The following is a 57,671-nucleotide window of genomic DNA, read 5'->3' as shown; positions in this document are numbered from 1 at the left end:
TGGGGCGCCGGGCCCTGGGGTGCGCTCTGCGGCGGCTGGGCCTGCGGCTGCTCGGGGCTCTCCGGCCTCTTCTCCAGCCGGGGGCTCGCCGGCGCGGGGCTCTGCGGGGAGCCGTCCCCGGGCCCACCGCTCGGCGGCTGCTGCGGGTACCCGTAGGCAGGATCCTGGGGAGCACCGAAGCCGCCCTGCGGCGGATTCGGCGGCTGGGGCGGCTGTGACATCAGCTTTCCTCTTTTGCGCGGGTACACCACCCGACCGGTCTCCCCCGCGATCCTGGCCGGTTTTCGACCGTGCCAGGATGGAGCGAATCGGGCATGCATCCCCGCCGGTCAAACGGCAGTCGAGCGGGGCTTCTTTGTATCACCCGGCTCCGACAGGCACGGCCTCGTCCCGAAGCCATGGGACGGCTGAGACCCGCCCGTGACGCTGCCGTTGCGCGGTCCCCGGACCGGCGGAGCGGTCCGGGGAGGCGGTGCGAGGACCGCGAAGGAGCCCGACAGATCAGACGTCTTCGGCCATTTCCAGCCAGCGCATCTCCAGCTCGTCCCGCTCCGACGCCAGTTCCCTGAGCTCGGCGTCGAGCTTCGCCACCCGCTCGAAGTCCGTGGCGTCCTCGGCGATCTGCGCGTGGAGCTTGGCCTCCTGGTCGCCGATGCGGTCCAGGCGGCGCTCGATGCGCTGGAGTTCCTTCTTCGCGGCACGGGTGTCGCCCGCCGGCTTCGGCTTCTCGGCGGCGGGTGCCGCGGGCGCCGGGGCCGCGGCCTCGGCCACCTGCCGGCGGCGCTCCAGGTACTCGTCGAGTCCGCGCGGCAGCATCCGCAGCGTCGCGTCGCCGAGCAGGGCGAACACCCGGTCCGTGGTCCGCTCGATGAAGTAGCGGTCGTGCGAGATGACGATCAGCGAGCCCGGCCAGCCGTCGAGGAGGTCCTCCAGCTGGGTCAGGGTCTCGATGTCGAGGTCGTTGGTGGGCTCGTCGAGGAAGAGGACGTTCGGCTCGTCCATCAGCAGCCGGAGGATCTGCAGCCGCCGCCGCTCACCGCCCGACAGGTCCCCCACCGGGGTCCACTGCTTCTCCTTGGCGAAGCCGAACTTCTCGCACAGCTGCGAGGCCGACATCTCCCGGCCCTTGCCGAGGTCGACGCGGCTGCGCACCGCCTCGACGGCCTCCAGGACCCGCCAGGTGGGGTCGAGTTCGGCGACCTCCTGCGAGAGGTGGGCGAGCTTGACGGTGCGGCCGACGGTGACCCGGCCGGCCGCGGGCTGGGCCTCGCCGGCCGTGCGGGCCGCCTCGGTCATGGTGCGCAGCAGCGAGGTCTTGCCCGCGCCGTTCACCCCGACCAGGCCGATGCGGTCGCCGGGGCCGAGCTGCCAGGTGAGGTGCTTGAGCAGCAGCTTGGGGCCCGCCTGGACGGTGACGTTCTCCAGGTCGAAGACGGTCTTGCCGAGCCGGGAGTTGGCAAACTTCATCAGCTCCGCCGAATCCCGGGGCGGCGGCACGTCCGCGATCAGTTCGTTGGCGGCCTCGATGCGGAAGCGCGGCTTGCTGGTGCGGGCCGGGGCGCCGCGGCGCAGCCAGGCGAGCTCCTTGCGCATCAGGTTCTGCCGCTTGGCCTCCTCGGTCGCGGCGATGCGCTCCCGCTCGGCGCGGGCGAAGACGTAGTCGGAGTAGCCGCCCTCGTACTCGTGGACGGCGCCGCGCTGGACGTCCCACATCCGGGTGCAGACCTGGTCCAGGAACCAGCGGTCGTGGGTGACGACCACCAGCGCGGAGCGCCGGGCCCGCAGGTGCTCGGCGAGCCAGGAGATGCCCTCGACGTCGAGGTGGTTGGTGGGCTCGTCGAGGACGATCAGGTCCTGTTCCTCGATGAGCAGCTTGGCGAGGGCGATGCGGCGCCGCTCGCCGCCGGAGAGCGGCCCGATGACGGTGTCCAGGCCCTCGGGGAAGGCCGGCAGGTCCAGGCCGCCGAAGAGGCCGGTGAGGATGTCGCGGATCCGGGCGTCGCCGGCCCACTCGTGGTCGGCCAGGTCGCCGATGACCTCGTGCCGGACGGTGGCGGCCGGGTCGAGGGAGTCGTGCTGGGTGAGGACGCCGAGCCGCGTTCCGCCGGAGTGGGTGACGCGGCCGGTGTCCGGGGACTCCAGCTTGGCGAGCACCCGGATGAGCGTGGTCTTGCCGTCGCCGTTGCGGCCGACGACGCCGATCCGGTCGCCCTCGCTGACGCCGAGGGAGATGCCGTCGAGGAGTGCACGGGTGCCGTACACCTTGCCGACGGCTTCCAGATTGACGAGATTCGTGGCCATTCCGCTCCTGATCTTGCGCCTGCGCCGACGCTGCGGCTGATCGGCCTTCCAGAGTAGTCGCCGCGCCGGGCGGCCCGTGCCGCGCCTGCCCTCGGGCGCCGGTCCCCGGCCCCGGGTCTGAGGACGCGACTCTCGCCGGGCCTGCTCACGTGCCCTGCTCACAGCCCTGCTCACGGGCCGTGCTCACGGGCTCTGCTCACGGGCCGTGCTCGCGTGCCCCCTGCTCCCGGCGCGTGGGGGCAGGGGCCGCCGGCAGGTGGTCAGCGGCCGGGGCCGCGCCGTCCCTCGCCCGCGCCGCGGCCCGCGGTCTCGACGAGGAGCCAGCCGGCGAGGCACATCGCCACGGCCGCCGGAGCGGAGATGTCCACCGCCACCAGCAGCGCCGTACGGCCCTCAAGCAGGCCGCCGAAACCCACCATGGACAGCCCCAGCACCCCGAAGAGACAGAGGGTGACGCCGAGGGCCGCGGCGGGTCCGGAGGCACGACGGGAGGCACGACGGGAGGCCGCGGCGGTGTTCTTCCCGGTGGGCGCGGAGGCAGGGTCCACGGACGCCGGATCCGGCGACGGCGAGGTTGCGGACGGGTCCGCGGGCGCCGGCCTGCCGGCGGGACGCGCGGCCGCCGGGCGCTCGAACCGGCGGAAGGCCGCGACCAGCAGCGCCGTCACACCGGCCGCCGCGGCGAGCCGGAGCGGCGCCTGGGCCCACCACCCGGACGTCGCGGGCGCGGGGAACGGCAGGCCGAGGGCGAGCAGCGCCCCGTAGACGCCCAGCATGGCGGTGAGGTGCCACAGGAACGCGGTCATCGCGACCCCGTTCGCCGCGATCACCCCGCGCCACACACGGGGACGGGCCAGCAGCCGGGCGGCGGGAGCGCGCAGCAGCTCGACCGCGCCGGTGAGCCACAGGCCGTGGCAGAGGAGGGCGAGGGTGGGCGGCGCCATGTTGCTGACCTTCTCGCCGGGCATGCCGACCATGGACAGCGGATACGGCCCGAAGGCCACGAGCGCCACCGCCCCCGCCGGCCCGGCCCCGGCCAGGGCGGCGGGCACCCGCAGCCCGGACGCGGCGAACCGGCCGTCGGCGCGCAGGAAGCCCAGCTGGTGGACGGCGAGCCAGACGAAGGCGAAGTTGAGGAACTCCACGTAGGGCACGCCGAACGCGAACCGCGCCACGTCGACCGCCGCGGCGGCGGCGCCCAGACCGGCCGCCGCGCCCCAGCCGTACCGGTCGTGGAGCCTCAGCAGCGGCGGGGTGAACGCCACCATGGCGAGGTAGATGCCGATGAACCAGAGCGGCTGGGCGACGAGCCGGGCGGCGACGTCGGACAGCGGACCGTCCCCGCCGAGGAGTTGGACGGCGAGCGCCCCCGCGGCCCAGACCGCGACGAAGACCATGGTGGGCCGCAGCAGCCGCTGCAACCGGGCCCGCAGAAAGGCCGCGTACACCGACCGGCCGGGCTCGGTGCGGCGTTGCAGCGAACGGTGGGAGAGGGCGTGCGAGAAGCCGCCGACGAAGAAGAACACCGGCATGATCTGGAGCAGCCAGGTGAGCGGCTGCAGGGCGGGCACGACGGCCAGCAGATTGCCGACCTCGGCACGGCCGTCCGCGTCGACGGAGACCGCCGCCATCAGCCAGTGGCCGAGGACCACGGTGCCGAGCGATCCGGCCCGCAGCAGGTCGATGTACCGGTCCCGGGCGGCGGGTGTGGCCGCGGCGAGGTCGCTGACGCTGGGGTGCATGCAGCCACCGTCGCGGTCCGGTGCCACCGGCCGGCACGGCGGTGGTACTCAAATCCGGTCCCGGCGGCCTGAGTACGCGTACCCAGACGGTCCGGGCGCACGGCGGCACGGACGGGCGCCGGGCCGGGTCAGGGCGCCGGCCGGGGCAGGGTCAGGGGCAAGGGCGAGGGCAAGGGCAAGGGCAAGGGCAGGATGGCCGGATCAGGTCAGGACGTCGGCTCGGCTGAGGACGCCGGTCCGGACTCGGGGCCGAAGACCCCGGCGCTGGCGGCCGTGTAGGCGGCCTCGGCGCTGGTGCGGGCGAGCCGTTCGTCGATCGGGCGCCGGTTGATCAGCAGCCGGTAGTAGAACGGCGCACTCAGCGCGGCGATGACGTCCGTGGCGTCGGTGTCCGGGGCGAGTTCGCCGCGGTCGATCGCATGGCCGACGATCTGCGTGACCGTCTCGGTACGGGCGGCGAAGGCGCCGTGGACGACCTCCGCGACGCTCGGGTCGTAGGCGGCGGCCGCGACGATCGCCTCGATGAGGTTGCGGTTGCGCGGGGCCGCGTGGAACCCGGCGATCGCCTGGGCCAGTTCGTGCAGGTCCTGGCGGAGGTCCCCGGTGTCGGGGGTCGCGATGGTGGTGCTGTGCTGGGCGAGCAGGTCGGCGACGACCCCCTCGACGGAGCGCCAGCGCCGCCGGATGGTCGAGACGTGGACCCCGGAGCGCCGGGCGAGTTTGTCCAGGGAGAGCGCGCCGAACCCGCCGTCGTCGAGCTCCTCGAAGGCAGCGGCCAGTACGGCCGCGCGGGTCCGGGCCGTCCGCCCGCCGGGGCGGGCCGAACCGTGCGGCGGTCGCTCGGTCATCGTCTCGTACCGGGGTCGCGGTGCCATGCCTGCTCGATGCACATGCCGCTCAATGTACTGCGCGCCGGAGATGTGTACGGAACGCCGGATCGCGCCACCGGCGGAGATCGCCCCTGGGACGGTGTCCGTCGAGCCCCCCGTAGCCCGACGGACACCGGTCCGCGCCCGTGCACGGGCGCCGTCCGCTCCGGCGGCTCCGCGCCCCGCCGGGGGGCATGGCGGGGCGGCCGTGCGGTGAACGTCGTTCAGGATGCCGGGATCGCGGCGGGAAGTCGTGAGCGCTGCGTGCACGGTTTCTTGGCAATGCGTGCTCGCGGAGGGAGGGAAGGAAGCGGCCCTCCGGATCCAGCGGCCACAACGGACGGGTGCCCGGGCCTCCTCTCCCCGGCCACAACGCACGCATGCCCGGGGAGGAAACGCCCGGCCGGTGCGGCGGGCGTTTCCTGGCGCGTGTCCCCGGGCAGGCCCTGCCGGGGACACGGGCAGGCCCTGCCCCCGCCCCGAACGCAGGCGCCCTACAGCAGCGTCGCCCCCGCCGCCGGGCTCGTGGCCACCCGCGCCGAGCGGCAGGTGCCCGACGCCAGCAGCCCCTCCGCGACCGCCCGGGCCGCCTGCTCGTCCCGGGTCAGGAAGGCGCAGGTGGGGCCGGATCCGGAGACGAGGGAGGCCAGCGCCCCGGCCTTCGTACCGGCGGCGAGGGTGTCGGCCAGGGAGGGCCGCAGCGAGACCGCCGCGGCCTGGAGGTCGTTGCTGGAGCCGCCCCCGGGCGCCGTCGGCAGGCCCCCGGTGCTCAGCGCGGACGCCAGCGTCGCGAGGTCGCCCTCGGCGAGGGCGTCCAGCAGGGCCGGGGAGGGTTCCGGGTCCGGGACCTGGTCGACGCCCGCGCCGTGCCCCTCCGCCGCGCGCAGCCGGTCGCACTCCCGGTAGACGGCCGGGGTCGAGAGCCCGCCGTCGGCGACGGCGAAGACCCAGTGGAACGTTCCGCCGACGTCGAGCGGGGTGAGCAGTTCGCCCCGGCCGCGCCCCAGCGCCGCCCCGCCGACCAGGCTGAACGGCACATCGCTGCCCAGTTCGGCGCAGATGTCGAGGAGTTCGGCGCGGGAGGCGCCGGTCCCCCACAGGGCGTCGCACGCCAGCAGCGCGCCCGCGCCGTCGGCGCTGCCGCCCGCCATGCCGCCGGCGACCGGAATGTCCTTGGTGATGTGGAGGTGCACATCCGGCGCGATGCCGTGGCGCGCGGCGAGCAACTCGGCCGCCCGGGCCGCCAGGTTCGTCCGGTCCAGCGGCACCTGTCCGGCGTCCGGACCGGACACGGTGATCCGCAACGCCTCGGCCGGGGTGGCGGTGACCTCGTCGTACAGCCCGACGGCGAGGAAGACGTTGGCCAGGTCGTGGAAGCCGTCCGGGCGGAGCCCGCCCACCGCCAGCTGGACGTTGACCTTGGCGGGCACCCGCACGGTCACGGAACGGTTCACAGTCCGGCTCCCTTGATCTCCGCCTTGCTCTCCGCGATGCGGGCGAACTCCTCCACGGTCAGCATCTCCCCGCGCGCCTGCGGCGAGACGCCCGCCGCGACCAGCGCCACTTCGGCGGCGGCCGCGGACCCGGCCCAGCCGGCGAGGGCGGCCCGCAGGGTCTTGCGCCGCTGGGCGAACGCCGCGTCGACGACCGCGAAGACCTCCTGCCGGGTGGCCGTGGTGTTCGGCGGCTCGGCGCGGCGCACCAGGGAGACCAGGCCGGAGTCGACGTTCGGCGCGGGCCAGAAGACATTGCGCCCGATGGCGCCGGCCCGCTTCACCTGCGCGTACCAGTTGGCCTTGACCGAGGGCACCCCGTAGACCTTGGAGCCGGGGGTGGCGGCGAGCCGGTCGGCGACCTCCGCCTGCACCATGACGAGCGTCCGCTCGATGGTGGGGAAGGTCGCCAGCATGTGCAGCAGCACGGGAACGGCGACGTTGTAGGGCAGGTTGGCGACGAGCGCGGTCGGCGGGGGGCCGGGCAGCTCGGCGACGTGCATCGCGTCGGAGTGCACCAGGGCGAAGCGGTCCGCCCGCTCCGGCAGGCGCGCCGCGACGGTGGCCGGAAGCGCCTCGGCCAGGACGTCGTCGATCTCGACCGCCGTGACCCGGTCCGCGGTCTCCAGCAGCGCCAGGGTCAGGGAACCGAGCCCCGGCCCGACCTCGACGACCACGTCGTCCGGCCGGACCTCCGCGGTGCGGACGATGCGGCGGACGGTGTTGGCGTCGATGACGAAGTTCTGTCCGCGCTGCTTGGTGGGCCGCACGCCGAGGGCGGCGGCGAGTTCGCGGATGTCGGCGGGGCCCAGGAGGGGGCCGGACTCGTCGGGGGTGGGGCTGGTGCTCACCGGTGAAGCTTACGGCCGCAGTGCGGCCAGGGACTCGCCCCCCGTTGCACATACAGCTTCTTCGCCCGGTATGTCTGCTCTGCGGGGGAAGCGTCCTGGGGGCGGCCCCGGCCGCCCAGCGCCTGCCAGGTGCGGAGGTCGAACTGGTACAGCCCGCCGTACGTCCCCGACGGGTCCACCGCCCGGGGCCGCCCGCCCGACTCGCAGCGGGCCACGGCCGCCCAGTTCAGCCCGTCCGCCCCGGTGACCCGCGCCGGCCGGGCGGCCGTGCCGACCCGCACCACTTCGTCCACCGGCCTGCGGACCACCTCGGTCCGGAGCTTCTTCGGCTTCTGCTCGGCCCCGTTGACGGTGCGCACCTCGTAGTGGACCCGTTTGACGCCCTGCCGGCCCTGCCGTTCCACGACCTCGGTGCCGGTGAAGAGGGACGGGTCGGGGCGTTCGACCCGGCGGTAGGGGATCGGCTGTTCGCGCTGCTCGGTGCCGCGGGTGACGCGCAGCACCGAGACCGTCTGCCCGTCCCGGGGGAAGCTGCCCGGCGGTGCGGAGGTGACGTCCTCGCCGCGCAGCGCGATGCCCGCCTGCTCGACGGCCTCCCGGACGGTGGCCGCGTTGGTGCGGACGGTGTGCTCGCGGCCGTCGGCGAGGAGGGTGAGCGTGCGCTCGGTGCGGACGTGCAGGGTGAGCCCTGCACGGGCGATGGCCGAGTGGCGGGAGGCGGAGAGGTAGGCGCCCTGGGCGCGCACTCCGAGCTGCTGGAGCGCGCCGTCGACGGTGCGGGCGGTGGTCCAGATGCGGCGACTGCGGCCGTCGAGGGTGAGGGTGACGGGCCGCCCGTAGCGGACGACGACCTGGTCACCGGCGGTCAGCTCCTCCCCCGGCGCGGGCGCGACGATGTCGTGGGGGCCGTGCGGGACCCCCTCGTCGGCCAGCAGTTCCCGCACGTCGCCCGCGAAGGTGTGCAGGGTGCGGGGCCGGCCCTCGACGGTGAGCTCGACCGTCTTGTCGTGGGCGACGAAGACGGCGGTGCCGCCCGCGAGGAAGGCGACGACGAGGGCCTGCGGCACCAGCCGGCGCAGCGTCTCGGGGCGCTCGGCGGCGCGCCGGCGGCGGGCGGCGAGCCGGGCGGCGGCCCGGCCTCCGACGGCGCCGGCGGGGACGGAACCCGCGGGGACGGCACCTGCGGAGACGGCACCGGCCGGGCGGCCCACCGGCGGGTACGGCCGGGGGATCCGGCCGGCCCCCGGCTCCGGCGGCCCCTCGGGCGGCCCGCCGCGGGAGAGCGGCCCCTCGGCCGGTCCGCCGCGGGAGAGCGGCCCCTCGGCCGGTCCGCCGCGGGAGGCGGACGGGGGATGCGGGACGGGCCGCTGCCGGGGCGGCGGCCCGGCGGGGCCGGGAACCGGCGGAGCGGGCGGGGGCTTGGGCAGCGGGACGGAAGCGCCGGAGGTCTCCCGCGGCCCGTAGGCGCCCGGGGACGGGGTGCGGCCGCGCCGGCCGCCGCGCGCGGCCCGGTGGCTGCCCGGTGGATTCCTCACGAGGCTCCCTCCCCGGCTGCCGCGGGGAGGTGTCCCCGGATGTCAGTGTCGGGCCGGGACTGTAGCGGAGGTTTCGTCACGCTCCAAAGTCAACCGACTACGCGGCGTCGCCGGGGAGGGCGCACCGGGGGCGGTCCGGGTGCCGCCGTCAGTAGCCGAAAGCGCGGGCGGTATTGGCCGCCACGGCCGCGGCCAGGGTGTCCTCGTCCACGCCCTTGACGTCCGCCATGGCCCGCAGGGTGACCGGAATCAGATAGGGGGCGTTGGGCCGTCCGCGGTACGGCGCCGGGGTGAGGAAGGGGGCGTCGGTCTCCACCAGGACGAGGTCGAGCGGGGCGACGGCCAGCGCGTCCCGCAGGTCCTGGGCGTTCTTGAAGGTGACGTTGCCGGCGAACGACATCAGATAGCCGCGCTCGGCGCAGATCTCGGCCATCGCGGCGTCGCCGGAGTAGCAGTGGAAGACGACGGTGTCGGGCGCGCCCTCCTCGGCCAGCACCCGCAGGACGTCCTCGTGCGCCTCCCGGTCGTGGATGACGAGCGCCTTGCCGTGCCGCTTGGCGATGTCGATGTGGCGGCGGAACGACAGTTCCTGCGCGGCCATGCCCTCCGGGCCGGTGCGGAAGCGGTCCAGGCCCGTCTCGCCGACGCCGCGCACCTGCGGCAGCGCGGCGAGGGCGTCGATCTCGGCGAGCGCGGCGTCGAGGGCCGCTTCGCCGCCGGGCTCGCGGGCGCCCTGCCGGGACCAGCCGTCGGGGTCGCCGTGGACGATCCGGGGTGCCTCGTTGGGGTGCAGCGCCACGGTCGCCCAGACGCCGTCGTGGGCGGCGGCGGTCTCGGCGGCCCAGCGGGAGCCCTGCACATCGCAGCCGACCTGGATCAGCGTGGTCACGCCGACCGAGGCGGCCTGGGCGACCGCGTCCTCGACGGCGCCGGACTGCATGTCGAGATGGGTGTGCGAGTCGGCGACGGGCACCCGCAGCGGCTCGGGCAGCGGCGGCGGTACGGCCTTGTCGTCCCGCTTGCCGTTCCTGCCGTCCGTGCCGGATGCCGATGATGTCGCCGCCATGGCGGCGATCCTATGCGGACCCGCCGGGGCGACCGCGGGCGGCTGCCGCGGTCGCCCCGGGTGGCACCTCGGTCACCTGCGGTGGAAGACGTGCAGCAGATCCGCGAAGTGGCGGCGGTGGGTTTCGCCGGCGGCGCGGTCCTTTTCGGCGGCCGGGGCCGGAACGGCTGCCTCCTCGGGCGCCGCGGTCACGACCGGCGGCCGCATCGGGGCCCCGGAGAGCAGCGGGCCGGCGATGCCCTGCTCCCCCAGCGCCGCGGCGGCCGACGGGATCTGGCCGGAGCGCATGATCCGCACCACATGGCCGTCGCAGTTGCCGCAGACCGGCGTGGTCAGCGGGGACGGCACCCGGCGGCCGTCCGTGTAGTAGGTGACGACGGACCGGCCCTGGGCGTCGGTGTGGTGGCGTATCTCGTATGCCTGCTCCCAGCCGTGGCCGCAGCGCATACAGGCGAACGAGTATGCCTCGTGCACAGGCGGCTCCGACCCGCCGTTGCGGGGTGCGGGGGGAACACTGCGCGAGGTGTCTGCGGTCTCACTCATGCCAGCTCCTCTTGTCCACCGGACAAGCTCTCCGGGACCGGGACGTCCCACCTCCAGTGGACTCCCCGCCCGGCCGGAACACAGCAGGCCCTGCCACCTGTTGGTTCAGATTTTGGGCTTGTTTGTGAAAAGTGCCCCACGCATCGTGCGGCCTTTGCTTATCAGATTAGTCCTTTACCTTCCGAAGGTCCCGTTCGCTCCGCGTTCTTTGCCGCCACGACCGCATCGAAGACCTCCCGTTTGGGTAGGCCCGCGTCCGCCGCGACGGCCGCGATGGCCTCCTTGCGGCGCTCCCCGGCCTCCTCGCGCACCGCGACCCGGCGGGCCAGCTCCTCCGGGCCGAGCTCCTGGCGGCCCGGCGCGGGGGCGCCCTCGACGACCACGGTGATCTCCCCGCGCACGCCCTCGGCGGCCCACGCGGCCAGATCCTTCAGCGGGCCGCGGCGCACCTCCTCGTAGGTCTTGGTCAGCTCCCGGCACACGGCCGCGCGGCGGTCCGCGCCGAACACCTCGGCCATCGCGGCGAGGGTGTCGTCCAGCCGGTGCGGGGCCTCGAAGTAGACGAGGGTGCGGCGCTCCTCGGCGACCTCGCGGAGCCGGCCGAGGCGCTCGCCCGCCTTGCGCGGCAGGAACCCCTCGAAGCAGAACCGGTCGACGGGCAGCCCGGACAGGGCGAGCGCGGTGAGCACGGCCGACGGCCCGGGGACCGCGGTGACCGGGATGTCCTGCTCGACCGCGGCCGCGACGAGCCGGTAGCCCGGGTCGGAGACCGACGGCATCCCGGCATCGGTCACCAGCAGCACCCGCGCCCCGCCGGTGAGCGCATCGACCAGCTCGGGGGTGCGGGCGCTCTCGTTGCCCTCGAAGTACGACACGATCCGGCCCGCGGGCTGCACCCCGAGCGCCTGGGTGAGCCGGCGCAGCCGGCGGGTGTCCTCGGCGGCCACCACATCGGCGGCGGCCAGCTCGGCGGCGAGCCGCGGCGGCGCGTCCGCGATGTCGCCGATGGGGGTCCCTGCGAGTACCAGCGTTCCAGTCACGCCCCCATCCTCGCAGGGGCCCGGGCCGCCCCGGTGTCCGCGCTCCGGCGGCGCCCCACCGGCTGTGTGCCGCCTCCCGGAGCGGGCGGGCGTCATCCCACAGCCGCGTTCCCTACGATGGCGCGGTGACCAGTACGACAGGAGCGCCGCCGGTGCGCGCCGAGCGGCCCCCGGGGGCCACGGCCCCGCACCCCAAGCCGACCGCCTGGCAGCTGCGGCTGCGCCGCTTCGGCCACCTGGACCGGCCGCGGACCCCGCTGCGGGACCGTCTGGTGCCGCCGTACGCGCCGCCGGGCACCGTGCTGTGGACGCTGCTGGGCCTCGGTCCGCGCGTGACGGACCGGCTCGCGCGCTGGTCCGGCTGGGGCGGCCCGCTGCTGGTCGCGCTGGTCGCGGGGCTGCTGCGGTTCTGGCACCTGGGCAGCCCGAACGCGGTGATATTCGATGAGACGTACTACGCCAAGGACGCCTGGTCGCTGCTGCAGTACGGCTACGAGGGCACCTGGCCGAAGAACGCCAACGACCTGATCCTGGGCGATCCGCAGCGCATCCCGCTCAGCCCCGAGCACTCGTACGTCGTCCATCCGCCGGTGGGCAAGTGGACGATCGCGCTGGGCGAGTCGGTCTTCGGGCTGAATCCGTTCGGCTGGCGCTTCATGGTCGCGCTGCTCGGCACCCTGTCCGTGCTGATGCTGTGCCGCATCGGGCGGCGGCTGTTCCGCTCCACGGCGCTCGGCTGCCTGGCGGGCGGCCTGCTCGCCGTGGACGGCCTGCACTTCGTGATGAGCCGCACGGCGCTGCTGGACCTGGTGCTGATGTTCTGGATCCTGGCGGCGTTCGGCTGCCTGCTGGTGGACCGGGACCGCACCCGGGCCCGGCTGGCGGCGGCGCTCCCGGCGGACCCGGACGGGACGGTGCACCCGTCCGACGAGGTGGGCGACCGGCTGCGGCTGGGGTGGCGGCCGTGGCGGCTGGCGGCCGGACTGTGCCTGGGGCTGGCCTGCGCCACGAAGTGGAACGGCCTCTATGTGCTGGCCGCGTTCGGCCTGCTCACGGTGGCGTGGGACGTGGCGGCCCGGCGCACCGCCGGCGCCCGGCGGGCGTACCGCTCGACGGGCCGGCGCGACCTGCTGCCCGCGTTCTGCTCCCTGGTGCCGGTGGCGATCGTCACCTACATCGCCTCCTGGGCGGGCTGGTTCGCCACCCGCGGCGGCTACTTCCGCGACTGGGCGTCGACCGATCCGCACCGGGGCGGGGCGTGGAGCTGGCTGCCGGACAGCCTGCGCAGCCTGTGGCACTACCAGTCCGAGGTCTACAACTTCCATGTCGGGCTGACCTCGCCGCACACCTATGAGTCGAACCCCTGGAGCTGGCTCGTCCTCGGCCGCCCGGTCTCGTACTTCTACGAGTCCCCCGGGCCCGGCAAGGCGGGCTGCCCGGTGGACGCCGCCGACAAGTGCGCCCGGGAGGTGCTGGCGCTCGGCACCCCGGTGCTGTGGTGGGCCGGCTGCTTCGCGGTGCTGTACGTGCTCTACCGCTGGGCGTTCCGGCGGGACTGGCGGGCCGGCGCGGTCCTGTGCGGGATCGCCGCGGGCTGGCTGCCCTGGTTCCTGTACCAGGAGCGGACCATCTTCCTCTTCTACGCGGTCGTCTTCGTGCCGTTCCTGTGCCTCGCCGTGACGATGATGATCGGGGCGCTGCTGGGGCCGCGGGGAGCGAGCGAGCGGCGGCGGACGCTGGGGGCGGTCGGCGCGGGCGTCCTGGTCCTGCTGATCGTCTGGAACTTCATCTACTTCTTCCCGATTTACACCGGGCAGCCGTTGCCGGTGGAGGCCTGGCGGAACCGCATGTGGCTGGACACCTGGGTCTGATCGCGTAGAGTGCGCCGCGATCGCGCTCTTAATCGATTGATTAAGAGGACAGAGAGACACTCTGGGGGTTTCTCCAATGCGGAGTGGCGGTAAGGCCGCTGTCATCGGCGGCATCACGGCCGCGGTGCTGGGAGCTGCCGGATACGGCGCGTACGCCCTGCTGGACGGCCCGGCCGACGGAACGGCCGCGGACGGCAAGCCGTCGGTGAAGACCGGCCCGCCGGACGCGTCCGAGGTCAGGAAGGCCACGCGGGGCTTCCTCGCCGCGTGGGGCTCCGGCGACCCGCGGCAGGCGGCGAAGTACACCGACGACCGCGAGGCCGCGGCGACGGCGCTGCGCGCCTACCGCACGGACGCGCACATCTCCGACGTCCGGCTGGACCCGGGCGCCCGTCGCGGCAGCACGGTGCCTTTCGACGTGGAGGCTGAGATCTCCTACGGTGACCGGACGACCACCTGGACGTACTCCTCCGAGCTCGACGTGGTGCGCGAGCGGCGGACCGGGCGGGCCGTGGTGAACTGGCAGCCCTCCGTGGTCCACCCCGAGCTGCACGCCGGGGACTCCCTGAAGACGGGCGAGGCCGAGGCGCCGCCGATCAAGGCGGTCGACCGCAACGGCACCCCGCTGACCGAGAAGACCCACCCGGCGCTCTCCGGTGTGCTGGCCGGCCTGCGCGAGCGGTACGGCGACAAGGCCGGCGGCACGGCCGGGGTGGAGCTGTGGATCGAGCGCGCGGGCGGCTCGGACGACGCCGCGAGCGCCTCCCCCGACACCTCCGCGGCCGGCAAGAAGGCCGAACAGCCGGACAAGACGCTGAAGGTGCTCTCCAAGGGCACCCCCGGCACACTCCGCACCACCCTCGACGCCGCGCTGCAGACCCGGGCCGAGAAGTCGATCAGCAAGCACGGCAAGGCGGCCGTGGTGCTGAGCAAGGCCCGCACCGGCGAGATCCTGGCCGTCGCCAACTCTCCTGCCCAGGGCTACAACACCGCGCTCCAGGGATCGCTGGCCCCGGGCTCCACGATGAAGGTCATCTCCTCGGCGATGCTCATCGACAAGGGGCTGGCCGGCTGGGGCAAGCAGCACCCGTGCCCGAAGTACGCGCCGTACGGCGGCTGGAAGTTCCAGAACGACAAGAAGTTCGAGATCAAGAACGGCACGTTCGAGCAGAGCTTCGCCCGTTCCTGCAACACCGCCTTCATCACGCAGGCGGAGAAGCTGAGCGACTCCGAACTCACCAAGGAGGCGCGGGACGTCTTCGGCATCGGCCTGAACTGGCAGACCGGTGTGCCGTCCTTCGACGGTGCCGTCCCGGTGCAGTCCGCCGCCCCCAAGGCGGCCTCGCTGATCGGGCAGGGCGGGGTCCGGATGAACCCGCTCACCATGGCGTCGGTCGCCGCCACCGTGCGCACCGGCTCGTTCCACCAGCCGTACCTGGTCGCCCCGTCCCTCGACAAGCGGAAGCTCGCCGAGGCGGCCCGCCCGCTGTCCGCGGACACCGCGCAGCAGCTGCGCAAGATGATGCGGCTGACCGCCACCCAGGGCACGGCGGCCGAGGCGATGGCCGGGCTCGGCGGCGACATCGGCGCCAAGACGGGTTCGGCGGAGGTCGACGGCCAGAAGAAGCCGAACGGCTGGTTCACCGCCTACCGGGGCGACCTGGCCGCGGCGGCCGTGGTCCCCGAGGGCGGCCACGGCGGCTCGTCGGCCGGACCGGTGGTGGCCCAGCTGCTGCGCGCGGGGGGCTGACCCGCCCGCGCGACCCGCGCCGGAACCGGACCCGGGTCCCTCCGTGCGACGCGGCCGTGTGCCGCTCTTCTCCGCCGAACGCGGAAGGGGGCGGCACACGGCCGTTTTTCGGCTTTCGCACGCCGGTTTGCCGTGGAAGTCCCCTGCTCGATACCGTGATCATCTTCTTTAACGCCCTCATCAGCGCGTTAAAGAGGGGGCGGTACGCCCGGCACAGCACGCACGGCGCAGGCCCGTCACCGGCCGGACCGGTCGGACCAAGGGGAGCCGACTTGCGAAAGCCTCCCCGGCCTGCGGCCATTCACCAGGGGGATCCCATGAAGAAGCGTTTGTTCGGCATCATCGCGGCCGCGGCGGTCGCCGCTCCCGCGCTGCTCTGCGCGGGCTCGGCACAAGCGGCGAGCGGTGTACCCGTCACCTGGAAGAACAAGGGCACCAACCGGTGCCTGGACCACGTCTCCGGGGCCGTCGTGATGGGCCAGTGCGACTTCGGCTACCAGACCTGGTACGAGAAGAAGCAGTCCGACGGCACCTACACCCTGAACGACGGCGACAAGTGCCTGGAGCAGTCCCACGGCGGGGTCCGTCTGGCCGGCTGCAACGGAAGCAACAACCAGCGGTGGTACGAGAAGAAGCTCTCCAACGGCTGGCGCCTCACCAGCAAGGCCACCAAGCGCACCCTGGGGACGAACAGCTCGCACGGCATCTACGTGGGCATCGACGCCGGCGGCAAGCTCCAGCGCTGGTCGTGACGGACCGGTGAGGCGGTCGGCGCGGAATCCCCGGACCCAGGGGCGCCGCGCCGGCCGCCCCGCGCCCCGGCCGTGGCCCTCCGTTCCGCCCGTCTCCGCGACGATCCCGTACCGAGTCCGCGCCGGGCCGCTCCCGGTGTGACCCTCGCCGCACTCGTACGGCCGCGTGCCCGGTCCCGGGCACGCGGCCGTACGGGTGCGTGCCCGGTCCCGGGCAACGGACCCGGCCGAGGCCCGGAAACCCGCGGGGAGTTCGGCGGGCCGGCGGCAACCGGCCCCCGGCGTGCGCGGAATCACCATCGCGTGGCCCATGCACCTACCGCTAGCGTCGAGGCCATGGCATCACCCGACAACGCCCCGGACCGGACCACCGCACACGCCCATCCCCGCTTCGCGGAGGCCCTGCGCGCTCTCGGCCTCGATGTCGAGGTACGCCGCTTCCCCGACGCGACCCGCACGGCCGCCGAGGCCGCGGCCGCCATCGGCTGCTCGTTGGATCAGATCGTCAAGTCCCTGGTGTTCGCGGCCGACGGCGTTCCGGTGCTGGTGCTCATGGACGGCGCCTCCCGCGTGGACCCGGAGCGCGTGCGGGCCGAACTCGGTGCGGCGGAGGTCCGGCGGGCGGACGCGGCGCTCGTCCGCGAGACCACCGGCTATGCGATCGGCGGGGTGCCGCCGTTCGGGCACCGCACCCGCACCCGGGTCCTCGCGGACCGCGGGCTCCTCCGGCACGACGTGGTGTGGGCCGCGGCCGGCACCCCGCACACGGTGTTCGCGCTCGACCCGGAGACCCTGATCGGGCACGCGGGCGCCACGCTCGCCGACGTGCGGGAGCGGGAAGCGTGACGCCTCTCGTCGCGACGGCGGTGCTCCTCGCCGCCGTCACCCACGCCGGCTGGAACGCCGTCGCCCACCACATGAAGGACCAGTTGGTCGCCTTCACCCTGGTGAGCGGCGGCGGCGCGGTGTGCGGCGCCGTCATGGCGTGCTTCGCGCCGCTCCCCGACCGGGACGCCTGGCCGTATCTGCTCCTCTCGGCCGTGCTCCATGTCGCCTACATGACCCTGCTGATGCGGTCGTTCCGGCTGGGCGACTTCGGACAGATGTATCCGATCGCCCGCGGCACGGCTCCCCTGGTGGTGACCGTCCTCGCGGCGGTTTTCGTCGGCGAGGTGCCGGACGGCTGGGCCTCGGCGGGCGTCGTGGTGGCGTCGGCGGGGCTGGTGGGTCTCGCGCTGTGGGGCATCCGCGGTTCGGGCAACCGCCCGCACTGGCCCGCGATCCTCGCCGCCCTCGGCACCGGGCTGGCCATCGCCGGGTACACCGTCGTCGACGGCATGGGGGTCCGGGCGTCCGGCACCCCGGTGGGCTACATCGCCTGGCTGATGATCCTGGAGGGCGTGGCCATCCCCGCCGTCGCCCTGGCCACCCGGCGCGGCGCCCTGCCCGCCCAGCTCCGCCCGTACGCGGTGCGGGGCCTGTGCGGCGGCGTGCTCTCGGTCGCCGCGTACGGCCTGGTCCTGTGGGCCCAGACCCGGGCCGCCCTCGCCCCGATCGCCGCGCTGCGCGAATCGTCGATCATCGTCGGGGCGGCCATCGGCACGGTGTTCTTCAAGGAACGCTTCGGCACGCCCCGGATCGCTGCGGCGGCGCTGATGGTGGTGGGCATCGGGCTGATGCTGCATACGAGTTGAGGGCGGGGGACGGCCCGGCGGCCGGTGTATCGCCGCCGGGCTGTCCCGGCGCCGGGAGTGCGCCAAGGCCCGGGGGTGTGCGGACGGGCTCGCGGTGCGTCGTGCGAGCCGGGCCAACGGCCCGATGCCCCCCACGGGTTGCCCCGGGGCACCGCCGGGCGGGCGTACCGTGGACGGTGACCCGGACGGGGGTGACCATGACTGACGCTCTGACCATCGGGGACCGGCTGGCGGCGCTGCGCATGCGCCGCGGCACGACGCAGGAGCAGCTCGCGGAGCGGGCCCGCCTCAGTGTGGACACCGTGCGCAAGCTGGAGCAGAACCAGCGCCGCACGGCACGGCTGGCCACCCTCAACGCCCTGGCACGGGCGCTGGATGTCGAGACCTCGGTGCTCGTCGGTCAGCCGACGGTGCTGGAACCGGCGAACGGCGCGGACCCGCCCAGCCTGCTCGCCCTGCGCCGCGCCGTCACCCCGCTCGCGGAGATCCCGGGCCTGGACGCCGGTGAGGACGACGTGCCGCCGCCCTCCCTTGCGCAGCTGCGGGCCTCGCTGCGCTCCACGGAACTCGTCCGGCGGCGGGGCGAGTTCACCCGGATCGCCTCGGTCCTGCCGGTGCTGATCGCGGACGCCCGGGCGGCGGTGCGGGCTCTCACCGGCGCCGAACGGGCCTCCGCACAGGCGGTGCTGGCGGAGGCGTACCAGGTCGCCGCCACCACGCTCGCCGGGCTCGGCAAGGAGGACGCCGCCTTCACGGCCATCGAGCACTCCGTCGCGGCTGCCCGGCTGTCCGACGATCCCCGCCTGGAGACGATGGCGATCTCCTGTCTGTCCTGGATCTTCACCAAGCAGGGGCGGATCGACGACGCCGAGCGGGTGGCGGTCGCGACCGCGGAGCGCATCGAGCCCGGTTTCCGCTCGGCCCCGGTCGACCTGTCCCTGTGGGGCATCCTGCTGCTGCGCGGGGCGACGGCGGCGGTCCGGGCCGAGCGCGGGGACACCGCGCGCGACCTGCTGTCGTTGGCCTCGGCCGCGGCGGCCCGGATCGGCACGGACCGGCTGGACTACGCGACGCCGTTCGGCCCCACCAACGCCGCGGTCGCCGCGGTGAACGCCTATGTGGACATGGGGCAGCCCGGCAGGGCCATCGAACGCGCACAGCAGGTGCGGGACACCTCCTCGCTGCCGCCGACCTGGCTGGCCAGGCACCAGGTGGACCGCGCACTCGCCTACGCCGACCTGGGGCGCGACGACCGTGCGGTCCGTGCGCTGCTGGCCGCCGACCGCACGGCTCCCGAGTGGATGCGCTACCACGCCACCTCGCGCCATCTGGTCGCGGAACTCCGGGGCCGGGAACGCCGACGCCACTCCCCCGTCCGGGATCTGGCGATGCGGCTGCACATCGAGGAATAGGGAACCGCGGAGTAGGACACCGCGCAGTAGGACACCGTGTCCCGGCTGAGGTCCCGGGTCGCACCGCCCGTCCCTGTCACCGCACCGGCTCCCGCAGCATCCTGCCGACCATGACAGAACCTCTCGGGGCGGCTGCGACCGCTCCCCGCTCCGTGCGCGCCTCCGCCGAGGCCACCTGGCGATTCCCCCGCACCCCGCGGAGCATTCCGCTGGCGCGGGCCGTGGTCCGTACCCGGCTCGCGGCGTGGGAGCTGGATGCGCGCACCGTCGACACGGCATGCCTGGTGCTCTCGGAGCTCATGACCAACGCCCAGGTACACGCGCGTGTTCCACCGGGGCGGGAGATCGGTGTGCGGTTCGCCCGGCAGCCGGGCCGCCTGCGCATCGAGGTCGCCGATGCGAGCACCGAGCCCCCGGAGCCGCGCGACGCCCGGGGCGAGGACGAGCACGGACGGGGATTGGCCCTGGTCATCGCGTTGGCGGCGAACTGGGGCGTGTACCCCCGCCGTCATGGCATCGGCAAGGTCGTCTGGGCCGAGATCGCGACGGCGGCCGGAGCGGAACGGGCTGATCCGGACGAGGTCTGACGGAGGCTGCCGAGCGCGGGGCGGGCCGGGGGTGTACGCCGAGTCCCGCCCCGGTGCCCGGCCCCGCGCAGACACGGAGAAGCGGGGCCGGGCCGTTTCGGAGGGGTTTCGCCGGGGCGGCGGTCCCCGGGCCGGTCCGGCACGGTGCGGTGTGCTTCGGCGCCGGGGTGGCACGTGACGTCGGCGGGCCTCCGGCGCAAAGGGCCTCTCAGCAGCGGAAGAAGATGCCCCGCACCTCGTGGAGGATGCCTTCCCACACGTCGAACCAGCCGACGAAGGTCTTGTCGTAGAAGTGGTGGAAGCAGTGCCGCCGCTCCCACCCGCACTCCAGGCGGAAGTCGTCGTTCGGGAAACCCCAGGAGTACACGGTGCCGCCGGCCTGGTTCCGGAAGGACAGGCCCTGCGGGGCGCCCAGCGGTTCGCCCGGGGCGCCGCGGCCGGTGCGGAAGCCGTGCGACGTGGCGAAGTAGTCGAGCGTGACGTGGACGAACGGGACGCCGGTGTGCGGGTCGGACGCCTGGGTCGCGGTCACCGTGATGTTCTCCAGGGTGGCGATCGGGGCGTGCGCCGCCGTGAACAGCTTCCCCTGGAACGTCATGGTCTTCGACAGCGCCCGCACCGTGTGCGTGACGTCCTGGCCGAGGCCGAGCATATGGCTGATCCTGGGCTCCAGCTCCAACTCCTGGAGCTCGGGAAAGGAAATGCCCTTGTCCGGGAGCATGTCGAGCGTGCCGGTCTCGAACGGCAGATCCGCTACGGCCCGCCCCGGCCGTTCCTGGGCCTGGCTGGACATGGTGGCCTCCTCCGTCGGCGCGTGCGACGCGGGGCCCTGCCGGGCGACGGGTCCGGGCGGCCCGGACCGGCGAGAAGCAGGTTCGCGAACACCCCGGCTCAGCCGCGCGATCGACGGCTCAGCCGCACGTTCGACGGCTCAGCGACGCGATCGGCGGTGATCCGGCAGGTCGTCCGCAGGGCTCGGCGTCGGTCGTCCATGCCCGGCCGTACGCAACGGAGGCCGGTTGCCCGGCCCGGCGCACGGCCGACGGCATGGACGATGTTCTTCCATCGTCCAACGGGACCGAGCGCGGTGCATCCCGGGCCGTCGCACCGTATGCGCGGGGGCATCCGGGGCCGCGAGCTGCCGAGTTCCCCCAGGCGGCAGCGCCGCCCGGCGCCGGCACCGGGAGCGGCTGTGCGCCGCGCCCGGCGCCCCCGGACCTGTCCCGGCGCCGCGGGCCCCGGCGCCCCGCGCCCCGCGCCGCGGGCCGGCTCAACCCCGTCGCGCGTCCAGGCAGTCCCGGACCGCGCGGACCAGGGCCTGTGCCCGCGGGTCGGCGGTGACGTTCTGCTGCATGCCGTTGGTGACGTAGCCGAAGGAGATGCCGGACTCCGGGTCGGCGAACGCCAGGGAGCCGCCGCGCCCCGGGTGGCCGAAGGAGCCGGGCGCGAGGAGCGGGGACGCCGGGCCGTGCAGCATGTAGCCCAGGCCGAAGCGGGTGTTGACGACGAGGACCCGGTCCGGTCCGGTGGACTCCTCCGTCCGCGCGAGGGTGAGCGTCGCGGGCGCCAGCAGACACCGGCCGCTGGGCACCGGGCCGATCAGCGCGGCGTAGAACCGGGCCAGGGAGCGGGCGGTGGCGATCCCGCCCGAGGCGGGGAGTTCGGCCGCGCGGTAGCCGGGGGCGTTCTCGTCCGGCAGCGGGTCGATGGCGGTGAAGGCGCGCCGGGTGAGGGAGTCGGGGTCGTGGTAGGCCTCGGAGACCGAGCGCTTGGGGCGGACCTTCAGCCCCTGCGAGGCGGGCGGCTCGGGGGCCGTGACATCGGCGATCCGGCCGACCCGGTGGGCCTCCTCCGGGGGCAGTCCGAGCCACAGGTCCAGGCCGAGCGGCCCGGAGATCTCGTCGGCGATCCAGCGTCCGATGGTGCGGCCGGTGATCCGCCGCACCAGCTCGCCGAGCAGCCAGCTGTAGGTCTGGGCGTGGTAGCCGTGCGCGGTGCCGGGCTCCCAGGCGGGTGCCTGGGCGGCCATCGCCCGGGGCCCGCTGACGCCGTCGGCGGCCTCCTCGGGCGTGAGCGGGGTGTCGAGCACCGGCAGCCCGGCGCGGTGCGAGAGCAGATGCCGGACGAGCACCCGCTCCTTGCCGTTCGCCTTGAACTCGGGCCAGTAGGTGCCCACCGGGGCGTCCAGGTCGAGCTGGCCGCGCTGATGCAGCATCAGCGGTACGGCGGCGGCAACGCCCTTCGTCGCGGAGCGGACGATCTGCGCGGTGTTCTCCTGCCAGGGTTCCGAGCCGTCGGCGTCGGCGGTGCCCGCCCACAGGTCGACCGCCTGCCCGTCGCGGGTGTGGACGGCGACCGCCGCGCCGCGTTCCCCGCGCAGGCCGAAGTTACGGACGAAGGCGTCCCGGACCGGCTCGAAGCCGTCCACCACCATGCCCTGGACGTCCACCACTGGTGCGTACTCCTGCCACGACTCGTAACCCGACAACCTCCCCATGGTGCCTGGGCCGCCCCGGCGGCCCGACGGCGGGGCCCGTCCGGCGGCCCGGGGCGGCGGAGCGGGCCGGCCACGGAGCGTCAGGAGAGCATGATCGAGACGTCGATGTTGCCGCGGGTGGCGTTGGAGAACGGGCAGACCTGGCGGGCCTCGGCCACGAAGCGTTCGGCCAGCGCCTGGTCGAGGAGCGGGAGGGAGACCCGGAGCGCCACGTCGAAGCCGAACGCGTCGGCCTCCGTGGGCCCGAGGCCCACCTTGGCGCTGACCGTGGCGGCGGTGAGGTCGTGCCCGGCGCGGTCGCCGACGAGGGCCAGGGCGCTGTGGAAGCAGGCGCTCCAGCCCGCGGCGAAGAGCTGCTCGGGGTTGGTGCCCACGCCGTCGCCGCCCAGTTCGCGGGGGATGCCGACCCGGACGTCGAGCTGCCCGTCGGGGGTGCGGAGAAAGCCGTCACGGCCGCCGTGCGCGGTGGCCTCCGCCAGGTAGACGATCTCCGTCGGCCGGATCGGAGCAGGGGTCGCCGACCGGGGCGGGGCAACGGTCGGGAGGTCCTGGAGCATGCTGGGCCCTCACAGGTGAACAGGTGCGTTCAACATCATCGGGCTCAACGTACCGGGCTGCCGGACCCTTAAGTTACCGGGGGGTAGCTACCGTGGGTACGGTCAGCCGGCCGGCACCGTCACCGAGCGCGGATCGAAGCCGAACGGCAGCTCCAGCCGGTGGGCGCGCATCAGATCCGCGTCGCACAGCAGGTCCTGGGTGCGGCCGTCGGCGGCGATCACGCCGCCGCTGAGCACCACCGAGCGCGGGCAGAGCTCCAGGGCGTACGGCAGGTCGTGGGTGACCATGAGCACGGTGACGTCCAGCGACCGCAGGATGTCGGCGAGCTCCCGGCGGGAGGCGGGGTCGAGGTTGGACGAGGGCTCGTCCAGGACCAGGATCTCCGGCTCCATGGCGAGCACCGTGGCGACCGCGACCCGGCGCCGCTGCCCGAACGAGAGGTGGTGCGGCGGCCGGGCGGCGTACTCCGCCATGCCGACCCGCTCCAGCGCCCGGACGACGCGGTCCTCCAGCTCCGGGCCGCGCAGCCCGGCGGCGGCCGGTCCGAACGCGACGTCCTCCCGGACGGTGGGCATGAACAGCTGGTCGTCCGGGTCCTGGAAGACGATGCCGACCCGGCGGCGGATCTCCGCGAGGTTCGGCTGCGCCACCGGCAGCCCGGCGACGCTCACGCTGCCCGCGCCGCCGCTGAGGATGCCGTTGAGGTGCAGCACCAGGGTGGTCTTCCCGGCGCCGTTGGGGCCCAGCAGGGCGACCCGCTCGCCGCGGGCCACGGTCAGATCGACGCCGAAGAGCGCCTGGTGGCCGTCGGGGTAGGCGTAGGCGAGGCGGCTGACCTCGAGCGACGCGGGGGCGTCGGCGGGCGCGGGGTCCGGGGCGGGGTCGGCGGTCACGGGGTCCATCCCATCAGGCGGTCCATCCCATCGGGCAGTCCAGGTGGTCGGACACGTCGTCGGATGCGTCGTCGGACACGTCGTCGGATGCGTCGTCGGATGCGTCGTCGGACAAGCGGTCCGGGTCCTCAGACAAGGGTCCATCCCATCAGGCAGACGGCCAGGGCCGCCGCGGGGAGGGCCGCGGCGCACGCCCACTGGGCGCGGGACGCCGTCACCTCGTCGATCACCGGCATGCTGCCCGCGTAGCCGCGGCTGACCATCGCCAGGTGCACCCGCTCGCCCCGCTCGTAGGAGCGGATGAACAGCGCACCGGCCGAGGTGGCGAGCACCTTCCAGTGGCGCGGGCCGGTCGCCTCGAAGCCGCGCGAGACCCGGGCGATCCGCATCCGGCGCATCTCGTCGGTGATCACGTCCCCGTAGCGGATCATGAACGAGGCGATCTGGACGAGGAGCGGGGGCAGCCGCAGCCGCTGGAGGCCGAGCAGCAGCGAGCGCAGCTCGGTGGTGGAGGCGAGCAGCACGGAGGCGGCGACGCCGAGGGTGCCCTTGGCCAGGATGTTCCAGGCGCCCCAGAGGCCGGAGACGCTGAGCTGGAGGCCGAGCACCTCGGTCCGGGGGCCGCTCGCCACGAACGGCAGGAAGAAGGCGAAGAGCACGAACGGCACCTCGATGAGCAGCCGTTTCAGCAGCACTCCGGCCGGGATGCGGGCGGTGGCCGCCACCCCGGCCAGCAGCAGCGCGTAGCAGCCGAAGGCCCAGACGGCCGCCCGCGGGGTGGCGACCACGACGAGCACGAAGCAGAGCACCGCCGCGATCTTGCACTGCGCCGGGAGCCGGTGCACCGGCGATGCGCCGGGCCGGTAGAGCCGGTGGGCGTGCCCCGCTCCCATGTCAGCCGGACGCGGCGGAGTCGCCCGGACCGGTGTCAGGGCTGCGGCGGCGGATGACGTAGAAGAAGCCGGTGCCCACGAGCAGGGTCGCGCCGACGCCGATCACCCCGGCCAGGCCGCCGGAGAGCCGGGGGCTCTCGACGTCCTTGGTCTGGTAGTCGGCGAGCGGCGAGTTCGCGAAGGTGTGGGCCTCGACCTTGGTGTCCATCTTGTGGTCGGCGGCGACCTTCTCCAGGCCGTCGGGGCTGGCGGAGGCGTAGTAGCTGAGGCCGCCCGCGAGCAGCAGCGCGGCCAGGACACCGGTGATCCACAGACGCCGGGTGCTGAGCCGGGTGCGCTTCCCCGGCGCGGGCGTGCCGGATTCCGGTGCGGACGGGGTCCCGGTGGCCATGGCGGCGTCCTCCTGCGGTGCGGTGGCCTTCGATGCCGTGGCCTGCGGCGCTGCGGCCTGCGGCTCGGCGGCCTGCGGTGCTGTGGCGTTCTCGTCGTGGTCCGCGGTGCGTGCCATCAGGCGCTCGCCTCCCCGGAGCGCGCCGGGCCGTCCTCCGCGGGCTTCCGTCCGATGGCGGTGGCGCCGGACGGTGTGGCGCCGGACCCCGTGGCACCGGACGGGGCTGCGGGGGCGGCGACGGGCGAGGTGTGCAGGGTCAGCGAGGGCCGCAGACCGCGGGCGCCGTAGACGAGATCGGGGCGGACCGCGAGCACGGCTCCGACCGTCAGCGCGGTGATCGCCGCCTCGCCGAGGCCGATGAGCACGTGCACGCCGACCATGGCGGCGAACACCGTGCCCAGGGGCACGTCCTTCGTCCCGCCGAGGGCGTAGAGCCCGGTGAAGGCGACGGCGGCGGCCGGTACGGAGACCAGGGCGGCCACGAACGCGGCGGCGGTGACCGAGCCGCGGTTCTGCGGCAGCACCTTCACCAGCAGCCGGAACAGCCCGTAGGCGACCAGCACCGTCACCACGGCCATGTCGGTGATGTTGACGCCGAGCGCGGTGAGCCCGCCGTCCGCGAAGAGCACCGCCTGCATCAGCAGCACCACGGACACGCAGAGGATGCCGGTGCACGGGCCGACGAGGATCGCGGCGAGCGCGCCGCCGAGCAAGTGACCGCTGGTGGCCACGCCGACCGGGAAGTTCAGCATCTGCACGGCGAAGATGAAGGCCGCCACGAGACCGGCCAGCGGCGCGGTGCGCTCGTCCAGCTCACGGCGGGCACCGCGCAGGCTGACGGCGACCGCGGCGGCGGCGACGACGCCGGTGGCCACGGACACGGGTGCGTCGATGAATCCGTCGGGGACATGCATGGGCGGGGCTCCGCTCCGGCGTTGTGGTGAACATTCAATGATAGGCGCCGAGTGCGAACCATATGCAAGAGCGCAGCAGCCGCGGAACGCGGGGGTCCGGGACGGCGGCGCCCGGCGCGGGAGAGCCATGAGGCCCGGCGCGGCAGAGCCACGCGGGGCCCGGCGCCCGGTGGGGCGGCTCGGGCACCGGTCTCCCCGGCGCCCGCGGACACGGGCTCCACAGGACATCCGGGCTGCGCGGGCCCGCCCGAGGTGGCGGGGCCGGACTTCTGACCAAATCCTGGAGAGGACGCCGCGCGGGAGTCATCCGGGGGGCGCGGGGCAGGCGATCCGCGAGGGAGGTCGACGCCATGCTGACGGCTGCCGGTCCTTCCGTCGCTCCGCCCCGGCTGAGCCGGCGCCGCACCAACGCCGTGTTCGCGACGGTGGTCCTCGGGCTGATGCTGGCCGCCCTCGACCAGCTCATCATCTCCACCGCACTGCCCACGATCGTGGCGGAGCTGGGCGGCTCCGGGCACATGGCGTGGGTGATCACGGCCTATCTGCTCACCGAGACCGTCGCGACCGTGCTGGTCGGCAAGTTCGGCGACATGTTCGGCCGGAAGGTCGTCTTCCAGGTGAGCGCGGGCATCTTCGTGGTGGGCTCCCTGCTGGCCGGCTCGGCGCAGAGCATGGCGATGCTGATCGGGGGCCGGGCGATCCAGGGCGTCGGCGGCGGCGGTCTGATGGTCACCGCGATGGCGCTGATCGCCGACGTCATCCCGCTGCGGCAGCGCGGCAAGTACCAGGGCGCGCTCGGCGCCGTCTTCGGCATCACCACCGTGGTCGGCCCCACCCTCGGCGGGGTCTTCACCGACCAGGCAACCTGGCGCTGGTGCTTCTACATCAACATTCCGATCGCCGCCGTCATGGTCGTCATGGCCGCCCGGACCATCCCGGTGATCCGCGCGGCGGCCCGCCCGGTGATCGACTACGCGGGCATCGTGCTGGCGGCGCTCGGCACGTCCGCCCTCGTGCTGGGCCTGGAGTGGGGCGGGAGCACCTACCCCTGGACCTCCGTGACCGTCATCGGCCTGCTCTTCGGCTCGGTGGCGCTGCTCACCGGGTTCGTCCTCGTCGAGCTGCGGGCCCGGGAGCCGATGCTCCCGATGGAGCTCTTCCGGAATCCGGTCTTCACGGTCTGCTCGATCCTCAGCTTCATCGTCGGCTTCGCGATGCTCGGGGCCCTGACCTATCTGCCGACGTATCTGCAGTTCGTCGACGGCATCACGGCCACCGCCTCCGGGGTGCGCACCCTGCCCATGGTCATCGGGCTGCTGACCACCGCCCTGCTCGCGGGCGAGGTGGTCAGCCGCACCGGCAGATACAAGATCTTCCCGATCCTGGGCTCGGCGCTCACCGCACTCGGGCTGTTCCTGATGTCCACCATGGGCAGCAGCACCGGCGTCTGGCTGGAGCTGCTCTACATGTTCGTGCTCGGGCTGGGGATCGGCCTGACCATGCAGGTGCTCACGATCGCCGTGCAGAACACCGTGCCGTACCACGACCTGGGCGCCGCGACCTCCGGTGTGACGTACTTCCGCACCCTGGGCAGCGCCTTCGGCACCGCCGTCTTCGGCAGCCTCTACACCAGCCGGCTGGAGCCGAACCTCGCCGAGGCGCACGCCGCCTCCCCCGGCGTCCCGGACGGGCTGGTGCGCAGCCCGAAGGGGCTCCATCTGCTGCCGGACGCGCGGGCCGCCCCGTTCATCGACGCGTACGCCGACACCGTGAACGACGTCTTCCTCTGGGTGGTCCCGGTGTCGCTGGTCGGCTTCGCGGTGGCGCTGTTCCTGAAGGAGGTGCCGCTGCGCGACAGCGCCCGCGCGGAGGCCTCCGACCTGGGCGAGGGCTTCGCCGCGCCCGACAGCCCGGACACGGACCAGCAGCTCGCGCGGGCCGTGGCCGGTGTGATGCGCCGGACCGGCGGGCCGGTCACCCGGGAGCTGCTGGCCGACTGCGACAGTCCGCTCTCCCCCGGCCAGGCCTGGGCGATCGGCCAGATCCACTGGCGGGCCCGGGTGCGCGGCAGGGCGTCCCTGACCGAGATCGCCGGGGCGCACCGGATGCCGACGGAGGTGCTGGATCCGGTGTTCCAGCAGGTCGCGGAGGCGGGGTACGCGCTGCGGGACGGCGACGGGCTCCGGCTGACGACCGCCGGCCGGGCCGAGATCGACCGGCTGACCGCCGCCTGGCGGCACTGGCTGGACCAGCGGCTGGAGGACTGGGACGTCACCGACCCGGCGGACCGGGCCCGGCTGGACCGGGCGCTGGACCACCTGGCGGCGGAACTCCTGGAGGAGGCGGAGGCGCAGTACGTCCGGACGCCGGTCTGACGGGCGGCGGGCTGACGGGCGGCGGGCTGACGGGGGCGGCAGGACTGGGAGCGGGCCGGTGGGGACAACGAAGCCCGGCCGGTGGCTCCCTGGGGAGTCCACCGGCCGGGCCCGTGGTGCGCCGTTCCCCGTCCCCACGGGACACGGCGCGGTCCGGGGGACGGAGCCGCTCTTGTCCCGTCCCCCGGAGATTCAGGTCCGGCTGTACTCCGGATCGCTCTCCTCGTCACGGCGCGGAGCAGCGGCGGGGGCAGAGGCATCGTGCGAGGTGGGGGCATCGTGCGAAGTGGCGGCACCGTCCGGGGCACCGGCCTGGGCCGGGACGTCCGCACGTCCCGCCGGGACCCCCGCGGCGCCCGCGGCGTCGTCCGAAGCCGCGGCCGCGTCGTCCGCGGTGGCCGTCGGTGCGTCCCCGAGGTGCTTCCGCAGCCCCTCGCCCTCCACGTCGACCTGCGGCAGCATCCGGTCCAGCCATCGCGGCAGCCACCAGGCCTTCCCGCCCAGCAGGGCCAGCACCGCGGGCACGATCGTCATCCGCACCACGAAGGCGTCGAAGGCGACGGCGACCGCGAGGCCGAAGCCGATCATCTTGACCATCGACTCGTCGCTGCCGATGAAGCCGGCGAAGACGCTGATCATGATGACGGCGGCGGCGGTGACCACCCGGGCCCCGTGCCGGAAGCCGGTCACGACCGCCTGAGCGGGCCGCTCCCCGTGGACGAACGCCTCCCGCATCCGGGTGACCAGGAAGACCTCGTAGTCCATGGCCAGGCCGAAGACCACGCCGACCAGGAAGATCGGCATCATGCTCATGATCGGACCGGTCTGCTCGACCCCGAACAGGTCGCCCAGCCAACCCCACTGGAAGACCGCCACGACCGCGCCGAGGGCGGCGACCACCGAGAGCAGGAAGCCGAGAGCGGCCTTGAGCGGGACGAGGATGGACCGGAAGACCAGGATCAGCAGCAGGAAGGCCAGGCCGACGACCAGCCCCAGGTAGGGGAGGAGGGCGTCGTTGAGCTTCTGCGAGACATCGATGTTCATGGCCGTGGTGCCGGTGACCATGAGGTCCGCACCGTCGTCGGCGGCGGCGTCGCGGGTCTTCCCGCGGATCTCCTTGACCAGGTCCTCGGTGGTGAGGCTGCTCGGCTCGGAGTCGGGCACGACGGTCAGCGTCGCGGTGTCACCGCCCTTGTTGAACTGGGGCGGGGTGACCGCCGCGACGTCGTCGAGCCGGGAGACGGCCTTCGCCACCGAGCGGACGGCGGCCTGCGGGTCGTCGCTGTCCTCGGCGTCGACCATCAGCAGCAGCGGGCCGTTCAGCCCGGGGCCGAAGGCGTCCGCCAGCATGTCGTACGCCTTGCGCTGGGTGGTGCTCGTCGGCTGCGCGCCGTCGTCGGGCAGGCCCAGCTCCAGGGAGGCCGCGGGGACGGCGACCACCCCGAGGCCGATCACCCCCGCCAGCAGCACGGTCACCGGGCGGCGCAGCACGAAACGCGCCCAGCGGGTCCCGCCGTTGGGCTTGTCCGCCGGCTGCGGGGCGTCGCTGCGGCGGGCCTTGCGGCCCAGCACGCGGCGGCCCGCGAAGCCCAGCAGCGCCGGGATCATGGTGAGCGCGATGAGGACGGCGATCAGGACGGTGCCCGCGGCGGCGAAGCCCATCTTGGTCAGCAGCGGGATGTCGACGACCGCGAGGCCGGCGAGGGCGATGACCACGGTGAGGCCCGCGAAGACGACGGCGGATCCCGCGGTGCCGACGGCCCGGCCCACCGCGTCCTCCCCGTCGCGGCCCTCGGCGAGTTCGGTCCGGTGGCGGGAGACGATGAAGAGCGCGTAGTCGATGCCGACCGCGAGGCCGATCATCGTGGCCAGCGTGGCGGTGGTGCTCGACAGATCGAGCGCGCTGCCGAGCGCGGTGATGGCGGACACCCCGATGCCGACCCCGATCAGGGCGGTGAGCAGCGGCATTCCGGCGGCGAGCAGCGAGCCGAAGGTGATGACCAGGACGACGGCGGACACCGCGATCCCGATGACCTCGGAGGCCCCGCTCTCCGGCATCACCTGGAGGGCGTCACCGCCGATCTCGACGGTCAGGCCAGCGTCCCGGCCGTGCCGCCCCGCCTCCTTCAGCTCGTCCCGCGAGGACTCCTCCAGCTCGAACCCGGAGACCCGGTACGTGACCTGGGCGTAGACGGTCCGCCCGTCCTTGCTGACGGCCTTGGCCCGGTAGGGGTCCACGACGTCGGCCACCTGGGATCCGGACCGCAGTTCGCGGACGACCTTCCCGGCCGCCGCCTTGTGCTCCGGGTCCGTCATCCGCTCGCCGTCGGGGGCGCGGAGGACGACGCGCGCGGTGCCGCCGTCGGCGTGCAGGCCCGGGAAGCGCTCGTCGAGCAGGTCGAAGGCCTTCTGCGCCTCCGTGCCGGGGATGGAGAAGGAGTTGGCGGGCGGCGCGCCGGCGGACGAGGCGCCGAACCCGACCGCGGTCAGCAACGCCACCCATATGAGGGCGACGAACCACCGGCGCCGGTAGGAGAACCGGCCCAGTCGGTAGAGGAAGGTGGCCATGACGGAACTGCTCCCGTGGGATCGAGGGGTCGAAAAGGGCGTACTGAGACGGCCCGACGACGAGAGCGGCGCGTCAGGAAAGTCGGATCCGGGCAGTGCGGAGTGCGGTCGAACGGACAGGGGCCGGCGGGTCGGAGGGACGGGCAGGTCGGAGGGGCGGGACAGTGCTCCGGGGGACGGGGACGGGGACGGAGCGTCGGAGGGCGTCAGGATTCGAGGGCGGGCAGCACGACGGCGTGGATGAACTGCTCCAGGCAGTCGACGTCCATCGGCAGGTCGTCGATCAGGGGCCGCGCCACGAAGGCGCCGATCAGCATGTGCGGGACGAACTCCAGCGCGGGATGCCCGGCGCGGATCTCCCCGCGGTCGACCGCCCGCCCCAGCATCCGCTCCAGCCCGGTGAGTTCGGGCTCGATGACCAGCTCGCGCAGGGCCCGGTGCAGGTCGGGATTGCGGTAGACGGCGTGGGCCAGCCCGCGGAGCAGGGCGGTGTCCTTCTCGATCTGGGTGTCGCTGGAGCAGCTCACCATCTCGGCCAGGTCGCCCCGGAGGCTCCCGGTGTCGATGCCCGCCAGCGGGACCGGCCCGCCGTGCCGCAGGGCGGTGGCGACCAGCTCCGGCTTGCCCTTCCACTGGCGGTAGAGCGTGGCCTTGCTCGAACGGGTCCGGGCGGCGATCGCGTCCATCGTCAGGGTGTCGTAGCCCTGCTCACGGAGCAGGTCGAGCACGGCCGCGTAGAGCTCGCTCTCCCGCTCGGGGGTGAGCCGGGTGCGCCGGGCCGGTGCGCCGGAAGCCGAAGTCACCAGGACCTCCCATCGAAGGAACATCGAACGAAACGGTTTCGTACACCAGGAGGGTAGGCCGCTCCCCATCGAAACGCAACCGTTTCGCTGGATGATCAGCGGTGACCGAGGGCGGGTGGGCGCATGCGCCGGGGCCGCGCCGGGCAACACGGCCCTCCGGCCCCCAGCCCCGGAGCCAGAGCCGGAGGGCGACCACGAGTTGCCGGGGCCCGGCGCCGCCGAAACCATGGGAGGAAGCGACGGAGCAGCGAACAGAGGACTGCAGTGAGCGACGGCGCGTACCTCCGGTTCCCGCACCTCCACGACGGCCTGCTGTGCTTCGCGGCCGAGGACGACCTGTGGGTGGCGCCCCTCCCCGCTGCGGGAGCGACGCCCGGCCGGGCGCACCGGATCACCGTCGACCGGACCCGCGTCGGCCACCCCCGCTTCTCCCCCGACGGCACCCTGATCGCCTTCACCACCTGGCGCAGCCTCGACCCGGAGATCCATCTCGCCCCGGTAGCGGGCGGGCCCGCCCGCCGCCTCACCTACTGGGGCAGCACCGACACCCGGGTCTGCGGCTGGACCCCGGACGGGCACATCCTCGCGGTGGCCTCCCACGGGCAGCCGTTCTCCTACTACTCCTGGGGCTACAAGGTGCCCACGGACGGCGGCCCCGGCGGACGGCTGCCGTGGGGCCCGATCTCCGACATCGCGGTCGCGGACGTCGCCGTCGCGGACGCCGCGGCGGGCGGCCCCGGCGAGCCCCCGGGCGCTGCGGCGGAGGGCACCACCGAGCACCGCACCCTGTTGCTCGCCGGCAAGCCCCCGCACGAGCCCGCCTCGTGGAAGCGGTACCGGGGCGGCGCGACCGGGCGGCTGTTCCTGCACGGCCGCCGGCTGCTGCCGGAGCTGAACGGCCATCTGGACTGCCCGATGTTCGTGGCCGGCCGGATCGCCTTCCTCTCCGACCACGAGGGCATCGGCAATCTCTACTCCTGTCTCCCGGACGGCTCCGACCTGCGGCGGCACACCGACCACGACCGGTTCTACGCCCGCCACGCGTCCACCGACGGCTCCCGGGTCGTCTACCAGTGCGCGGGCGACCTCTGGCTGGCCGAGGACCTCTCCCCCGCCGGGGCCCCGCGGAAGCTGGAGGTCCGGCTCGGCGGTCCGCGGGCCGGGCGCCGCCGCTACCAGATCCCGGCCTCCTCCCACGTCGACTCGCTCTCCGTGGACGACACCGGCCGGGCCAGCGCGATCTGTGTGCGCGGCAGCCTCTACTGGCTGACCCACCGCGACGGACCGGCCCGCACCATCACCGACGTGCCGGGCGTACGGATCCGGCTGCCGGAGATCCTCGGCCCGACGGGGCGCGTCGCCTACCTCACCGACGCCGAGGGCGAGGACGCGGTGGAGATCGCGCCGCTGCCCCGGGCGGGCACCCCCGGGGCCCCGCAGCGGATGGCCGCCGGAGCGCTCGGCCGGGTGCACGGACTGGTCGCGTCCCCCGACGGGCAGCGGCTGGCGGTGGCCACGCACGACGGACGGCTGCTGGTCCTCCGGGTGCCCGCCGAGCCCGCGGCGACGGCCGGCGGCGGACCGGACGACGGGAGCGGGACGGAGGACGAGGGCGGGACGGTCGGCGAAGGCGGGACGGCCGCGCCTCCCGACGGGCCCGCCGACCCCCGCGCCGAGCAGCAGGAGGCCGAGGTCACCGAGGTGATCCGCTCGGCCAACGGACCGGTGAAGGACCTCGCCTTCTCCCCCGACTCGGCCTGGCTCACCTGGTCCCACCCGGGCATCGGCCGGTCGCTCCGCCAGATCAAACTGGCCCGGCTGACCGACCGGCACATCATCGACGTCACAGGCGGGCGGTTCGAGGACGAGGAGCCGGTGTTCACCGGCGACGGCCGCTATCTGGCGTTCCTCTCCTGGCGCGGCTTCGACCCGGTGTACGACGTGCACACCGGCGACCTCTCCTTCCCGCTCGGCTGCCGCCCCTACCTGGTCCCGCTGTCCTCGGCGACACCCTCGCCCTTCGCACTGTCGGCGGAGGGCCGGACCGCCGCGGGCGGCCTGGACCCGGTGGACACCCAGGGCGACGGATCGGTGCTGGTGGAGGCCGAGGGACTGGCCAGCCGGGTCACCCCGTTCCCGGTCGCCGCCTCCAAGTACTCGGCGCTGCGCCCGGTCGCCGGCGGCGGGCTGGTGTGGCTGCGCTGGCCGATCTCCGGCGCGCTCGGCGAGACGTTCGCGCACCCGGCGGACACCACGGGCCGCCCGACGCTGGAGCACTTCGACGTCGTACGGGCCAAGCGCACCGAACTGGCCTCCGGCCTCGACTGGTTCGCGGTCAGCGGCGACGGCACCCGGCTGGTCGTCAACGACGACGGCGACCTGAGCGCGGTCCCGGCGACCGAGACCGGCGACAGCGACTCCACCGTCCACCTCGACCTGCGGCGCATCATGCACGAGGTGGACCCGGAGACCGAGTGGCGGCAGGCGTACGCGGAGGCGGGCCGGATCGTCCGGGCCTACTACTGGGAGCGCCACATGTGCGGCGTCGACTGGGACGGGGTGCTGGACCAGTACCGGCCGCTGGTCGAACGGGTCGCCTCGCCCGACGAGTTCGCCGATCTGCTGCGCGAGGTGCTGGGCGAACTGGGCACCTCCCACGCGTACGTGGCCCCCGCCCGGCGCAACGAGGGCCCGCCGCACTACCAGCGCCCGATCGGGCTGCTGGGCGCCAACTTCACGCACACCCGGGACGGCCGCTGGGCGGTGTCCCGCATCCTGCCGGGTGAGTCGTCGGACTCCCGGGCCCGTTCCCCGCTGGCCGGGTCGGGCATCCGCGAGGGCGCCGTCCTCACCCATGTCGACGGGCGCCCGGTCGACCCGGTGACCGGCCCGTTCCCGCTGCTGGCGGGCGCCGGCGGCACCACCGTGGAGCTGACCTTCGAACCGCCCGGGGGCACCGGACCGCCCCGGCGCGTGGCGATCGTGCCGCTCATCGACGAACGGCCGCTGCGCTACCAGGACTGGGTGGCCAAACGGCGCGCGGTGGTCCGGGAGGCCGGCGGCGGGCGGTGCGGCTATCTGCACATCCCCGACATGGGCGGCTCCGGGTGGGCCCAGTTCAACCGGGACCTGCGGATGGAGATGGCGCGGGAGGCGCTGATCGTGGACGTCCGGGGCAACGCGGGCGGCCACATCAGCGAGCTGGTCGTCGAGAAGCTGACCCGGACCATCGTGGGCTGGGACCTGACACGCGACGCCCAGCCGGTGTCGTACCCGTCGGACGCCCCGCGCGGCCCGGTCGTCGGCCTCGCCGACGAAATGACCTCCTCCGACGGCGACATGATCACCGCCGCCTTCAAACTCCTGGGCCTGGGGCCGGTGGTGGGCCTGCGCACCTGGGGCGGCGTCGTCGGCATGACGGGCCGGCACCGGCTCGGCGACGGCACGGTCATCACGGTGCCGATGAACGCCGCCTGGTTCGAGGGCTACGGCTGGGGCGTGGAGAACCACGGCGTCGAGCCGGACATCGAGGTGGAGCGCACCCCGCTGGACTGGGCCGAGGGCCGGCACCGGCAGCTGGACGACGCCGTGGAGATCGCGCTCGACCTGCTGGAACAGCATCCGCCGGTGGTCCCGCCGGACCACTCGCGCGTACCGGACCTGCGGCGGCCGGAACTGCCGCCCCGGGACGGGGGCTGACGAGCGGTTGCTGACGGGCGGGGAGCCGGCCCGGACACGGCGGCCGGTCCCCGGGGCGCTCGGTCACCGGCACACTCGGTCACCGGCACGCTCGGCCACCGGCGCCTCGGCCCCCGGAGCGAGCGCCCGGTCACCCGCGGGCCGCCGATTCCCGTGCGCCGCACCCGGCCCGTCCGGCACGAACGGGCCGCCACCGGCCCGTTCGCACCGCTACCCGTCCACGCGCGTCTTCTCGTCCGCCGCTCCCCCGGCGCCCACCAGACCGGCGCGCGCCCCGCTGGTCGCCGCGAGCCGGGGCGCGAAGCGCCGCATCTCCCGGGCGCCGACGGCCGCGATGAGACCCGGCAGCACCCCGCGGACGCCCTGCATGCCGCGCAGCCACCACTGCGCGTACACCTGCGCGGAGCGCCGCTCGATGCCCGCGACCAGCCGGTCGACCGCCGGACCCAGGGGATAGGTGCGGTTGGACGGCCAGGGCAGCCGCTGCCGCAGTTCCCGCATCACCGCGTCCTCGTCGACGCCGCGCACCATGTCCGTGTCGGTCCAGCTGAGATAGCCCACGCCGACCGCGACGCCCCGGTGGCCGACCTCGGCGCGCAGACAGTGCGCGAACGCCTCCACCCCGGCCTTGGAGGCGCAGTACGCGGACCCCAGCGGCGCCGGGACGATCGCGGCCAGCGAGGCGATCTGGAGGAGGTACCCGCGGCTGTCCAGCAGCGCCGGCAGGAAGGCGCGGGCCGTGGTGGCGCTGCCCAGCAGGTTGACCTCGACGACCCGGTTCCAGGACCGGGCGTCGGAGTCCGCGAACGGACCGCCCTGCGCCACCCCCGCGTTGGCCACCACGATGTCGACCCGGCCGAAGCGCTCCGTCACCTCCCGGGCGACGCGCTCCATGGCCGCGGCGTCGGTGACGTCCACCGGCCAGTACGCGGATTCGGTGGGCAGCCGGTCGGAGACCTGCCGCAACTCCTCGGGCTCCAGGCCGAGCAGCGCGACGCGCACGCCGCGCGCGGCGAGTTTGCGGGCCAGCCGCTCGCCGACCCCGCGGGCGGCACCGGTCACCACCGCGACCCGGCCCTCCAGCCTTCCCTGTGCGTTCACCGGATCTCCCGGAGGATGCCCCAGGCTTCAGCCTGGCGAGGAATCCGGCTTCCCGCAGAGCGGGGCAGGGAAGGCCGAATCGCTGCTGGGTGATTCGGTGTCCGCCATCCGCGCTGGTGAGGAACACCGCGAAGATCGATAGGGCTCAACTGTCAGTCCTCCCGGATAGGTTCGGATGCATGACGACGGAAGCGAGGACGGGGAACGCCGGGCACGCCCGGTACACCTTCCGTGTTCGCCTGTCGGTGACGGCCCGGCGCGCCCTCGAAGTCGAGTGGGACCGGTGCCGTTGGGTGTGGAATGAGTGCGTCGCGAAGTCCCAGCAGCTCCACCAAGCGGCGAAGGACACCGGTGAGAAGCTGACCTGTGGACCGGCTCAGCTGGACAGGATGCTGACCGGCGCCCGTCGGGTGACGCCGTGGCTGCGTGAGGGAAGCTCGGTTCCGCAGCAGCAGGTCGTACGCGACTTCGGCAAGTCCCGGTCCAAAGCGCTGGGGGACATCAAGGACCGGCTGCCGATGCGGCAGCGGGCCGGGATGCCGGGGTACAAGAAGAAGCGCGATGCCCTTGCGACACTGAACTACACCCGGCGTGGATTCCGGTTGAAGGACGGGCGCCTGCACCTCGCGGGCGGGATCGTCCTGCGCCCGGTGTGGTCGCGTGAGCTGCCCGGGCCGCCGTCCAGCGTGCGCGTGTACCGCGACAGTGTGGGGCATTGGTGGGCGAGCTTTGTTGTCCCCGCGCAGACCGAGGACCTGCCTGCCACCGGCCGGGTGATCGGCATCGACTGGGGTGTCAGGGAGACCGCGACCACCACATCCGAGGCGTACGACCTTCCCCACGCGCAGCACGGGAGGAAGGCTGCGGCGAAGCTGACGCGGTACGACCGCATGATGGCCCGGCGCAGGCCGAGGAACGGGCAGGCCGCCTCGAAGGGCTACCGCGAGGCGAGGAAGCTGCGGGCGAAGCTGCACAAGAAGATCGCCCGCCGGCGCGAGGACACCGGCCGCAAGTGGGCGAAGAAGGTCGTGACCGGCCACGACGCTTTGGCCGTGGAGGACTTCCGTCCGAAGTTCCTCAGCCGTACCACCATGGCCCGCAAGGCCGCGGACGCGGCGATCGGCGCCACGAAGAAGGCCCTGATCGAGATGGGCCGCAAGCACGGCCGCGCCGTGCATCTGGTGCACCCCGCGCACACCACCATGGACTGTGCGCAGTGCGGAGCGAGAACCAAGCACGCACTACCTCTTTCCGAGAGAACGTATGCCTGCACCGCGTGCGGAGCCGTCTCACCCAGAGACAAGAACTCCGCCCGCGTCATGCTGGTCCGGGCTGGTCTCGTACCCGGCTAGTGCTGATCGTGTAAGACCTGCTGGTCCGCAGGGCCGCAGGCGACGTGAGCTAGGAATCCCCCTCATTCACGAGGGGGAGGAGTCAAGCCGTCTCCTCCTCGGCCCATGGCTCCGCCGGCGGTTCCCGGTACGGATGTCCCCGCTACGGACGCGTCCCTCGGAACGGACGCGCTCGTCGGAACGGACGCGCTCCCCGCTGCGGAGGCGTTCCCCGGGAGCACGGACGCGGCCTCGCTCCCCGCGTCGCTCCCCGCGTCCGTGCTCCCCCGTCCCCCCGGCCCGGTCGCGGCGCCCGTCGTGCCGATGTCCGTCGTGCCGACGGACCCGGCCTCCGGACCCGCCCCGGTGAGCCGTTCCCGTACCAGCTCCCGGATCGCCCCGATGACCGTCTCCGGTGCCTCCACCGGCGTCATGTGGCCGATGCCGGGCAGCTCGGTGAGGCCCGTGCAGTGCGGCAGCGCGGCCGCCAGCCGCCGGGCGTGCACGGGCGGGGTGAGCCGGTCGGCCGTGCCCACGATCACCGCGGCCGGGACGGCGAGCCGCGCGGCCCGCCCGTCCAGGTCCAGCTCGGCGAGGACATGCGCCCAGCGGGCGCGGACGGTGCGCGGGCAGGCGTGCACGATCCGGGCGCAGGCGTCCACCGCGCCCGGGTCCGCGCCGGGGCCCATCGTCACGTACCGGAGCACCCGCCGGGCCAGCGGCGTGACCGGACCGAGCGGGGCGCGGGAGCCGAGCAGCGCGCGGTGCGCCCGGTACCGCGCGCCCGCCCAGGGCAGCGGCAGCACGAGCGCCTCCCGCAGCAGCCGCGAACTCCCGGTGCTGCACAGCAGCACCGCGGCGGCCCGCTCCTGCAACACCGCTCGGCCGGCGGCGGCCAGGAGCGTCATGCCTCCCATGGAATGCCCCACGAGCACCGCGCGCTCGCCGGGGGCCAGCGCCGCGCCGAGCACCGCCTCCAGATCGTCGGCGAGGGCGTCCGTGCCGTACCCGCCGGGGCCGGTCGCGGGGGTGCGGCCGTGGCCGCGCTGGTCGTAGAGGATCACCCGGTGGTCTGCGGTGAGGGCCCGGACGACCGGCGCCCAGAAGGCGGTCGAACAGGTCCAGCCGTGGGCGAGGACGACCGCGGGCGCGCCCTCGGGCCCGTGCACCTCGATGTGCAGCCGGGTCCCGTGCGTGGAATCGGCGGTGAGTTCGCGCACCGGCGTGGGCGGCAGGAAGGCCGCGGCCGGGAACGTCGTGCGGCGGCTCACCGGACGCCCTCCCCCGCCCCGTCGGAACCGGCCCCATCGGAACCCGCCCCGTCGGAACCAGCCCCATCGCAACCCACCCCGCCGGAACCCGCCCCGCCGGAACCTGCCACGGCGGCCGGCGCGGCGCCCCCGCCCGGGTCGCGCGGCGGGCGCAGCACCGCGTACTCGGCGAGGTTCACCTCCCGCGTCGCCCTGCGGAACTCGGCGGTCGTCCCGGGCCACACCGTGGTGTTGCGGCCGGACGCGTCGAGGTACCAGCTGTCGCAGCCACCGGTGTTCCACACGGTCCGCCGCATCCGCTCCTGGAGCCGCCGGTTGTAGGCGTGGACGGCGGACGGCCGGGCGTCGAGCGCCACCCGCCCGCCGAGCGTGCCGAGTTGGCCGAGGAAGTCGGTCAGATAGTTCAGCTGCGCCTCGATCATGAGGATCATCGAGCTGTTCCCGAGGCCGGTGTTGGGGCCGATCACGGTGAGGAAGTTCGGGAAGCCGGGGACGCTGGCGCCGCGCAGCGCCTGCATGCCGCCCTTCCACTCCTCGGCGAGCGTCCGGCCGTCGGCGCCGGTGATCCGCTCGGCGATCGGCATGTCGGTGACGTGGAATCCGGTGCCGAAGACGATGGCGTCCGCCTCGGTGCGGGTGCCGTCGGCGGCGACCAGGGCCGGACCGTCGACCTCCCGCAGCCCCGAGGCGACCAGCGAGACATTGGGCCGGGCGAGCGCCGGATAGTAGTCGTTGGACAGCAGGATGCGCTTGCAGCCGATGCGGTAGTCCGGGGTGAGGGCCGCCCGCATCGCCGGATCCTTGACGGCCTTCTTCATGTGCGCCGAGGCCAGGGCCTCCAGCAGGCCGAGCCGGCCGGGGTGCCGGGTGAAGGCCCCGACCTGGAGCTCCCGGATGCCCCACAGCAGGGCGCGGCGCAGGGCCCCGGTGGCCGGCAGCCGAGTGTGCAGCCGCTGCTCCAGCTCGGTGATCCGCCGGTCCAGGCGCGGCACCACCCAGGCCGGGGTGCGCTGGAACAGGGTGAGCTCCCCGACCACCGGCTGGATCTCGGGCACGATCTGGATCGCCGAGGCGCCGGTGCCGACCATGGCGACGCGCTTGCCGCGCAGGTCGTAGCCGTGGTCCCAGCGCGCGGAGTGGAAGACCGCGCCGGGGAAGGAGTCCAGACCCGGGATGTCGGGGACCTTGGGGTCGGAGAGCGGGCCGGTCGCGGAGACGACCACATCGGCCGTGAGCGGCCCGGACGCGGTGTCGATCTCCCAGCGCAGCGCGTCGCCGTCCCAGCGCATGGCCAGGACCTCGGAGTCGAAGCGGAGGTGCGGGCGCAGCCCGAAGGTGTCGGCGACCCGCTCCAGATACGCCCGGATGTGCGGCTGCCCGGAGAAGCTCCGCGGCCACTGCGGATCCGGGGCGAACGAGAACGAGTAGAGGTGCGAGGGGACGTCGCACGCGCAGCCCGGGTAGGTGTTGTCCCGCCAGGTGCCGCCGACCGCGCCGGCCCGCTCCAGGACCGTGAAGTCGGTGATCCCGGCTCTGCGCAGCCGGACGGCGGCCCCCAGACCGCCGAAGCCCGAGCCGATCACCGCGACTCGGACATGTGCGTGTTCGTCCTTCGGTCCGGCCATGACCGCCGCCTCCCAACGTCCGGAAACGATCGCGCCACCAATCACTGGCACGATCGGGAGCGTAAAGCAGGAACGTACTGAGGGGTAGGGGTTCGGCAGCGGAAGTTACCGCCGGTCGCACCGGCCCGGAGGCGGGCCCGGCCGGCTCGGGCTCCGGCTCGGGCTCCGGCTCCGGCTCCGGCTCCGGCTCCGGCTCCGGGCCGACATTCGTGCGCCCCCGGCCCTTCGGTGGCACGGCATAGGCTTCCGGTGTGGCCGAGACAGAGGAAACACGGAGCGCACAGGACCGCCGGCCGGGGGACCACGCCCCGACGGCGCCGGGTCGGCGAGACCCGACGAGCCCTTCCGGCCACCCGGACCCGGCCGTCGGCAGCGCCCCGGCGCCGGAGCGCTCTCCCGGTAACGACGAACCGCCCGGGACGAGCGGCCCGCCCGCAGGGAACGAACCGTCCGCCCCGAGTGCCGGGAGGCACGCACCCCCCGCCCCGAGTCCCGAGGCGCACGCCCGCTCCGCGCAACCGCGCGAGCCCTCCCGCGCGCCGCGGACCGAGTACCGGACGGCGGAACTGGCCGCGGAGGCCGGCATCACCGTCCGCACCCTGCGCTTCTACCGCGAGCGGAAGCTGCTGCCCGCGCCGCGCCGCGAGGGCCGGATCGCCTGGTACGACGACCACCACCTCGCGCGGCTGCGGACCATCGGCGCCCTGCTGGAGCGCGGCCACACCCTGGGCGGCATCGCCGAACTTCTCACGGCGTTCGAGAACGGCCGCGACGTCGGCGAACTCCTGGGCCTGGAGAACGCCATCGGCGCCACCTGGACCGACGAGACCCCGGTCCGCCTCACCCCCGAGGCGCTCTCCGACTACTTCGCGGAGCACGTCACCGCCGAGAACCTCGCCGAAGCCCTCGACCTGGGCTATCTGACGGTGGACGGGGACGAACTCGTCCACGTCAGCAGACGGTTGCTCGACACCTCCAGCACGCTGGTCGAGAAGGGCATCCCGCTCGCCGCCGTCCTCGCCACGGCCCGCGCCGTCCGCACCCACACCGACGCCCTGGCCGAGCTGTTCACCTCCCTCGTCCGCGCCCATGTGGTGTCGGACGCCCTCACCCGGGCCGCGGCGGGCGAGCCGCCGGGCGCCGAGGAGACGGCGGACATCGCGGCCACCGTGGAGCGGCTGCGCCCGCTGGCCAAGGGCGTCGTCGACGCCGAGCTCTCGATGGCCCTGGACCGCAGGATCCGGGCCGAACTGGACGCCTGGCGGAAGGAGCTCCCGCAGGAGCCCGACAGCTGAGCGGGACCGGCCCGGCACGAGCCGGCACGAGCGTGCGGACCGGTACGGGCCGCCGTGTGCCGCCCCGTACGGACGGCCGACGGTCCATCCGGCGACCGAACCGCGCCGCACCCCCGCGCCGGAGCACACTGGTGGCATGTGCCGCAGCATCAAGACGCTCCGCCCGCCCGCCATGGACCACGTCGACGACGAGGACATCCGGGCGGCCGCATTGCAGTACGTCCGCAAGGTCTCGGGGTTCCGCGCCCCGGCCGCCCACAACCAGGCCGTCTTCGACCGGGCCGTGGACGCCGTCGCCGGAGCCACCGAGCAACTCCTCGCCGAGCTGGAGATCCGGGGCTCCGGAGGCCACCGTCGCCCCCGGACGGACGCGACGGCCTGACGCCCTCCGCCGGGGCTGTGCCGGATCGGGCTGAGCCGGATCGGGCCGGGTCGGGCCGGGCCGGGCCGGGTCGGGCCGGATCGGGTCTGGTCGGATCGGGTCGGGCCAGGTCGGGCCGGATCGGGTCTGGTCGGATCGCCCGGTCAGATCGGTCCCGGTCGCGGTCCTGGTCGGATCGGGCCAGGTCGGATCGGGCCTGGTCAGGTCGGATCGAGCCGGGTCGGGTCGGGCGCAAGCCGCTCCGGATCGAGCAGAGCCGGACCAAGCCGAACCGGGTCCGGCGAGACCACACCGGGCCGACGAAACCTGCCCGGCTCCTCCCTGCCCGGCCTCCTGCTGCCCCGCCGTCTCCTTCCGCGCCCCTCAGCCCCGCAACCGCGGCTCAGCCCCGCAACCGCGGCGAAGCAGCCGGCGCCGGCCCGCCCTCCGGCGCGGCGGCCAGCTCGTCCGCGAACCCCCGCGCCCAACGCGCCAGCCCGGCGACATCGATGCCGTACGGCGGATTCCCCTCGGCCGCGGCGATCACCTCCGCCGCCCGCCGGAGCAGGGACACGGCACCGCGCCGGTTGCCACGCGCGGCATGGGTGACCCCGACGGCGAGCTGCGCCAGCCCCTTCCACAGCGCGCGCTCGGGCCCCGCCGCGGACTTCCACGCGTCCTCGAAGACCTCGTGCGCATGGAACGGCATACCGGCGTCGAGCAACTGCTGGGCCTCGGCGAGCGAGGCGTCCGGAGTCCGCACCACCCCCTCCGGCTGGCGTTCCACACCCGCCGCCCCGTACGGCAGCGGCCGCCCCAGACCGTCGCGCGGGCGCGCGTTGCGGGCGCGTCCCTCCTCGTCACGGTCCCGGCGCGCGGCGGTTCGCCGGTCGTCTGCCGGTGTGCCGGTCTCCCGGGTGCTCTCGTCGCTCACAGCTCGATTGTCCTCCGCCGCTGGTCGCCCCGGCCGTCCGCCGGACCCACGCCTCAGTGCCCGGTGGGTCCCAGTGCCCGGTGGGTCCCAGCGCCCGGTGGGTCGCCAGTCCCAATAGATCCCAGTACCCGGTGTCCCAGTACCCAGCGCTTCAATGCCCGTCGCCTCAGTGCCCGGTCGTGTACGCCACCGTCACCGGAGCGTGGTCCGACCAGCGCAGGTCATAGCTGGCGGCGCGCTCGACGACCGCCTTGACCGCGCGGTCCGCCAGGCCCCGCGTCGCCATGTGGTAGTCGATCCGCCAGCCGCTGTCGTTGTCGAACGCCTTCCCCCGGTACGACCACCACGAGTACGGACCCGCCACGTCCGGGTGCAGCCGCCGCACCACATCCGTGTACTCGCCTTCCTCCAGGACCCGGGTCAGCCACCCGCGCTCCTCCGGCAGGAAACCGGCGTTCTTCCTGTTGCCCTTCCAGTTCTTCAGGTCGGCCTCCTGGTGCGCGATGTTCCAGTCGCCGCAGACCAGCACCTCGCGCCCGTCGGCCGCCGCCCGCTCCCGGAGCCCCTTCAGATACGGCAGGAACTCGCCCATGAAGCGCTCCTTCTCCTCCTGCCGCTCCGTGCCGACCTCGCCCGAGGGCAGATAGAGGCTGGCGACCGTGACGCCCGGCAGGTCGATCTCCGCGTACCGGCCGCTGCCGTCGAACTCGGTCGAGCCGAAGCCGATCCGCGCCCCCTCCGGCTCGCGCCGCGAGTAGAGCGACACCCCGGCCCGGCCCTTGGCCGCCGCCGGAGCGTGGACCGTGTGCCAGCCGTCGGGCTCCCGCACCTGCGCGGAGAGCTGGTCCGGCTCGGCCCGCACCTCCTGGAGGCAGACCACATCGGCGGAGGTCGCCGCCAGCCACTCCTGGAATCCCTTCCGGGCGGCGGCACGGAGCCCGTTCACATTCACGGTCGTCACAGTGAGCATCCCGGCACGATACCGACCACCGCGCGGCGCCCCCGGACACGGCCCGCACAACCGTACGATTGCCCCCATGCAGATCCACCCGGTCCGCTACGACCACCCCGCCGCCGTAAGGCTCAATGCCGAGGTACAGCTGGAGTACGCCGAACGCTACGGCGACGGCGATCTCACCCCGATGGATCCGTCACAGTTCGATCCGCCCCGGGGGCTCTACCTCGTGGTGTACGACGACGAGGGCCGGCCGGTCGCGTCCGGCGGCTGGCGCGCCCAGGAGGGGAGCGCCGAGGGCTACGCGGACGGCGACGCCGAGATCAAGCGGATGTTCGTGGTGCGCGACGCCCGCGGGCGGGGGCTGGCACGCCGGGTCCTGGCCGCGCTGGAGGACAGCGCCCGGCAGGCGGGCCGGCAGCGCATGGTCCTGGAGACCGGCACCAAGCAGCCCGAGGCCATCGCCCTCTACACCTCCAGCGGCTACGCCCCCGCGGTACCGAAGTTCGGCCTCTACCGCCACGAGTCCCTGAGCCGCTGCTTCGCCAAGCCGCTCGGCACCCCGGCCGCCTCCGGCCGGGGACGTCCGCCGGAGCCGTCCGCCCGGACCCCCCAGGACCGGTGAGCTCCGCCGGGCACCGTGAGCCCGGCACGATCCTCACGCCACCGGCACCGGCCTGCCGGATCGCCCGCCGGGGGTTCCCCGAACCCCCGACAGCCCCTCTCCGAACCCGCCCTAGCGCCCCACTCCCGGCCCCGGCGCCATCGCCTGAGGCTCGGTCAGCGCCGGTGTGCCCACCGGCCACAGATGCTGACCGCGGTACTCCTCCAGCAGCCGCAGCCAGACCTCGCTCATCGTGGGGAAGGCCGGGACCGCGTGCCACAGCCGGTCCACCGGCACCTCGCCGACCACCGCGACCGTCGCCGAGTGCAGCAGCTCCGCCACCCCCGGGCCCACGAAGGTCACCCCGATCAGATGGCCCCGGTCGAGGTCGACCAGCATCCTGGCCCGCCCCCGGTAGCCGTCCTCGTACAGCGAGGCGCCCGCGACCTGCCCCAGCTCGTAGTCGACGACCCGCACCCGGCGGCCCTGCCGCTCGGCCTCGGCCGCGGTCAGGCCGACCGCGGCCACCTCCGGCGTGCTGAACACCACCTGCGGCACGGCCGCCCGGTCCGCGGTCGCCACATGCGCGCCCCACGGGTCCCGCTCCAGGACGGGCACGCGCTGCGCCCGGGTGGCGATGACCGCGCCCGCCACCCGCGCCTGGTACTTCCCCTGGTGGGTGAGGAGGGCGCGGTGGTTGACGTCACCCGCCGCGTACAGCCAGTCGCCCGGCACCCCGGTCACCCGGCACGAGTCGTCCACCTCGATCCATCCCCCGGGCGACAGGCCGACCGTCTCCAGCCCGAGGCCGTCGGTGCGCGGGGCGCGCCCGGTGGCGAACAGCACCTCGTCGACGACGATCTCCCGGCCGTTGTCCATCAGCACCGTCACCGGCCCGCCGGGCGCCTCGCGCCGCACGCCGGTCGCGGACACCCCGATGAGCATCTCCACCCCGGCCCGGGCCAGCCCCCCGGTGACCATCTCGCCCGCGAACGGCTCCATCCGCTCCAGCAGCCCGCCGCCCCGCACGAGCATCGTGACCTGCGATCCGAGCGCCTGCCAGGCGGTGGCCATCTCCACCCCGACCACGCCGCCGCCCACGATCGCCAGCCGCCCCGGCGCCTTCTGCGCGCTGGTGGCCTCCCGGCTGGTCCACGGACGGGCCCCGGCCAGCCCCGGCAGATCGGGGACCACGGCCCGGCTGCCGGTGCACACGGCGACCGCGTGCCGCGCCCGCAGCAGCCGCAGGCCCCCGTCGGGCGTCTTGACCACGACGCGGCGCGGGCCGTCGAGCCGGCCGCTGCCCCGGACGATCTCGGCGCCCTCGGAGCCCAGCCAGGCCACCTGGCCGTCGTCCTTCCAGTCGGAGGTGAACCCGTTCCGGCGGGCCAGCACCGCGGCCGCGTCCGGGCCGCCGTTCACGGCCTGCCGGGCGCCCTCGACGGCCCGCGCCCCGGCGAGCGCGGCGACCGGGCGCAGCAGCGCCTTGCTGGGGATACAGGCCCAGAACGAACACTCGCCACCGATCAGCTCGCGCTCCACGACGGCGGTGGACAGCCCCGCGGCCCGCACCCGCTCGGCGAGCACCTCCCCCGTCGGTCCGGCGCCCAGCACCACGACGTCGTACTCGTCCTCCCGCTCGAAACCCTGGGGTGCCTCCGCGCTGGGGCTCATGCGCGCCGCCTCTCGGTCGGGGATGCCGGTGGGGTGCTGCGGCCATCCTTCCGCGCTGCCGCAAAGTCGGCCACATGAACCACCGGAATACGGACAGGCTCCCCCTCGTTCCCTCCAACGGGGACACCCGCCGACGTCATCCGGAAGCAGGTAAGGAAACCATGAGCACGGTCGAGCTGACCAAGGAAAACTTCGACGAGATCGTCTCCGCGAACAACTTCGTTCTGATCGACTTCTGGGCCTCCTGGTGCGGCCCGTGCCGACAGTTCGCGCCGGTCTACGAGGAGGCAGCCGAGCGCCACTCGGACCTGGTCTTCGGCAAGATCGACACAGAGGCGCAGCCCGAACTGGCCGCGGCCTTCGACATCAAGTCGATCCCCACGCTGATGATCGTGCGGGAGAACGTCGCCGTCTTCGCGCAGCCGGGCGCCCTGCCCGAGGCCGCGCTGGAGGACGTCATCGGACAGGCCCGGAACCTGGACATGGCGGAGGTGCACAAGTCCGTCGCGGAGCAGCAGGCCGCGGCCGGCCAGGGCGCGGCCCCCGCGCCGAGCGAGGAGCCCTCGGCCTGACCCCCGCGGCAGTCCCCCCGGACGCCCGTGGCGGGTGACGCGGGTCACCCCTTCCGAAGGCCCCGGCCACCCGGCCGGGGCCTTCGGCACGCCTGCCCGGCACCGGGCTCCGGCCCGCCACCGCGGCACCCAACCGCCCCGCGGACACGCCCCTTGGGGACCCGACTCCTCAACGACCCTGCGCAGTAGCCCCGGTGGCGTTCCGTCGCCGCATCGAGGACCGCCGATGTCGGCTCCTCACCACCCGGCACGGCGGAAGGCACCGACATCACCCCCGCACAACGCGACAGAGCCCCTGTCGGATCTCTCCGACAGGGGCTCTGAGCTGCTGTGGACCTGAGGGGAATTGAACCCCTGACCCCCTCGATGCGAACGAGGTGCGCTACCGGACTGCGCCACAGGCCCTTGCAACGGGTGAAACTCTAGCACCCTCCTCGGGGTGCTCGGAAATCGCTTCCCGTGCTGGTGGGCCCGCCCGGCGCGCCCGGGCGGGCTCTGCCGTCACTCGTTGGCCGCGCGCGGCCGATCCTCGTCGGCGTACTGGTCGAAGAGCGGGGTGCGGCCGCGCTCGCGGGCCCGGCGGCCGGCGGGCCGGCGGGGGGCCGGAGCGGGCTCCGGAACCGGGGCGGGCTCGGCGGGCGGGGCCTCCGCGGCCGGCTCGGCGACGCTGGACCGCGCGGAGCTCCAGGCGTCCGGGGCGTCGAGGTCCACCCCGCCGGTGGCCCGCGGGGCGACCGGCGCGGTGACGTACGTGGGCAGGGGCACCGGGACCGGGTCCCAGCTGTCGCCCTCGGAACTGCGCCGCTGCTGGTCGACCCACTCCGCGTGGTCGGTCTGCTCGACCAGCGCCCGGCGGCCCGCGGTGTGCGGCGAGGCGCTCTCCGGCTCGGCGACCTGCTCCGCGGGCCCGTCGTCCGCGGGCGGCTCCGCCTCGGTGCGCTCCGGCCGGGCGGCGATCCGCGACCGGTGCTCGCGCAGCCGCTGGGCGGCGGCCTCGGCACGGCGCCGGTCCATGGTGAAGGTGAAGCGGCGGCGCTCCTGGGCCCGCAGATGGGCGATGTAGACGCTGAGCAGTATCGCGGGCAGGGCCGGGGCCCAGAGGAAGGCGATTCCGCCGATCGCGGCGACCACGGATCCGGCGGTGAAGACGGCGAAGAGCGCCATCGTGGTGCGGCGCCGACGGGCCAGGACCTTCGAACGGCGGGCGCGCTGTGCGGCGGACGGCGTCGGGTGGGCAGCGGGCCGCGCCGGGCGCTCGGTGCGACCGGTGCCCGTGGCGGCGCGGTCCGCCCGTCCGGTCCCGGTGTCGACGCGCGCGGGCGCCGGCTCGGGCGCGGACACGGCGAAGGCCCGGACGTCGACCGAGTCGGTCACGACGTCCGGGGCGGTGGCGCCCCGGTCCGGCCCCGCGGCACCGGCTCCGTCCCCGGAGGCGTCCGCGTCGCCGGAGGAACGCTCCTCCAGGCCCTTGGCGTAACGGCGCTCCATCCCCGCCCGTCCGGACAGCAGCCGGATGGCGGTGCTGAAGCGTTCCGTCGGACGGGCTTCGTTCAGCTCGTCCTGCCTACGGAGCCACATCGGCACCAAGTAGGCGGCCCAGGCCCCGACGATGACTGCGTAAATGAGGCCACTGCTGCTCACATCTCACACGGTAGAGGGGTCCGCATGAGGCCATCTGCCAATTGGCGCGGTGTGTCGCACGATCTGGCTGATATCCCGAACTTTTTTTGTGATTGTTGAGAGAGCTGGACCGCACAGCCGCTCAACTCGCCCTGAAATTCGAACACTTATTTTATTTGTGAGCCGACCCAGGTCGGACGCGGTGCCAGCGGGTCAGCATCCCTTCCGGAACCTCCTCCGCCGTCAGGGCGAAGACCAGATGATCCCGCCAGGCCCCGTCGATATGGAGATAGCGGGGCCGCAATCCCTCCTCGCGGAATCCGAGTTTCTCGACGACGCGGCGGCTCGGGGCGTTCTCGGGGCGGATGCACACCTCGATGCGGTGCAGTCCCACGGCGCGGAAGCAGTGGTCCACGGCGAGCGCGACGGCGGTCGGCATCACGCCGCGGCCCGCCACCGCCTCGTCGACCCAGTAGCCGATGTGGCCCGAGCACATCGACCCCCAGGTGATGCCCGCCACCGTGAGCTGGCCGACCAGCTCTCCCCGGTACTCGATGACGAACGGCAGCATCCGGCCGGCGTGGGCCTCGGCCCGCAGGTGGCGCACCATCTGCCGGAAGGTGGGGCGGTGGGTGACCGGGCCGCTGGGCGAGGGCGGCGGGACGGTCGCCTCCCAGGGGCGGAGCCAGTCGCGGTTGCGCCGGTTGACGTCCCGCCACACCCGCTGGTCGCGCAGCTTTATGGGGCGAAGGGCGATGTCACCGTCCGCCAGTCCGACCGGCCAGGAGGCGTTCAGGTCGTGCTCCCCGTGGATCTGGGGTGGTCGCCGCCGCGGATCTGGTCGACGGCGTGGACGAGCAGGCGGCCCAGCACGGCGAGGCCGTCGCGGACGCCTCCGGTGGACCCGGGGAGGCTGACGATCAGGGTAGTCCCCGCGACGCCCGCGGGGCCGCGGGAGAGCGCGGCGGTGGGCACCTTCGCCAGACCCTCGGCGCGGATCGCCTCCGGGATGCCGGGGATCTCGTGGTCGAGGACCCGGCGGACCATCTCCGGGGTGCGGTCGGTGGGCGAGATGCCGGTGCCCCCGGTGGTGAGCACCACGTCGTAGCCGGCGGCGACGGCCTCGCGCAGCACGGCCTCGACCGGTTCGCCGTCGGGCACCACCCGGGGGCCGTCGGTCCGGAAGCCCATCGCGGCCAGGCCCTCGACCAGCAGCGGGCCGCCCTTGTCGGCGTAGACACCGGCGGCGGCGCGGTTGGACACGGTGACGGCCAGGGCGCGGTACTCCCGCTCCGGGCTCTCCGCGGCCGGGCCGCCGGGCCGGGGCCGCGGCGCGGGGTGGGCGGCGTGCTCCGGGCTCATGCCTCGTCCCCCGCCTCCGCCGGGCGCCGCCAGTCGCCGGACTTGCCGCCGGTCTTCTCCAGGACGCGGACGTCGGCGATGGCCGCGGCCTTGTCGACGGCCTTCACCATGTCGATCACGGTGAGGGCGGCGACCGTCACCGCGGTCAGGGCCTCCATCTCGACGCCGGTGCGGTCGGTCGTGCGGACCGTGGCCTCGATCTCGACGGCGTCGTCGGCCACCGTCAGGTCGACCTTCACCCCGGAGACGGCGAGCGGGTGGCAGAGCGGGATGAGGTCGGGGGTGCGCTTGGCGCCCATGATCCCGGCGATCCGCGCGGTGGCGAGGGCGTCGCCCTTGGGCACCCCCGCCCCGCGCAGCAGCTCGACGACGCGCGGCGCGACGAGCACCCGGCCCGCCGCCCGCGCGGTGCGCGCCGTGACGTCCTTCCCGGAGACGTCGACCATCCGGGCCGCGCCCGTGTCGTCGAGGTGGGTGAGGTGGTGCTCGGCGCTGCTCATCGTTCTCCCGGTCCGGTCCTGTGGGCAGACACCGTACCGGCAGGAACGGCGTCTCAGCCGAGGAGGATCACGTCGACCAGGGATTCCGACGCCACGGAGGTGACGTCCTCGGGCACCACGATCAGCGCGTTGGCATGGGCCAGGGCCTTCACGAGGTGGGAGCCGGCGCCGCCCACAGGGGTGACCTCCCCTTCGGAGTACCACCCGCGGAGGAACTGACGCTTCCCCTTGGGTGAGGAGCCGATCTCCTCCCGGCACACCGCCCGGACCGTCTCCCGGCCACGGGCCTCCAGCCCCATGAGGGCGCGGATGGCGGGGCGGGCGAAGATCTCGAACGACACGTAGGAGCTGACCGGGTTGCCGGGGAGGGCGAGCAGCGGGGTGCGGTCGGGGCCGATGCGGCCGAAGCCCTGGGGTTTGCCCGGCTGCATGGCGAGCCGGCGGAAGTCGACGTGGCCCTCCTCGCCCTCGAACTGCGAGAGCGCCTCCTTGACCACGTCGTACGCGCCCACGCTGACGCCGCCGCTGGTGACGATGATGTCCGCGCGGATGAGCTGGTCCTCGATGGTGGCGCGCAGCGTGTCGGGGTCGTCGGCCACGGCACCGACCCGGTAGGCGATGGCTCCGGCGTCGCGGGCGGCGGCGGTGAGCGCGAAGCTGTTGGAGTCGTGGATCCGGCCCCGGCCCAAATCCTCGCCGGGCTGGACGAGTTCGCTGCCGGTCGACAGCACGACGACGCGCGGCCGCGGCCGGACCCGGACGCTGGCGCGGCCGATGGCGGCGAGCAGCCCGATCTGCGGCGGCCCGAGGACGGTGCCCGCCGCGAGGGCGAGCTCGCCGGCGGCGACGTCGCTGCCGCGGGCGCGGATGTGCGCTCCGGCCTCGGCGGCGCGGTACACGGCCACCTCGCCTCCGGCGCCCTCCGGGGCCCGGCCGGCGGCGCGCATCCCGGAGACCGGGCCCTCGCCGGTGCCGCCGTCGGTCCACTCCACGGGGATGACGGCCTCGGCGCCCGGCGGCAGGGGCGCGCCGGTCATGATGCGGGCCGCCTGGCCCGCCCGGACCGTGGGCGGCTCGCCGCGGCCGGCCGCCACGTCACCGATGACGGTGAGGACGGCCGGGTACTCCTCCGAGGCACCGGAGACATCGGCGGTCCGCACCGCGTAGCCGTCCATCGAGCTGTTGTCGAAGGGCGGCAGGGCGGCGGGGACCGTGACGTCCTCGACGAGAATGCAGCCCTGGGCGTCCAGGAGTTGCAGCTCGATGGGTTCCAGCGGGCGGACGTGCCGCACGATGTCGTCGAGGTGCTCCGAGACGGTCCAGACGCGGTCGTCGTCCTGGACCGGTGCCGCCGCGCCGGACTCCTCCGGGGACGCGTCCCCGAGCCCGGCCGACGCGGCGGCGTGTTCAGCGGTGTCGCTCACCGTGCTCCATCTCCTCCGTGACGTAACTGCGAAGCCAGGTCCGGAAGTCCGGTCCCAGGTCTTCACGTTCGCACGCGAGTCGGACAATGGCACGCAGATAGTCGCCGCGGTCGCCGGTGTCGTAGCGGCGGCCCCGGAAGACCACGCCGTGCACGGGCCCGCCGAGGGTCGGCGTCTCGGCGAGGGTGCGCAGGGCGTCGGTCAGTTGGATCTCGCCGCCGCGGCCGGGCTCGGTCTTGCGGAGCACCTCGAAGACGGCGGGGTCGAGCACGTACCGGCCGATGATGGCGTAGTTGCTGGGCGCGTCCGCCGGGTCGGGCTTCTCGACGAGGTCGGTGACCTGGACGACGTCGCCCTCGGAGGTGGCCCGGACGGCGGCGCAGCCGTAGAGGTGGATCTGCGCCGGGTCGACCTCCATGAGGGCGACGACGCTGCCGCCGTGCTGCTCCTGGACGTCGATCATCCGGGCGAGCAGCGGGTCACGGGGGTCGATCAGGTCGTCACCGAGGAGGACGGCGAAGGGCTGCTCGCCGACGTGCGGCGCGGCGCACAGCACGGCGTGGCCGAGGCCCTTGGGGTCACCCTGCCGGACGTAGTGCATGGTCGCGAGGTCGCTGGACTCCTGGACCCGGGCGAGGCGGGACTCGTCGCCCTTGCGGCGCAGCGCTTCCTCGAGCTCGTAGTTGCGGTCGAAGTGGTCCTCGAGCGGGCGCTTGTTACGACCGGTGACCATGAGGACGTCCCCGAGACCGGCGTCCACGGCCTCCTCGACGACGTACTGGATCGCGGGCTTGTCCACCACGGGCAGCATTTCCTTGGGCGTGGCCTTGGTGGCCGGAAGGAAACGGGTGCCGAGTCCGGCGGCGGGAATGACAGCCTTGCTGATCCGGGAGCGCGCTTCAGTCATGCGGAGAACCATAACCGGTACGTATGAGCGGAAGATGAGGCTCCACTTATTACATTCCCGTAGGAGAGGTTTGTGCGCGTGGACAGTGGCGGCCAGGTTACGAAGGCGGAGTTGCGGCGGCACCTCCTCTCGGTGAGGGCCGGGTTTCCGGCGGGTGACGTCCCGGCGACGGCGGCTCTCCTCGCCCGGCACGCCCTGGAACTCCCCGAGCTCGCGGGAGCACGCACCGTCGCCGCGTACGTCTCGGTGGGCCGCGAGCCCGGGACCCGCGCGCTGCTGGACGCGCTGCGCGAGCGGGGCGTCCGGGTGCTGCTGCCGGTGCTCCTGGCCGACAACGACCTCGACTGGGGCGCGTACACGGGAGCGGACGGGCTGGTGAAGGCCGGGCGGGGGCTGCTGGAGCCGGCCGGGGAGCGGCTGGGGCCGGACGCGGTCACCGGCGCGGACGCGGTGCTGCTGCCGGGCCTCGCGGTGGACGGCCGGGGCCTGCGGCTGGGGCGCGGGGGCGGCAGTTACGACCGGGTGCTGGAGCGGCTGGCCGCGTCCGGGGCGGACCCGGCCCTGGTGGTGCTGCTCTACGACGGCGAGCTGCTCGACGCGGTACCGGCCGAGGAGCACGACCGCCCGGTGCACGCGGCGGTGACACCGTCCGGGGTGCACCGGTTCGGCCCCCACGAGCGGCGCACGACAAAGCCGTAGCCCCGGGCCGGCCGGCGGAAGCGGACCGCTCCGGCGGAACGGCCGGGGCCGGAAACGACGCCCGCGGCCGGGACCCGGGGCCCGAAACGACGCCGTCCCGGCCCCGGCCGCGCGGGGCGGCCGGGAACCGGGACGGCGGGGCGGACCGGGTCAGGGCGTCAGTGCCAGGGTGTCCTCGGTCCCCTTCTGCACCTTTTCCTCGCTGAAGGCCCAGGGCAGCAGTTCGCCCTTGGCCCACTTGTCGGTCTGGTCCGCGTAGTGCGCGTTGTACGCGTGGCCCGAGGCGCCGGTGAGGTTGATCCACCGGGACTTGTCGAGGTTCCCGAGGTTGACGACCATCCGCATCGAGGGCACCCAGACGACGTCGTAGCCGCCCGCCGCGTTCCAGCCGGTGGCGTTGACCGCCTCCTGGCCGCCACCGAGGCTCCACGGCCCGCGGTTGAACACGGACTGCAGGAAGCCGGGGCCCTCGACGCCGAAGGTCTGGTTCCGCAGCGTCAGCTGGTGCAGCCGGCCCCAGCTCCAGGTGTCGGTGTCCTTGCCCAGCTCGGCGGTGAGCTCCCAGCGGGCGTCCTTCATGGCGTGCGCGAGCAGCTCGTCACGGTTGCGGTCGCCGGGGTTGTTCACGGTGCCGGAGGTCTTCCACCAGGTGTTGTCCTGGTCGTCGAGGATCGAGCGCACCACCTCGTACCAGCGGTCGCCGCCGTCCGGCTGGGCCGACTCGGCCTCCCGCTCGCCGCACTCCCGGACCAGCCGGGCGTTGCCGTTCAGGTCCTCCGCCGGGCCGGTGTCGTCGGCGGGGCGGACCCGCAGGCACTGGCCCTCGACGCGGAGCTCCTTCGGCAGTTTGTTGCCGAACGCCAGCTTGAGGGTGTTCCGCCAGACGGCGTTGAAGTAGGCGGCCGCCGCCGAGTCCGGGTCCTGGGTGTAGTCCCAGCCCTCGAGGAGCTTCTGCGCCTCCCGGACGTACGGGTCCTTGACGTCGATCTTGAGCAGCAGCGGGGTCAGCAGCTCGGCGATCTCGCTGTTGCTGTCCTGCTGGATGGTCTGCATGTCGTCCGTCGAGATCTTCCCGCTGTCCTTGATCTTCGACTGGATGAGGTCGTTGATCCGCTGGCTGCGGGCGCCGTAGCCCCAGTCCTCGGTGAGCAGGTACGGGTACTTCCGGCCGTCGACCACCGCCTGGTTGGCGGTGACGACGTAGCCGCGCTTCGGGTCCTTCTCCCAGGGCATCGCGGACTGCGGGACGTATCCGGTCCAGCGGTAGTCGGAGTCCCAGCCGGGGGCGGGGTAGCGGCCGTTCCCCTTGCCGCGGACCGGGATCCGGCCCGGCGCCTGGTAGCCGATGTGGCCCCGGGTGTCGGCGTAGATCAGGTTCTGCGAGGGGACGGCGAAGTCGCGGGCCGCGGCGCGGAAGCCGTCGAAGTCCTTCGCGGCGTTGAGCTCGAAGACCGCGTCCATCGTGCGGCCCGGCTCCAGGGCGGTCCAGCGCAGGGAGACGGCGTAGCCGCTGCCCCGGTCCGGTGCGGCGTCCCGGACCGGCGCCTGCCGGCCGACCTTGCCCAGCTCCTCGTTCCGGTCGGAGACGATGGGCCCGTTGCCGGTCGAGCGGACCGTTATCTCCCGGTCCGGTCCGTTCGCGACCTTGATGGTCTCGCGGCGGACCTTGAACGGCCGGCGCCGGCCGTCGGAGAGGTAGCCGTCGCTGGTGACCTTCTCCAGGTAGAGGTCGGAGACGTCGGCGCCCAGGTTGGTGAAGCCCCAGGCGATGTCCTTGTTGTGGCCGATGACGACGCCCGGCATGCCCGAGAAGGTGTAGCCCGAGACGTCGTAGCGGCAGGAGGCGCTGACGTTCCGGCAGTGCAGACCCATCTGGTACCAGAGCGAGGGCATCTGCGGCGCGAGGTGCGGATCATTGGCCAGCAGCGGCTTGCCGGTGGCGGTGTGCTTGCCGGAGACCACCCAGGAGTTGGAGCCGATGCCGTCACCGCTCGGGCCGAGCAGCGCCGGGACGTCCTTGAGGTTCCTGGACAGCGACGACAGCTGGGTCCGGGCACCGCGGGCGGCCTCCGCCCCGGCGGTGCCGGCCGCGGCGTTCCGCGGGGCGGTCGCCTCGGGGTCGAACTCCTTGGTCGCCCGGTTCACCGCGCCGCCGCCGACGATCGGCTGGTTCCGGTCGTACGGGTACTGCGGGTACAGCTCCTCTATCTGCTGCGGCGTGAGGCGGCTGGTCATCAGCGCACGGTCGATCTCGTCCTGCATGTTGCCGCGCAGGTCCCAGGCCATGGCCTTGAGCCAGGCCACCGAGTCGACCGGGGTCCACTTCTGGGGCGTGTAGTCCGTGGTGAAGCCGAGCGCCGCGTACTCCACGGACAGGTCGGAGCCCTTGTGGTCCTTCAAGTAGGCGTTGACACCGGCGGAGTAGGACCGCAGGTTCTTCTTGGTCTGCGGCGACAGCTTGTGGTCGTACTCCTGCTGCGCGACCTTGCGCCATCCCATGGTCCGCAGGAAGGCGTCGGTCTCGACCTGCCCCTTGCCGAACATCTCGGACAGCCGTCCGGCGGTCATGTGCCGACGGACGTCCATCTCCCAGAAGCGGTCCTGCGCCTGGACGAATCCCTGCGCCCGGAAGAGGTCCTCCTCCGTGTCGGCGTAGACCTGGGGTATGCCGTGGCCGTCACGCTTCACCTGGACCGGCCCCGAGAGGCCGTCGAGTTTGACGGAACCCGTGGTCTCCGGGAAGGAGGCGCGCACGGTGCTGAGGCTCCAGTACGTGCCGTAGCCGAAGCCCGCCACGAGGAGCAGCACGACTGCGAACACGAGAAGCCGGGCGCGTCGGCCCTTCCTCTTGCCTGAAGGGCCGGTCTTGTTGGCGGGCATCGCTGTCCTTAGAGGGGCAGGGTGGTCCTGGGAATGCAGGAGCAACCTTAGGCGCAGTGCCCGGACGGCCCCTACGCGGAGTCAAGGTCGGTGCCGGCAAGGGCGCCGGGAGGGTCCGGTGCCGTTCCGGTGTGGCGCGATCGATGCGGTTCCGGTGTGGCGCGATCGATGCGGTTCGGCGCGGTTCCGGATCGGCGCCCGCCCCGGATCGACGCCGCCCCGGATCGACGCCGCCCCGGATCGACGCCGTCCCGGATCGGCGGTCCGGCGTCCGGCGCGACTCGTCCTCCGCCGCGCGGCGTCCGGGCCGTTCGCGGGGGCCCGTTCGGCAGGATCGGCAGAGATCGCGACCGCTTCCCGGCGGGCCCGCGTCAAGAACCGGTAAAATATTAGGTAAGGCAATGAAGTACTGATCGGCAGGAAGGGACTTTCCCGCCGATAACGCAAGAAAGGGTTCGGCCCCTGACTGTTCACCACCTCAATGAACTCCTGCTGGTCTGTTCGCTCGTCCTCCTCATCGCGGTGGCGGCGGTCCGGGTCTCCTCGCGCAGCGGGCTCCCCAGCCTGCTCATCTACCTCGGCATCGGCGTCGCGATAGGGCAGGACGGCATCGGAGTCACCTTCGACGACGCCGGATTGACGCAGTTGATCGGCTACGCCGCCCTTGTGGTGATTCTGGCCGAGGGTGGTCTGGGCACGAAGTGGCGGGAGATCAAACCGGCCCTGCCGATCGCCGCCGTGCTGTCCACGGTCGGCGTCGCGGTGAGCGTCGGCATCACCGCGGCCGCGGCGCACTACCTGGTGGGGCTGGAGTGGCGGCAGGCGCTGATCATCGGCGCGGTGGTGTCGTCCACGGACGCCGCGGCGGTCTTCTCCGTCCTGCGGAGGGTGCCGCTGCCGTCCCGGCTGACGGGCGTCCTGGAGGCCGAATCGGGCTTCAACGACGCCCCCGTGGTGATCCTGGTCGTCGCCTTCTCCTCGACCGGGCCGATCGACAGCTGGTACCTGCTGCTCGGCAAGATCGCCCTGGAGCTGGCGATCGGCGCGGCGATGGGCATCACGGTCGGCTTCCTCGGGGCCTACATAATGCGCCGGGTCGCGCTGCCCGCCTCGGGCCTGTACCCGATCGCGGTGATGGCGATCGCGGTCGTCGCCTACGCGGGCGGCGCGCTGGCGCACGGCAGCGGCTTCCTCGCGGTGTACGTGGCCGCCCTGATCCTGGGCAACGCCAAGCTGCCGCACTGGCCGGCCACCCGCGGCTTCGCGGAGGGGCTCGGCTGGCTGGCCCAGATCGGCATGTTCGTCCTACTCGGCCTGCTCGTCACCCCGCACGAGCTGGGGGACGACATCGTGCCCGCGGTGGTGGTGGGCCTGGTCCTGACGGTGGTGGCGCGGCCGGTGTCGGTGCTGGTGAGCACGGCGCCGTTCCGTACCTCGTGGGCGGAGCGGCTGCTGCTGT

Annotated in this window: 45 protein-coding genes, 1 tRNA gene and 3 pseudogenes (2 of these 49 cut by a window edge); 16 read left to right on the top strand and 33 right to left on the bottom strand. The window is 73.9% G+C overall.

The features are described 5' to 3' along the window. From ABT112_RS06055 to rsmI, 10 genes are all read right to left on the bottom strand, one after another. Window positions 1–221, bottom strand: the start of a protein-coding gene (locus tag ABT112_RS06055) for a hypothetical protein (RefSeq protein ID WP_351506035.1). 1,813 nt of this gene lie to the left of the window's left edge; only the first 221 of its 2,034 coding nucleotides appear in the window; its start codon is at window positions 219–221; the stop codon falls past the left edge of the window. A 280-nt stretch (window positions 222–501) separates the two neighbouring features. Then, window positions 502–2,301, bottom strand: coding sequence for an ABC-F family ATP-binding cassette domain-containing protein (locus tag ABT112_RS06050; RefSeq protein WP_351506034.1), 1,800 nt, complete (start codon window positions 2,299–2,301; stop codon window positions 502–504). Window positions 2,302–2,561: 260 nt separating this feature from the next. Beyond that, the gene (locus ABT112_RS06045) at window positions 2,562–4,043 is read right to left on the bottom strand and encodes an acyltransferase family protein (protein ID WP_351506032.1); all 1,482 of its coding nucleotides are present in this window, start codon (window positions 4,041–4,043) and stop codon (window positions 2,562–2,564) included. A gap of 206 nt (window positions 4,044–4,249) precedes the next feature. Further along, on the bottom strand, window positions 4,250–4,918 hold the full coding sequence (locus ABT112_RS06040) for a TetR/AcrR family transcriptional regulator (RefSeq protein WP_351506030.1): 669 nt from the start codon (window positions 4,916–4,918) through the stop codon (window positions 4,250–4,252). A gap of 488 nt (window positions 4,919–5,406) precedes the next feature. Then, on the bottom strand, window positions 5,407–6,366 hold the full coding sequence (locus tag ABT112_RS06035) for a 4-(cytidine 5'-diphospho)-2-C-methyl-D-erythritol kinase (RefSeq protein ID WP_351506029.1): 960 nt from the start codon (window positions 6,364–6,366) through the stop codon (window positions 5,407–5,409). After that, a complete protein-coding gene (gene rsmA, locus ABT112_RS06030; protein ID WP_351506027.1) occupies window positions 6,363–7,256 on the bottom strand; it encodes a 16S rRNA (adenine(1518)-N(6)/adenine(1519)-N(6))-dimethyltransferase RsmA in 894 nt (297 codons plus the stop codon). The genes ABT112_RS06035 and rsmA overlap by 4 nt, the downstream gene beginning before the upstream one ends. Further along, window positions 7,253–8,683, bottom strand: a complete 1,431-nt coding sequence (locus ABT112_RS06025) for a resuscitation-promoting factor (protein WP_502975257.1) — start codon at window positions 8,681–8,683, stop codon at window positions 7,253–7,255. The genes rsmA and ABT112_RS06025 overlap by 4 nt, the downstream gene beginning before the upstream one ends. A 256-nt stretch (window positions 8,684–8,939) precedes the next feature. Continuing rightward, window positions 8,940–9,857 carry a TatD family hydrolase gene (locus tag ABT112_RS06020; RefSeq protein ID WP_351506023.1) on the bottom strand — a complete coding sequence of 306 codons (918 nt, stop codon included), beginning with the start codon at window positions 9,855–9,857 and terminating at the stop codon, window positions 8,940–8,942. Between the two features lie 72 nt (window positions 9,858–9,929). Next, entirely contained in the window at window positions 9,930–10,400 is a 471-nt protein-coding gene (locus ABT112_RS06015; protein ID WP_502975253.1) for a hypothetical protein, read from the bottom strand. A gap of 161 nt (window positions 10,401–10,561) precedes the next feature. Then, window positions 10,562–11,440, bottom strand: coding sequence for a 16S rRNA (cytidine(1402)-2'-O)-methyltransferase (gene rsmI, locus ABT112_RS06010; RefSeq protein ID WP_351506021.1), 879 nt, complete (start codon window positions 11,438–11,440; stop codon window positions 10,562–10,564). A 125-nt stretch (window positions 11,441–11,565) separates the two neighbouring features. On the opposite strand from rsmI, the gene ABT112_RS06005 reads away from it, so the two are divergent. The 7 genes from ABT112_RS06005 to ABT112_RS05975 all read left to right on the top strand — a co-directional run bounded on the left by ABT112_RS06005 (window position 11,566) and on the right by ABT112_RS05975 (window position 19,506). Next, entirely contained in the window at window positions 11,566–13,311 is a 1,746-nt protein-coding gene (locus ABT112_RS06005) for a dolichyl-phosphate-mannose--protein mannosyltransferase (RefSeq protein ID WP_502975252.1), read from the top strand. A gap of 76 nt (window positions 13,312–13,387) precedes the next feature. Further along, a complete protein-coding gene (locus tag ABT112_RS06000; RefSeq protein ID WP_351506019.1) occupies window positions 13,388–15,061 on the top strand; it encodes a penicillin-binding transpeptidase domain-containing protein in 1,674 nt (557 codons plus the stop codon). A 317-nt stretch (window positions 15,062–15,378) separates the two neighbouring features. Then, entirely contained in the window at window positions 15,379–15,813 is a 435-nt protein-coding gene (locus tag ABT112_RS05995; protein ID WP_351506017.1) for an RICIN domain-containing protein, read from the top strand. A 336-nt stretch (window positions 15,814–16,149) separates the two neighbouring features. Next, the gene (locus tag ABT112_RS05990) at window positions 16,150–16,659 is read left to right on the top strand and encodes a YbaK/EbsC family protein (RefSeq protein ID WP_351506015.1); all 510 of its coding nucleotides are present in this window, start codon (window positions 16,150–16,152) and stop codon (window positions 16,657–16,659) included. Continuing rightward, window positions 16,656–17,507, top strand: a complete 852-nt coding sequence (locus tag ABT112_RS05985) for an EamA family transporter (protein ID WP_351506013.1) — start codon at window positions 16,656–16,658, stop codon at window positions 17,505–17,507. Before ABT112_RS05990 ends, ABT112_RS05985 begins: the two co-directional genes overlap by 4 nt. 197 nt (window positions 17,508–17,704) lie before the next feature. Further along, a complete protein-coding gene (locus ABT112_RS05980; protein ID WP_351506011.1) occupies window positions 17,705–18,919 on the top strand; it encodes a helix-turn-helix domain-containing protein in 1,215 nt (404 codons plus the stop codon). Window positions 18,920–19,029: 110 nt separating this feature from the next. Further along, complete coding sequence (locus ABT112_RS05975; protein WP_351506008.1) at window positions 19,030–19,506, top strand: ATP-binding protein; 477 nt, start codon at window positions 19,030–19,032, stop codon at window positions 19,504–19,506. A gap of 208 nt (window positions 19,507–19,714) precedes the next feature. Here the strand turns inward: ABT112_RS05975 and ABT112_RS05970 are convergent, their stop codons facing one another. The 7 genes and pseudogenes from ABT112_RS05970 to ABT112_RS05940 form a co-directional block, all read right to left on the bottom strand. After that, window positions 19,715–20,299, bottom strand: coding sequence for a hypothetical protein (locus ABT112_RS05970; RefSeq protein ID WP_351506006.1), 585 nt, complete (start codon window positions 20,297–20,299; stop codon window positions 19,715–19,717). Between the two features lie 477 nt (window positions 20,300–20,776). Continuing rightward, window positions 20,777–21,940, bottom strand: coding sequence for a serine hydrolase domain-containing protein (locus ABT112_RS05965; protein ID WP_502975256.1), 1,164 nt, complete (start codon window positions 21,938–21,940; stop codon window positions 20,777–20,779). Between the two features lie 143 nt (window positions 21,941–22,083). After that, window positions 22,084–22,560: an organic hydroperoxide resistance protein gene (locus ABT112_RS05960; protein ID WP_351506004.1), complete on the bottom strand. Its 477-nt coding sequence runs from the start codon at window positions 22,558–22,560 to the stop codon at window positions 22,084–22,086. A 102-nt stretch (window positions 22,561–22,662) separates the two neighbouring features. Beyond that, window positions 22,663–23,463, bottom strand: coding sequence for an energy-coupling factor ABC transporter ATP-binding protein (locus tag ABT112_RS05955; RefSeq protein WP_351506003.1), 801 nt, complete (start codon window positions 23,461–23,463; stop codon window positions 22,663–22,665). A gap of 119 nt (window positions 23,464–23,582) precedes the next feature. Next, window positions 23,583–24,347 (bottom strand): cobalt ECF transporter T component CbiQ, encoded by a 765-nt coding sequence (gene cbiQ, locus ABT112_RS05950; protein ID WP_351506000.1) that lies wholly within the window; start codon window positions 24,345–24,347, stop codon window positions 23,583–23,585. A 1-nt stretch (window position 24,348) separates the two neighbouring features. Continuing rightward, on the bottom strand, window positions 24,349–24,855 hold the full coding sequence (locus ABT112_RS05945) for a PDGLE domain-containing protein (RefSeq protein WP_502975251.1): 507 nt from the start codon (window positions 24,853–24,855) through the stop codon (window positions 24,349–24,351). Between the two features lie 77 nt (window positions 24,856–24,932). After that, window positions 24,933–25,652, bottom strand: a pseudogene (locus ABT112_RS05940) (energy-coupling factor ABC transporter permease); the annotation flags it as partial. 350 nt (window positions 25,653–26,002) lie between these two features. Between ABT112_RS05940 and ABT112_RS05935 the strand changes: the two are divergent. Beyond that, a complete protein-coding gene (locus ABT112_RS05935; protein ID WP_351505998.1) occupies window positions 26,003–28,027 on the top strand; it encodes an MDR family MFS transporter in 2,025 nt (674 codons plus the stop codon). Window positions 28,028–28,219: 192 nt separating this feature from the next. Here ABT112_RS05935 and ABT112_RS05930 read toward each other — a convergent pair whose 3' ends face one another. Together ABT112_RS05930 and ABT112_RS05925 are read right to left on the bottom strand one after the other, a co-directional pair. After that, window positions 28,220–30,595 (bottom strand): MMPL family transporter, encoded by a 2,376-nt coding sequence (locus tag ABT112_RS05930; protein ID WP_351505996.1) that lies wholly within the window; start codon window positions 30,593–30,595, stop codon window positions 28,220–28,222. A 206-nt stretch (window positions 30,596–30,801) separates the two neighbouring features. Continuing rightward, the gene (locus tag ABT112_RS05925; protein WP_351505994.1) at window positions 30,802–31,398 is read right to left on the bottom strand and encodes a TetR/AcrR family transcriptional regulator; all 597 of its coding nucleotides are present in this window, start codon (window positions 31,396–31,398) and stop codon (window positions 30,802–30,804) included. Between the two features lie 264 nt (window positions 31,399–31,662). Between ABT112_RS05925 and ABT112_RS05920 the strand changes: the two genes are divergently transcribed. Then, complete coding sequence (locus ABT112_RS05920) at window positions 31,663–35,097, top strand: S41 family peptidase (RefSeq protein WP_351505992.1); 3,435 nt, start codon at window positions 31,663–31,665, stop codon at window positions 35,095–35,097. A 210-nt stretch (window positions 35,098–35,307) separates the two neighbouring features. Here the strand turns inward: ABT112_RS05920 and ABT112_RS05915 are convergent, their stop codons facing one another. Then, on the bottom strand, window positions 35,308–36,198 hold the full coding sequence (locus ABT112_RS05915; protein WP_351505990.1) for an SDR family oxidoreductase: 891 nt from the start codon (window positions 36,196–36,198) through the stop codon (window positions 35,308–35,310). Window positions 36,199–36,377: 179 nt separating this feature from the next. Here ABT112_RS05915 and ABT112_RS05910 point away from each other — a divergent pair. Continuing rightward, window positions 36,378–37,575: pseudogene (locus tag ABT112_RS05910) on the top strand (RNA-guided endonuclease InsQ/TnpB family protein); the annotation flags it as partial. 292 nt (window positions 37,576–37,867) lie between these two features. Here ABT112_RS05910 and ABT112_RS05905 read toward each other — a convergent pair. Both ABT112_RS05905 and ABT112_RS05900 read right to left on the bottom strand, forming a co-directional pair. Beyond that, window positions 37,868–38,800 (bottom strand): annotated as a pseudogene (locus ABT112_RS05905) (alpha/beta fold hydrolase); the annotation flags it as partial. Further along, window positions 38,797–40,425, bottom strand: a complete 1,629-nt coding sequence (locus ABT112_RS05900) for a flavin-containing monooxygenase (RefSeq protein ID WP_351506169.1) — start codon at window positions 40,423–40,425, stop codon at window positions 38,797–38,799. The pseudogene ABT112_RS05905 and the gene ABT112_RS05900, both read right to left, overlap by 4 nt. A gap of 566 nt (window positions 40,426–40,991) precedes the next feature. Between ABT112_RS05900 and ABT112_RS05895 the strand changes: the two genes are divergently transcribed. Next, complete coding sequence (locus tag ABT112_RS05895; RefSeq protein WP_351506167.1) at window positions 40,992–41,720, top strand: MerR family transcriptional regulator; 729 nt, start codon at window positions 40,992–40,994, stop codon at window positions 41,718–41,720. Between the two features lie 136 nt (window positions 41,721–41,856). Then, window positions 41,857–42,102, top strand: a complete 246-nt coding sequence (locus tag ABT112_RS05890; protein WP_351505986.1) for a DUF2277 domain-containing protein — start codon at window positions 41,857–41,859, stop codon at window positions 42,100–42,102. Between the two features lie 382 nt (window positions 42,103–42,484). Here the strand turns inward: ABT112_RS05890 and ABT112_RS05885 are convergent, their stop codons facing one another. Beyond that, window positions 42,485–43,015 (bottom strand): DUF309 domain-containing protein, encoded by a 531-nt coding sequence (locus ABT112_RS05885; protein WP_502975250.1) that lies wholly within the window; start codon window positions 43,013–43,015, stop codon window positions 42,485–42,487. Window positions 43,016–43,181: 166 nt separating this feature from the next. After that, window positions 43,182–43,985, bottom strand: coding sequence for an exodeoxyribonuclease III (locus ABT112_RS05880; protein ID WP_351505984.1), 804 nt, complete (start codon window positions 43,983–43,985; stop codon window positions 43,182–43,184). Between the two features lie 67 nt (window positions 43,986–44,052). Between ABT112_RS05880 and ABT112_RS05875 the strand changes: the two genes are divergently transcribed. Next, a complete protein-coding gene (locus tag ABT112_RS05875) occupies window positions 44,053–44,595 on the top strand; it encodes a GNAT family N-acetyltransferase (protein ID WP_351505982.1) in 543 nt (180 codons plus the stop codon). A gap of 111 nt (window positions 44,596–44,706) precedes the next feature. Here the strand turns inward: ABT112_RS05875 and ABT112_RS05870 are convergent, their stop codons facing one another. After that, window positions 44,707–46,248: a dihydrolipoyl dehydrogenase family protein gene (locus ABT112_RS05870; protein ID WP_351505980.1), complete on the bottom strand. Its 1,542-nt coding sequence runs from the start codon at window positions 46,246–46,248 to the stop codon at window positions 44,707–44,709. A 161-nt stretch (window positions 46,249–46,409) separates the two neighbouring features. Between ABT112_RS05870 and trxA the strand changes: the two genes are divergently transcribed. Next, on the top strand, window positions 46,410–46,820 hold the full coding sequence (gene trxA, locus ABT112_RS05865) for a thioredoxin (protein ID WP_351505979.1): 411 nt from the start codon (window positions 46,410–46,412) through the stop codon (window positions 46,818–46,820). A gap of 331 nt (window positions 46,821–47,151) precedes the next feature. On the opposite strand, the gene ABT112_RS05860 is transcribed toward trxA, so the two are convergent. From ABT112_RS05860 to galU, 7 genes are all read right to left on the bottom strand, one after another. Continuing rightward, window positions 47,152–47,225: transfer RNA gene (locus ABT112_RS05860), tRNA-Ala, on the bottom strand. Between the two features lie 96 nt (window positions 47,226–47,321). After that, on the bottom strand, window positions 47,322–48,461 hold the full coding sequence (gene sepX / locus ABT112_RS05855; protein WP_351505977.1) for a divisome protein SepX/GlpR: 1,140 nt from the start codon (window positions 48,459–48,461) through the stop codon (window positions 47,322–47,324). Window positions 48,462–48,612: 151 nt separating this feature from the next. Next, window positions 48,613–49,236: a GNAT family N-acetyltransferase gene (locus ABT112_RS05850; protein ID WP_351506163.1), complete on the bottom strand. Its 624-nt coding sequence runs from the start codon at window positions 49,234–49,236 to the stop codon at window positions 48,613–48,615. Next, complete coding sequence (locus tag ABT112_RS05845) at window positions 49,233–49,802, bottom strand: MogA/MoaB family molybdenum cofactor biosynthesis protein (protein ID WP_351505975.1); 570 nt, start codon at window positions 49,800–49,802, stop codon at window positions 49,233–49,235. Before ABT112_RS05845 ends, ABT112_RS05850 begins: the two co-directional genes overlap by 4 nt. Beyond that, the gene (gene moaC / locus ABT112_RS05840; protein WP_351505973.1) at window positions 49,799–50,302 is read right to left on the bottom strand and encodes a cyclic pyranopterin monophosphate synthase MoaC; all 504 of its coding nucleotides are present in this window, start codon (window positions 50,300–50,302) and stop codon (window positions 49,799–49,801) included. The genes ABT112_RS05845 and moaC overlap by 4 nt, the downstream gene beginning before the upstream one ends. Before the next feature lie 53 nt (window positions 50,303–50,355). Next, entirely contained in the window at window positions 50,356–51,726 is a 1,371-nt protein-coding gene (gene glp / locus ABT112_RS05835) for a molybdotransferase-like divisome protein Glp (protein ID WP_351505971.1), read from the bottom strand. Continuing rightward, window positions 51,710–52,633 carry a UTP--glucose-1-phosphate uridylyltransferase GalU gene (gene galU / locus ABT112_RS05830; protein WP_351505969.1) on the bottom strand — a complete coding sequence of 308 codons (924 nt, stop codon included), beginning with the start codon at window positions 52,631–52,633 and terminating at the stop codon, window positions 51,710–51,712. Before galU ends, glp begins: the two co-directional genes overlap by 17 nt. A gap of 72 nt (window positions 52,634–52,705) precedes the next feature. On the opposite strand from galU, the gene ABT112_RS05825 reads away from it, so the two are divergent. Further along, a complete protein-coding gene (locus tag ABT112_RS05825) occupies window positions 52,706–53,332 on the top strand; it encodes a 5-formyltetrahydrofolate cyclo-ligase (RefSeq protein ID WP_502975249.1) in 627 nt (208 codons plus the stop codon). A 150-nt stretch (window positions 53,333–53,482) separates the two neighbouring features. Here ABT112_RS05825 and ABT112_RS05820 read toward each other — a convergent pair whose 3' ends face one another. Then, entirely contained in the window at window positions 53,483–56,212 is a 2,730-nt protein-coding gene (locus ABT112_RS05820; protein WP_351505967.1) for a penicillin acylase family protein, read from the bottom strand. A 462-nt stretch (window positions 56,213–56,674) separates the two neighbouring features. Here ABT112_RS05820 and ABT112_RS05815 point away from each other — a divergent pair, with 462 nt between their 5' ends. Next, on the top strand, window positions 56,675–57,671 hold the 5' portion of the coding sequence (locus ABT112_RS05815; protein WP_351506159.1) for a potassium/proton antiporter. It continues 503 nt past the right edge of the window; the window shows 997 of its 1,500 coding nt (coding positions 1–997); the start codon lies at window positions 56,675–56,677; its stop codon lies off the right edge, out of view.

This window comes from Streptomyces sp. NPDC002055 (genome assembly GCF_040296705.1).
Classification (GTDB): domain Bacteria; phylum Actinomycetota; class Actinomycetes; order Streptomycetales; family Streptomycetaceae; genus Streptomyces.
Note: the sequence above shows the minus strand (reverse complement) of the source record. Positions and strands in the feature narration are given on the sequence as shown.

Bases quoted from the DNA above. Each gene is read 5' to 3' on its own strand.
- ABT112_RS05965 (WP_502975256.1), bottom strand. From the start codon at position 21,940: ATGGTGGTGGACGGCTTCGAGCCGGTCCGGGACGCCTTCGTCCGTAAC.
- ABT112_RS05955 (WP_351506003.1), bottom strand. From the start codon at position 23,463: ATGGACCCCGTGACCGCCGACCCCGCCCCGGACCCCGCGCCCGCCGAC.
- ABT112_RS05945 (WP_502975251.1), bottom strand. From the start codon at position 24,855: ATGGCACGCACCGCGGACCACGACGAGAACGCCACAGCACCGCAGGCC.
- cbiQ (WP_351506000.1), bottom strand. From the start codon at position 24,347: ATGGGAGCGGGGCACGCCCACCGGCTCTACCGGCCCGGCGCATCGCCG.
- ABT112_RS05990 (WP_351506015.1), top strand. From the start codon at position 16,150: ATGGCATCACCCGACAACGCCCCGGACCGGACCACCGCACACGCCCAT.
- ABT112_RS05960 (WP_351506004.1), bottom strand. From the start codon at position 22,560: ATGCTCCAGGACCTCCCGACCGTTGCCCCGCCCCGGTCGGCGACCCCT.
- ABT112_RS05980 (WP_351506011.1), top strand. From the start codon at position 17,705: ATGACTGACGCTCTGACCATCGGGGACCGGCTGGCGGCGCTGCGCATG.
- ABT112_RS06045 (WP_351506032.1), bottom strand. From the start codon at position 4,043: ATGCACCCCAGCGTCAGCGACCTCGCCGCGGCCACACCCGCCGCCCGG.
- ABT112_RS05995 (WP_351506017.1), top strand. From the start codon at position 15,379: ATGAAGAAGCGTTTGTTCGGCATCATCGCGGCCGCGGCGGTCGCCGCT.
- moaC (WP_351505973.1), bottom strand. From the start codon at position 50,302: ATGAGCAGCGCCGAGCACCACCTCACCCACCTCGACGACACGGGCGCG.
- ABT112_RS05875 (WP_351505982.1), top strand. From the start codon at position 44,053: ATGCAGATCCACCCGGTCCGCTACGACCACCCCGCCGCCGTAAGGCTC.
- ABT112_RS05935 (WP_351505998.1), top strand. From the start codon at position 26,003: ATGCTGACGGCTGCCGGTCCTTCCGTCGCTCCGCCCCGGCTGAGCCGG.
- ABT112_RS05845 (WP_351505975.1), bottom strand. From the start codon at position 49,802: ATGAGCCCGGAGCACGCCGCCCACCCCGCGCCGCGGCCCCGGCCCGGC.
- ABT112_RS06040 (WP_351506030.1), bottom strand. From the start codon at position 4,918: ATGGCACCGCGACCCCGGTACGAGACGATGACCGAGCGACCGCCGCAC.
- ABT112_RS05930 (WP_351505996.1), bottom strand. From the start codon at position 30,595: ATGGCCACCTTCCTCTACCGACTGGGCCGGTTCTCCTACCGGCGCCGG.
- ABT112_RS06050 (WP_351506034.1), bottom strand. From the start codon at position 2,301: ATGGCCACGAATCTCGTCAATCTGGAAGCCGTCGGCAAGGTGTACGGC.
- ABT112_RS05970 (WP_351506006.1), bottom strand. From the start codon at position 20,299: ATGTCCAGCCAGGCCCAGGAACGGCCGGGGCGGGCCGTAGCGGATCTG.
- ABT112_RS05870 (WP_351505980.1), bottom strand. From the start codon at position 46,248: ATGAGCCCCAGCGCGGAGGCACCCCAGGGTTTCGAGCGGGAGGACGAG.
- ABT112_RS05820 (WP_351505967.1), bottom strand. From the start codon at position 56,212: ATGCCCGCCAACAAGACCGGCCCTTCAGGCAAGAGGAAGGGCCGACGC.
- trxA (WP_351505979.1), top strand. From the start codon at position 46,410: ATGAGCACGGTCGAGCTGACCAAGGAAAACTTCGACGAGATCGTCTCC.
- ABT112_RS05975 (WP_351506008.1), top strand. From the start codon at position 19,030: ATGACAGAACCTCTCGGGGCGGCTGCGACCGCTCCCCGCTCCGTGCGC.
- ABT112_RS05890 (WP_351505986.1), top strand. From the start codon at position 41,857: ATGTGCCGCAGCATCAAGACGCTCCGCCCGCCCGCCATGGACCACGTC.
- ABT112_RS06020 (WP_351506023.1), bottom strand. From the start codon at position 9,857: ATGGCGGCGACATCATCGGCATCCGGCACGGACGGCAGGAACGGCAAG.
- galU (WP_351505969.1), bottom strand. From the start codon at position 52,633: ATGACTGAAGCGCGCTCCCGGATCAGCAAGGCTGTCATTCCCGCCGCC.
- ABT112_RS06000 (WP_351506019.1), top strand. From the start codon at position 13,388: ATGCGGAGTGGCGGTAAGGCCGCTGTCATCGGCGGCATCACGGCCGCG.
- ABT112_RS05900 (WP_351506169.1), bottom strand. From the start codon at position 40,425: ATGGCCGGACCGAAGGACGAACACGCACATGTCCGAGTCGCGGTGATC.
- ABT112_RS05880 (WP_351505984.1), bottom strand. From the start codon at position 43,985: ATGCTCACTGTGACGACCGTGAATGTGAACGGGCTCCGTGCCGCCGCC.
- ABT112_RS06015 (WP_502975253.1), bottom strand. From the start codon at position 10,400: ATGAGTGAGACCGCAGACACCTCGCGCAGTGTTCCCCCCGCACCCCGC.